The organism is Acidobacteriota bacterium, from assembly GCA_016208495.1.
Taxonomy (GTDB): Bacteria; Acidobacteriota; Blastocatellia; order Chloracidobacteriales; family Chloracidobacteriaceae; genus JACQXX01.
On the sequence record JACQXX010000093.1, the window covers coordinates 1 to 52,826 of the forward strand.

The following is a 52,826-nucleotide window of genomic DNA, read 5'->3' on the forward strand; positions in this document are numbered from 1 at the left end:
TCCACGAAAAACGAGATCAACCCAGCTTCCAGCGCCCATCCGGGCGCAAACCACTGCGGACCGACGCTCCGGTGGTGTGCCCAAAGCGGCAAACCACCGGCTATTGTCCGGCGCCCATCCGGGCGAAAGCCAATTCGGAATCACCGAAATTCCATCCCCTATTTATGGGGACTTGTAGTTAGGGATTGGGGCTGAAGACTCTCTTTCACGTGTAGGTTTTTGGTTTTGCACCCCGAAGATTGCGATAATATAAAGCCATAAAAAATCAGGGAGGGGCGGCAATGATGAAAAAAATCAGAATAATCATCGTGTTGAGTCTCGCAAGTTGTGTGGTTGCTCCGACACTTCACTTCTTGCCAGTCACTCAGGCGAGTAGCCATTCAATCGGAACTCCTCCCATTTTAACCCAGAACCCTCAACCCCACGTCTTCAGCCCCAAGTCTTCAGCCCCAAGCCCTGGTGTTCAATCCCTGAACCCTGGGGAGAAGCACCAGTATCCGCTCGAACTCAACTCCAACAGTTTTCTGAGGGTGCTGGTTGAGCAAAAAGGCATTGATGTCGTCGTGCGTCTGCTTGGCCTGGATGGAAACCCCGTTCAGGAAGCCGACAGCCCCAACGGTACCAACGGCTCGGAGTTACTTTCCCTGATCGTTGACCAGGCTGGAAACTACATTCTGGAAATTGAATCCCTAAATAAAAAGGCTCAGCCAGGAAAGTATGAGATCAAAATTGAGGCGATGCGGGTTGCTACGGACCAGGATCGCGCGCAGGTTGAGATCCAAAAGCTCGTTTTGGAAAGTGACCAGCTTCGACTGGCCGGAAAGTATGATCAGGCGCTTCCGCTTATCCAACAGGCATTGGAAAAGAGTCAAAAAGTCTTTGGACCAGAGTATTCTTTGGTCGCTTCCAATCTCGACAACCTGGCAGGGCTTTACCAGGCCAAAGGCGACTATGCACAAGCCGAGCCGCTTTTTCAGCGTTCCCTGGCAATCCGTGAGAAAGCATTGGGACCTGACCACCCGGCGGTTGCCAACAGCCTGAATAACCTGGCAGGGCTTTACCAGGCCAAAGGCGACTATGCGAGGGTTGAACCACTGTACCGCCAGGCGCTGGCAATCCAGGAGAAAATCTTGGGTCCTGACCACCTCATCATCGCTTACAGCCTCAATAATCTGGCAGCAATCTATGGGATCAAAGGCGACTTTGGAAGCGCCGAGCAATTGTACCGGCGCTCTCTGGCGATCCAGGAAAAAGCACTCGGGCCAAGTCACCCGGCGGTTGCCAACTGTCTGAATAACCTGGCCGTGATTTACAAAGTCAATGGTGACATGGCAAAAGCTGAGCCACTCTTCCAGCAAGCACTGATCATTTTGGAGAAAGCGGTGGGCCCTGACCACCCACTTGTCGCGACTACTCTCTACAATCTGGCTGGACTGTATGTTTCTCAAGGCGGATTCACAAAAGCTGAGTTGCTCTATCAACGTGCGCTGGCGATTCGTGAGAAAACGCTCGGCTCTGATCACCCGGATGTTGCACTTTGTCTGAACAGCCTGGCCTTGCTCTACTGGGCGGTCGGCAACATGACTCAAGCCATTCAATATCAAATCCGTAGTAACGAAACAACTGAGCACGACCTGATCCGGAATCTCGTGGCTGGGTCTGAAAACCAAAAAATGCTATATCTGAAAAAAACGAGAGCATACACGGATCAAACAATCTCTTTGCATGTCCAGGCCGCACCGGGTGACTCAGCCGCCATCAAGGCTGCCTTGATGGTGATTCTGCGTCGTAAAGGGCGGGTCCTTGATGCCATGGCCAGTGCCATAGCCGGATTGCGGAATCAAAGTGATCCCGAGATACAAAAACTACTGGATGGCTATGCGAGTCTTGTTAACCAGATTTCAGTCCTGACGCTCCGAGGTCCAGGCAAAAAAAACTCCCCAGACCATTTTGCCGACTTGCAGTCACTGGAAGCGCAAAAAGAAAAGCTCGAAGCGGAGATCAGTCGTCGTAGTGTAGAATTTAAGACCCAAATCACTCCGATCACGCTCGAAAATGTTCAAAAGCTGATTCCGGCAGATGCCAGTCTGGTCGAATATGCCGTTTACCGGCCCTATGACCCAAGAACCGGTAAGGCTGAAAATGTTCGGTACGTGGCCTATGTGTTAAAGCCATCGGGTTCCGGCCCTGAATTCAATTCAAGCGAAGACTTAAGATTTGCTGGGCGAAGGCAAACTCAAACGAAACAATCCCCACCTGACAAAGTGAAACCCGGAACCCGGAACCCGGAACCTGGAGCCCTGCACTGGGTTGACCTTGGTGAAGCAAAACCGATTGAGGAAGCCGTCAATGCTTTCCGGCAGGTGGTCCGCACCCGGTTGAGCCCGGATGTCGCTCCGGGCAGGAGGCACGCCGGGCAGGAAGCCGAGACACAAGGTGTCAAAGTTCTGGGGCGGAAGCTGGAAGCCTTGATTTTCGAGCCGCTCCGAAAAGTGCTTGGCCCAACCAGGCGGGTGCTGTTGTCGCCAGATGGAGTGCTCAACCTGGTGCCCTTTGACGCATTGGTCACTGAAAAAGGCACTTACCTGGTCGAGGGTTACGAGTTTTCCTATCTGACGAGCGGGCGTGATCTGCTCCGGCTGCAAAACGGAATCCAGAGTGAACAGCCTCCGCTGGTGGTCGCAAACCCGGACTATGCCGACGGCTCAGGCCCACATCTACTGGGGCACCAGTTTTCCCGATTAAACCGACTGGCGGGTACTGCTTCCGAGGCGAAGCAACTCAAGGCTCTGTTTCCCAAAGCGATGGTGTATCTCAACGATCAGGCGGCTGAAACCGTGGTGGCCCAGGCCAGGCGACCAGAATTTTTGCATATCGGTACCCACGGGTACTTTTTTACCGATGTTGAACCCGAACCAGTGGTCGCTGCTGAGTCTGATCAGATGTCAAAACCCACTAAGCGCTTCGTCGAAGTGAAATCAGCCAACCAGGAAAACCCGTTGCTGCGGTCTTGCCTGTTTTTGGCTGGCGCCAACAAAGCCAGTGACGAAACGAGCGACGGCATCCTGACGGCGCTGGAAACCGCAACGCTTAATTTGTGGGGCACCAAACTGGTTGTGCTCTCTGCCTGCGACACTGGTGTGGGCGATGTTAAAAACGGCGATGGGGTGTATGGACTACGGCGCGCACTGGTGCTGGCCGGGTCCGAAAGCCAGATGGTCAGCCTGTGGCCGGTTTCGGATACCGGGACGCAAGATTTGATGATTCGATATTACCAGTTGCTCAAAAACGGTGCTGGTCGGTCAGCGGCACTCCGTCAGGTGCGGCTGGAATTTCTGAAAAACCCACGGCGGCGGCATCCATTTTACTGGGCAAGTTTTATCCAATCAGGGGAATGGAGACCGTTAGAGCGAAGTAGCGAAATAGCGAGGTAGCGAGTAGTCAGAAAAATAAGCGATTTAGGCCCGCAGGGTCGCTGTATAATAGCCGTGGCACGAAGCCCACGGATTTAGGGCCCGCAGGGTCGTCAGGTAATAGCCGTGGTGTTCCAGCCCACGGAGTAGCGAATAGAAAAATCATGAGAGGTGTAGTCAATGGGGAAAAACATCCGAGCGGTGATGGTGGCAAGTCTTCTGAGTTTGGGACTGGTCCAATTTCTTTCTCTACCATCAGACACCAGGGCGAGCTTTAAGGTGACGGCAATTTGTCCGACGTCAACCCGGAACCCGGTTTTCCAGACCCTGGCGACTGGCCAGACACTGGAACGTGAATTCAAAGGTGGGGAAACCCATGTCTATCCATTGAAGCTGAAAGCCGGTTTTTTTCTTGATGTTGAGGTGAAACAGCAAGGAATCAATGTCGTGGTTCGGCTGATTGGACCGGATGGGAAAAACGCCGGTGAAGCCAACAAATCCGCTGGAACAAAGGGGCCCGAGTCCCTGACTTTGATCACTGACAAGGCAGGCACCTATCGGCTTGAAGTCGAACCGGTTGAAAAAAATGCGCTCGCCGGAAAGTATGAGATCAAACTCGAAGCACTCCGCGTGGCCACCGCCCAGGATCAGGTCCAGATTGAGATCAATGACCGGCTGGCTCAGGTTGAAACGTTCCTCAATGATGGAAAACTTGATGAAGCTCTGGCCGTGGCACAGTCAGCAACTGAGAGAGCTGGGCAGGTTTTCGGCGCCGAATCAGTTCAAGCCGCTACCTGCCTCAACTCACTGGCCATTTCGCACTGGTTTAAGGGAGATACCGCAAGGGCTGAGACACTTTTTCAGCAATGTCTGGCCATCCGTGAAAAACTCCGGGGGGCGGAACATCTGGAAACCATTGAAAGTCTCAATGGGTTAGGTGCCCTCTATCAAACCCTCAAAAAAGTTGAGCAGGCGAAACTGTTGCTCGAACGAGCCCTGGCTGCACGTGAAAAAGTATTGGGAGATGATGACCCAGAAGCAATTGAGACCCGCAATCGGTTGGGGTTGATGTATTCAAACCAGCGCGACTTCGCCAAAGCTGAGCCGTTGCTCGTCAAAAATTTGACCATCAGTGAAAAAGTATTGGGACCTGATCACCTGCAAACCGCCACCTATCTCAACAATCTGGCTCAGTTGTACCAGTTCAAAGGCGAATACCAGCGGGCGGAACCGCTCTATCAGCGGGCAATCGCGAATCGAGAAAAAAACCTGGGGCCAGACCATCTGGAAGTTGCGACCACGCTCAACAATCTGGCTCACATGTATCTCAACCAGTTTGAATTTGCGAAAGCTGAGCCGCTCCTGCGCCGGGCGCTGACCATACGGGAAAAAGCACTTGGGCCAGACCATTCAGAGACCCTGGTTCTCGTGGCCAATCTCGCCATTGTTTCCTGGGGAAATGGTAACTATGAGCAGGCGGAAACACTTTTTCGACGCTGTCTTGCGAGTCAGGAAAAAACACTCGGCCCCACCCACCCACGGGTTGTCTCGATCCTGAACAATCTGGCAATGGTGTACAGAGACAAAGGTGACTTGACCCAGGCTGAACAGTTGTATCAGCAGGCGTTGCTCATCAAGGAAAAAACTTTACCACCCACTCATCCTGACCTTGGTCTGGCCTATAGCAATCTGGCCATGGTCTATTTTGAAAAAGGGGAGTATCCCAAAGCCGAAAATCTGTTTTTGAAGGGGGCAGCCATCCGGGAAAAAGTACTTGGACCCAATCATCCCGATCTTGGGCAAACGCTCAACAACCTGGCTGTCCTTTACAAAGAGAAAGGTGATTTTGCGAGTGCTGAGCCATTGTACCGCCGGGTGTTGGAGATCAATGAAAAAGCCCTTGGGTCGGAAAATACCAACGTTGCCGTCAGCCTCAATAACCTGGCGGTGCTCTATGATGAAAGCGGTGAGTTTTCCAAAGCGGAGCCGTACCTGAAACGGGCGCTGGCGATTTGGGAAAAAACCTTTGGCCCTGACCATCCGAATGTCGGTCTGGCGTTACGAAACCTGGCTGGTCATTACGACGATATTGATGACACTGAGGCGGCAGAGCGCCTGTACCAGCAAAGCCTGAGTATTCTTGAAAAAGCACTCGGACCCGATCACATCGAAGTTGCCGGCACGCTCAGCAATCTGGGCAGTATCTACCAGAAAAAGGGAGACGAAAAAGCGGAGCCGCTCTTTGAGCGTGCGCTTGGTATCCTGGAAAAGGCTCTGGGGCCAGATCATCCAGATGTCGCGCAAACACTTGGGAAGCTGGCTGGAATTTCCTGGGCGAAAGGGAACACAACGGAAGCGCTCAACTATCTAGTTCGATCCAATGAGACGATTGAACGAGACCTGAAACGCAATCTTATTTCCGGCTCTGAGCGACAAAAAGTACTGTATTTAAGGAAAACGAGTGGGTTTTTGGATTCCACGCTTTCTCTGCAGGCTGAGGTTGATCCAGGCAACCAGGAAGCACTTCGAGCTGCAATGACGGTTGTGCTTCGGCGCAAAGGCCGGGCGTTGGATGCGATGGCCGAAACGTTTGCCACCTTGCGTCGTCAGAGCGATCCTGAAACCCAGACCTTGCTCGATGAGTATGCAAACTTGACCAGCCAGATTTCGACACTGACTCTGAAAGGCCCTGGGAAAAATAAACCTGAAGAGCATCAGGCATATATCAAGAAGCTTGAAGTCCAGAAAGAGAAACTGGAAAACGATATCAGCCGCCGGAGTGTTGAATTTGCCGTCCAAACCAGACCTGTGACGGTTGAAGCCGTGCAGCAACTCATTCCAGCCGACGCCGCACTGGTGGAATTTGCCGTCTATCGTCTGTATGACGCCAAAACCCAAACCTATGGCGCTCCGCATTACGGTGTCTATGTGTTGACCAGCCAGGGCGTGATCAAGAGTGCCGATTTAGGGGAAACCGAACCGATAGATGCGGCGATTGCCCAACTGCGGCAGGCGTTGCGCAATTCAAAAATGACGCTTGGCGACCGGCGAAATTTGATCAATGTGACTGGAACTCCTCAGACTTCGGAAACGGTGATGGTCAAGGCCCGAGTCATAGACCAGTTGATTCTGGCACCGGTCCGCAAGCTGATCGGCGCCCAAACCCGGTTGCTGATTTCACCAGATGGCGACCTGAATCTCATTCCCTTTGCGGCACTGGTGACGGAACGCGGGAAATTCCTGGTCGAAGACTACCTGATTACTTATCTGACCAGCGGGCGCGATTTGCTGCGCTTACAGACAAAACTTCCTTCCCAGCAACCCCCGCTCGTCGTGGCCAATCCAGATTATGCCGTCGGAACTGGACCAAAGGTAGCTGGCCAGTCGGTCAATCCATTATCGCCGCTTCCTGGAACTGGCCGGGAAGGGCTGGCAATCCAGAAATTATTTGCCGATACCCGGCTGGTGCTCCAGGCTGATGCCACCACGGATGTGGTCAAAAATGTGCATCGGCCCGAACTCTTGCATATCGCCACCCACGGCTATTTTCTCAAAGATGTTCAAAAACCAGCTTCAGGTGAGGTTGAACGGGGCGCCGGCCAAAATCGCTCGCTCGTACCTGGAACCCTGAGCGTTGAAAACCCGCTGCTTCGGTCATGTTTGTTTTTTGCGGGTGCCAATCGCGGCGGGGAAACCAACAACGGCATTCTGACCGCGCTGGAAGCGGCTCAGCTTGATTTATGGGGCACAAAACTGGTGGTGCTTTCAGCCTGCGACACCGGCGTGGGCGAAGTCAAAACCGGTGATGGTGTTTATGGAATGCGCCGGGCCCTGGTGCTGTCTGGGAGCGCCGCGCAAATGATCAGCCTCTGGCCAGTCTCGGATCTCGGAACACGAGAATTGATGGCTGAATACTACACCCGCCTCAAAGCCGGGGAAGGCCGTTCCGAAGCCCTGCGTCACACCCAGATCAAAATGCTCAAAGACCCACGGCGGCGACATCCTTTTTACTGGGCAAGTTTTATTCAATCGGGTGAGTGGAGGCCGCTTTAGAGCTGAAGAAGGCGGGCTGAAATCAAAAGATAAAAAAGTCACCTGTTCCCCCATAAGCGCCAAGATAAGGAAAAAACTGTGATTTCGAGGTGATTTTATACCATTTAGGGCTGAGGGTATCGGGCTAAGGGCTAAGTACCTTACCGAAAATTTCCAGACATTTTGAACCACGAAACACACGAAATACACGAAAAAAATCAAACACTTACCAAATCCAATATCTCAGAAAACTTATGACAAGGTACTTAAGTACAAGTCACCATAAAAGAGGGATGAAATTCGGCCACTCAATGGGGAGGGTCCCGGTTTTCGTGGAATTTTCGGCTGCTGGCTCACGACGCCTGTTCCAGCGCCCATCCGGGCGAAAGCCAATTCGGAATCACCGAAATTCCATCCCCTATTTATGAGGACTTGTACTAAGGGAAATACAATTCTATCAATAACTTAACCTCTTATTAATACGATAGGATCATTCCAAAATGGTATTAACATCGCCCTTGCCAGGCTTGGGTCTCGTCTTGGCCGTGACCGTGGGCTTCACACCACAGCTATTCCGCGACGCCCGTGCCGGGCTAAAAACCTTATCCAGGCGCTTATGCCGCTTCCCCCTCTCCGTTTTGGACCGGGCCAATATCATGCCCTTGGGACAAAGGTCTGTTTGATGAGACCAGTCTGAAACGGCTGTGAGGGTGGGTGTCAGGCCGACCAAAAAGTGTACCAAAACCAAAAATTCCTTTTTCCGTTCTGGTTTTCCGCTTTTTTTTAACCGGTAGCTCCCTGCAACTACTTGACAGATATTCGGTTACCACATACTCTTCGGGCTTGCTTCATCTACTCAACATAAACAAATAACCTCAATAGGTCTTCAATTTTTCGAATCTTGATGGAGGATCCGTGATCAAGCTCGACATCGTCAATCGTGTTGCCGATAAAACTGGCGTCCCAAAAACCAAAGCAGAAATTGCTGTTGAAGCACTGCTTGAAACCATGAAGAAAGCCATGAAGGAAGGTGAACGCATCGAACTGCGCGGCTTTGGCGTGTTTGTTGTCAAACCCCGCAAGCGTGGCATCGGGCGCAACCCGCGTACCGGTGAAGTCACCGACATTCCACCCGGCAAAACCATCCGCTTCAAACCGGGCAAAGAACTTTGCCAATAAGGTAGGAAGGATGAATTTTGAATTATGAACCAATCCAACCGGTGTGGTTCAACCTGAATCACTTTTCATAATTCTTCATTCTTCATTCTTCATTTGATTTTCACCCCACCCAGGGCTTGAGTATTTGAGTTATTTCACCCCGGTTTGTGCTTCACGCCACCGGTTTTTGGAATTTGCTCTTGCACTCAAGCCCTCTTTTTTCTTCAATTCAACAACTCCCTCACTTTACCATTTCAATCTGGATTCAATTTTTTATGCGTTTTCAAAATCGGCTGCGGGTCGCAGCTTCGGTGGCGGTATTGGCTCTTTTCTTGACTTTTTCAACGAATCTGGTGCGTTCAATCCAGGCAAGCACGTCCGAACCGGACATCCAAAAACCGGCACCCCGGAGCACGGCACCCCCAGCAGTCACGACAAAGGTCACGACAAAGTATGCCCCGAGCGGTGGACCAGCGACGCTGACCTACTCTGAACTCATCAAATTGAGTGAGGTAAACAAACGGTTGTCGCCAGGGTTGCAGGCCAAAATGGACCGCCTGCTCAAAACGCCATTTATCTGGAATGGCGCCACTCCTCAGCCCCGATTTCCAACCGACCCCAAAGTAGGCAAAGTTCTGCGGGTGGCCGAATGGAATATCGAACGTGGCTTAAACTTCGACCTGGTGGTGGCGGCTCTTTCCGGGCCTGAAAGTTTCGCCAAATGGATTGATCTTGAAAAATATCCGGTCGGCGGCAAGGAATACCAGGCCGCCATTGATCAGGCCAGACTCCTGCAGGACGCCGATGTGCTGGTTCTCAACGAACTGGATTGGGGCGTCAAGCGAACCGACTATCGCAACGTCGCCAAAGAACTGGCCACAGCCCTCAACATGAATTATGCCTACGGGATCGAATTTCTTGAAATTGACCCGGTTCAGGTCGGAACTGAAGAATTCGAAGGCTTGCCGGATGCGGATCGCGCCCAACTCAAAAAGGAAATCGCGGTTGATAAAAAACGGTTCCTTGGAATGCACGGGACAGCAGTCCTGGCCCGCTTCCCGATCCTGAATGCCAGCATTCTGCGGTTGCCGGTCGCCTATGACTGGTTTAAAGAAGAACAAAAGACCGTTTCCTTGCCTGAAAAGGCCAAACGGCAGGCGCTTGATAAGATCTTTTTGGAAAAAGTCCTGCGCGAAATTCGGCGTGGCGGACGTAACCTGCTCCGGGTTGACCTGGAAGTACCAGAACTGGCGGAAAAAACCCTGACCGTGCTGGCGCTTCATACCGAAAATAAGTGCAAACCCGATGGACGGCAAAAACAACTCCAGGCCGTGCTCGAAACGGTAAAATCAATCTCCAACCCGGTGGTTCTGGCTGGCGATATGAACACCACCTTGAGCGATGGAACACCGACTTCGATCAAACGTGAAATCACCAAGCGCCTCGGCAGTAAACAATTTTGGACCGTTCAGGGAATCAAATATGCCACCGGCGTTGGTCTGGTGTGGGATGTCGTCACTGGCGGCATCAATTTTCTGAAAAATCAGCACGATCCAACCGCGCGACATATTCCAGTGGTCGCACCCAATCCCGAAGTCAAATTCTTTGAAATGCTTGAAGGGTTTCGTTTTGACGATGGCTATGCCTTTGATTTTCGAGGGAATTCAGATCGAACCGTGGATGGCCGCAAAGGGACACTCGCCAATTCAAACCAGCGAGGAGGGAAAGGCTTTACCACGACGTTTGCCGTCGAACGCACGATTGGTCCGGCTGGACGGTATAAGCTGGACTGGGTGTTTGTGAAAGCCTACTCAAAATCACCTCGGGATGGAGCTCAGCCCTATAAATTTGCACCTCATTTTCCTCGGACAATGGCCGAAATCAATGACGTCACCAGGGAACGCATCTCAGACCATTGCCCCATGACCGTTGAACTACCCCTGACCGAACCCAATATCGCCACCGGTGAACCAACCGAAGATGAAGCAGCCGAATAATGTCAGTACCACCCGCGTCAGTGGGTGGATTGGGGATCACTCCTGGCCCACCCGCTGACGCAGGTGGTACTGACAAACCAATTCCAGGGGTGCCGCAATGTCCTATCCGCAACATGTTGTTGATGAAGTCCGCTCGCAAGCCGATATCGTTCGGGTGGTTGCGGATTATGTCGCGCTCAAAAAGCGTGGGGCGGCCTACATTGCCTGCTGCCCGTTTCATCAGGAAAAAACCCCCAGCTTTAATGTCCATCCTGGAAAGCAACTGTTTAAATGCTTTGGCTGTGGGGTGGCGGGGAATGTGTTCTCGTTTGTGATGAATATCGAACATGTTCCCTTTCCCGAAGCCCTCAAGATCGTGGCTCAGAAATGCGGCATTCCGTTGCCGGAACGTGAGTTCACGCCCCAGGCCCGCGAAGCTGAACTGGAGCGCGAACGCCTCCTGGAATTAAACGAATGGGCCTGCCAGTTTTTTGAAGCCCAGTTAACCCGGCCTGAAGGAAAAATTGCCCTTGACTATCTCACCGAGCGAACCATTTCAGCCGAAACTCGCGGCTTGCTCCGGCTAGGCTTTGCCCCGGATCGGTGGGATGCACTGAGTGGGTACTTGAAGAGTCGGGGCGCCACCGTCGGTGAAATCGAAAAAAGCGGACTGGTGACCGTCAAGGAATCTGGAAATGGTCATTATGATCGGTTTCGGGGTCGGCTGATATTTCCCATCATTGACACCCAGGGTCGAATCGTCGCTTTTGGCGGGCGAATTTTAGGTGACGGCGAGCCAAAATACCTCAATTCCCCAGAAACCGTGGTTTACACCAAGGGCAATTTCCTGTACGGGCTGTCACTGGCCAGGGAACACGTTCGACGGACTGGATTTGCCGTGGTGGTTGAAGGCTACTTTGATTTTGCCCTTCCGTTTCAGGAGGGAATTCGCAACGTCGTGGCCACGCTGGGGACGGCTTTGACTGAAAATCAGGTGCGGTTGATCCGACGGTTTATGGATTCACCACGGGTCATCATCAATTTCGACCCGGATCAGGCCGGTCAGGCGGCAACCCGCCGCTCGATTGAAATCTTTCTGGAACAAGGGTTTAAGGTGAATGTGCTTCTGCTGCCATATACCGATGTCAAGTATGACCCGGATACCTATGTACGGACGTTTGGCGGGGCGGCCTACCGAACTCAATTAAAAAGCTCACAACAATTCATCGAATATTTGATTGATCAGGGCAGTCTGGAGTTCGACACGTCGCGTCCGATTGGAAAGGTCAACGTGATTAATCGGGTGCTGCCCTATCTGGGGCGGATTCAGGAGCCGATTGAGCGGGCGATTTATACCGAATTGTTTGCTGACCGGCTCAAGATTGATGACCGATTGCTGCGGGACGAACTCAAAAAAGCGGCCTCCGGGCAACAAACCACCATTGCCACGACCCAACGCCGGATTGAACAACAAGCCTCGCTGAAACCAGTGGAACGGCGGTTGATTTCGTCACTGCTGGCAATGCCGGAACTCTGTGATTGGGGCATGCAACGACTGGCCGGCACTCAAATTTCAACCACACCGATGGGTGAAAAATTCCTGCGGGCCGTCCGGGAAGCCCATCAACGATCTCTTGCCATTGACTATGACGCGCTACGCGCTATTCTCACACAATTTCAACGCGAAGAACGTTCACCAGATACTTCAACCGAACTTCCCTTTTTCGACCCTGAAGCCCCTTCAATCACTGAAGATCCGGCCTCATTGCTGGACGAACAGGTGGAATCACTCTTAGCTGAACTCTTTCTCGAAACCGAAACACCAACCGATGAAGAATCTTTTCAGAAGACGTTTGAAATCCTTGAAAATTCGGTCCTGGCGTTAGAGCGTCAGTATTTGGAACAGGCTCTGGCACAACTTCAAAGTCAAATCGAGCGTTCCAGTCGAGCTGGAGACCATGAACAGGCGGCTCATTTTGCCATGCAAAAACTCGAACTCACCCGGCAGCTTGAAAAGTTCAGACGGTTCACTTGATGCCAGGACGACTGCGTAATCAAACAGTCATTCACCCAACTACCAACACCTGGGCACTTATCAAAACACGTTATGTCCATTCACGAAAACTATCAGGATGATCTCGATAAACTCCTTGAAGGGAAGCGGAAAGACTATCTCTCCTATGATGAACTGAACCAGTTACTGCCGCCTGAGATCAATTCCGCCGAGGAAATTGAAGCCCTGTTTGATGTGCTCAGTGCCAAAGGTATTCGGTTTGGTGAGGCAGATGCCGCGGATAAATTTGGCTCAGACCTGATTGATGAAAAGAAACTTGAGGAATATGAGGAAGAGGAAGCCGAGGGACTGGACCTGTCAGCGGGTGCCGACCGGCTCAATGATCCGCTGCGCACCTATTTGCGAGAGATGTCAATTGTCCCCCTGCTCACGCGTGAAGGCGAAGTCGCGATTGCCAAACGGATTGAACAAGGCGGCATTCGATTCCGACGCAATCTGTCGCGCTCGTTGATCGTGGCGGAAGAGGTGATTTCGATTGGTGAACAACTCGAAGCCCGCCAGCTTTCGATCCGCGATGTGATTGCAGTTCCAGAAACCGAATTGTTTGATGAATCAGAAGTCGAAGCCGAATTGGAGGCCAAACCCGAGACACCGGAACCGACCTTGAAAGAAGTGGAAGTCGAACTGGTCGCTGAAGATGATGATGAGTCTGGTGAAGAAGATCTCGATGAACCGTTGGTCGAACCAGAACCGCTTCAACTTAAAGCTGAAGAAGAAGTTGTGATCGCGCCGCCGTCTCAAGCTTCTGAGATTGACAGTGATTCCTTGCTTGGCAAAACCCTGAAATCCATTGCCGAAATTCAAGCCGCCTTTTTTGAAGTCCTCACCTTACGCAAGGCTTTTTTAGAAGCGGGAAGAAAACCGGCGGTGCTCGTTCCGCTCAAACGGCGCTATACACGGGCGCGAGTTCAACTGGCAAAAATGATTCGCGGGGTCGAGTTTACCCAACATATTCTGGAACTGTTGCTGGCTCGGCTGGCCAAAACGGCGCATGAAGTCCGCCGAACCCGGCTTGAAATTGGTTCGCTCCAGCAACAGGTCGAAGAACTGGCCGAAAGCGGCGATGAAAAAGGGCTTCGAAAACGGCTCCGGACAGTTGAACGCAAACTCGCTGCCCTGGAAGAAACCCACCATTCCAGTGCCCTTGAAATTGAACGAACCTATCAGGCCGCACTCAGTGGTGAACAAACAGCCAGTTATGCCAAACGAGAACTCATCGAAGCCAACCTGCGGCTGGTGGTGTCAATTGCCAAAAAATATACCAACCGGGGGCTGGCCTTTCTGGATTTGATCCAGGAAGGCAATCTGGGACTGATGAAAGCCGTGGACAAATTTGAGTACCAGCGAGGATATAAGTTCTCAACCTATGCCACCTGGTGGATTCGACAGGCGATTACCCGTGCGATTGCCGACCAGGCCCGGACAATTCGCATTCCGGTGCATATGATCGAGACCATCAACAAGCTGGTGAAAACCTCGCGGCTGATGGTTCAGGAACTGGGGCGCGAACCATCACCCGAAGAAATCGCCCAGCGCATGGAGATTGAACTTTCCAAAGTGCGCAAAATCATGAAAATCGCCCAGCAGCCCATCAGTCTGGAAACCCCGATTGGTGAAGAAGATGACTCACATTTGGGCGACTTTATCGAGGACCGGACGATTGTCAACCCGGCTGAAACGCTGACGCTGGTGAAACTGCGCGATACGATTGATGACCTGTTGAAAACGCTCACACCCCGTGAAGAAAAGGTCATCAAGATGCGATTTGGACTTGATCCCGGCGGTTCAGAGCATACCCTCGAAGAAGTCGGCAAACATTTTGCCGTCACCCGTGAACGCATTCGTCAAATTGAAGCGAAAGCGTTGCGCAAATTGCGCCACCCTTCGCGCAGCCGCAAGCTCAAGTCATTTATGGAGGGAATCTGAGGCAGGGTTCAGGGTTCGGGGTTTGGGGTTCAGGGTTTGGGGTTTGGGGTTTGGGGTTCAGGGTTTGGGGTTTGGGGTTTGGGGTTTGGGGTTCAGGGTTCAGGGAAAAGACAAAAGGGACGAAAAGGACGAAAAGGACATAAATTCGAAAATCCCGAACCGCGAATCCTGACAATGTGACCAACTGACAAGGTGACAAGGTGATTTCTTTCATCCCTCATCCCTCATCCCGACGAAAAGGACATAAATTCGAAAATCCCGAACCGCGAATCCTGACAAGGTGACAAGGTGACAAGGTGACCAACTGACAAGGTGACAAGGTGATTTCTTTCATCCCTCATCCCTCATCCCTCATCCCTCATCCCTTCCGAAAACCCCTAACCCCTATCTCTGCTTCATCCCCGCTTTGGCTTTTTTGGTTTAGCCTTTTTCTTCGGTCCAATCTCTTTCAATTCACTGCGCGTGAAATATTTTGCAATTGAGGCTGGAATAAAATAATCCCACCGAAAAAACAAACCCGAGAGCTCCAGGACAATCGTTTTCAATCGGGCTGCAACATGGTTGCCAATCCCCTGGTTTTCCACAAAAGACAGGGTATCTTGATATAAATGTTCAAGTTTTTCAGTGAAGGTCTCATCCGTGGGCCGGAACTTTCGAGCAAATTTGACACTTTCCTCCAGGGCATACACCATCAGTTCGGCAATGTACTCAGGGGCCTGGGCTGATTTCCGGAACCTCATGATGACGTCTTGAACAAGTTCCAGATTTGGGAGGTCGGTCACTGATTGAACCTTGAACACTTCACTGATGGCTTTTTTATACTTCTTCAGTTGGCGAACAATCGCATCGGCCTGCATTTTTGCCTCAAAATGCTCCTGGACCGTGTCATATTCGTTTGAAAGTTGAATGATTTCCTCCATCAGTTCTTTTTTTGATTTGGTCTTTAAGTACCGCTCAAATTTGCGTTTATCCATAGTTCCCCACAGTCCTGAAATGGCCTGAACCACGATTTTGGCAGCTTCCGGTTTTTGTCAGATGTTCACTGTATTGAAGCAGACAAAGAGAGTGAAGACCAGTCTCCGCAATTGAGGGTTGACTCATTCAGGTTTCTCCCCGCCTGAGAATTCAACCGCAATAAACTGCTGGAGTTGTCTCAAAAATAGGACGTCGGAAACTTGCGAAAATTTCACGTAACCCTATACTGTCCCTCACTTAAGTCAATTCCCCGCCACCTGACTCCATTTCTTCCTGAAAAATCAAATGATGTTTGCGCGAATATTGAGGCTGAGCTTGAGCTTTCTGCTCCTGGTCCTGGGATTGGGCCTGGGGTCGTGCCACGTTTTGGCCACACCGCCCACAGCGCAAATCAAATTCCATACCCTCTCAATCGAGCAAGGGCTTTCGCAAAGCTCGGTTCTCTGTATCTGGCAGGATCAAGATGGGTTTCTCTGGTTTGGAACCCAGGATGGACTGAATCGCCATGATGGATACCATTTCCTGGTGTATCGCCACGATCCGCAAAACTCGACCAGCCTGAGCAGCAATCGAGTCGTTACTCTGTTTCAGGATCAATCCCGGAGACTGTGGGTCGGCACCAACCATGGGCTCAACCGATTTGACTCGGCAACCGGTACCTTTACTCGATTTTTGAATCGGCCACAGGATCCAACCAGCCTGAGCAGCAATCGTATTTCGGCGATTTGTGAAGATCACTCCGGAAGATTATGGATCGGTACCGCGGATCAGGGACTGAACTGGCTTGAGTCCGAAACCGGATTCAAACGCTTTCAAAATAATCCCCAAAATTCCAGTAGCCTGAGCAGTAACCAAATCTCGGCTTTGTTTTGTGACCGGGCAGGTGTGATTTGGGTTGGTACAGATCAGGGAGAACTCAACCGGTTTGACCCAACGACCGGAAACTTCATTCGGTATCCGACACAGCCTCAAAATCCATTTGGGGGGATCAAGAGCCAGATTCGGATGATACTTGAAGATCAAGCTGGCTTCCTGTGGGTTGGGACGGCAGGTCAGGGACTTTTTCAGGTAGACCGGGTCACGGGGACCGTCACTTCCTTTGCACATGACCCAGGCAACATACTTAGTTTAAGCAATAACAGTGTTCGCGCCTTGCTCCTGGATCAAAAAGGAAGGCTCTGGATTGGAACCGACACCGGGTTAAACCGGTTTGACCCAGCCAGTCAAACTTTTTCCCGGTTTGTGAATGATCCGAGAAATCCATTGAGCCTCAGCCACAATGATGTTCGCTCACTGTATGAAGACCAGGCTGGCTCACTCTGGGTCGGCACGCTGGGCGGTGGTGTCAACCGACTGGATCAAAACACCCGGACGTTTGTCCACTATTTCCATGATCCTCAGAGCCCCCAAAGCTTAGGCCACAATGGTGTTCGCAGCCTGTATTCAGACGCCGAAGGGATCGTCTGGATTGGGACCAATGGTGGTGGATTGGATCGGCTGGACCGCACCACCGGTCAGATTCGACATTTCACCAGTCTGCCAAATCAACCGAACAGCTTGAGCAGTAACCGCATCTGGGCGATTTGCCCGGATAAAAGTGGTGACCTCTGGATTGGAACTTTGGGTGGAGGACTGAACCGCTTTAACCGAAAATCGGAAACGGCACTTGTTTACACCTCGGACCCCAATACCCCCACGACGCTCAGCCACAATACGGTCGTGGCCCTGTGCCCCAGCCGAAAAGGTGGAGTCTGGGTTGGCACGTCTGGCGGCGGCCTTAATTATCTTGACCCGGACACAGGTATTTTTACCCGATTCCCAGTTGATCCCCAAAATCCACAGGGGTTGAGCAGCAATGACATTCTGGCTCTTTATGAAGACAAACGGGGACTGGTATGGATTGGGACCTCGGATTCCGGCTTAAATTGCTACGATCCCCAAACCGCTGTTTTCACCCGCTTTCAGCCCACGGCGGGAGATTCCAAAAGCATTAACAGCAGCAGCATTCGGGCTCTCTACGAGGACCGGGCGGGTGTGTTGTGGGTCGGCACCGACAGCGGACTCAACCGGTTTGACCGTGAAACCAAAACGTTTACAGCCTTTACCATTGCCGATGGGCTTCCGAATAATGTTATTTACGGCATTCTTGAAGACTGGGCGGGGAATTTGTGGCTCAGTACCAATAATGGCTTGTGCAAATTTCACACGGTTACGCATGCCTGTCACAATTATGACCTCCGTGACGGGTTGCAAAGCAATGAGTTCAATACCGGCACCTGTTTTCAAAATGCCCAGGGGGAAATGTTCTTTGGCGGCATCAACGGGTTTAATGTATTTCACCCGGAAACGATTCAGGATAACCCATTTATCCCGCCGATTGTCATTACCAGTTTTCGCAAGCTTGATCGTCAGATCAATAGCTCGAATGCCCAAAATGTGATCGAACTCCGCTATTTTGAAAATCTTATTGCGTTTGAATTTGCAGCCCTGAATTACACACTTCCAGAAAAAAATCAGTACGCCTACCGGCTTGTCGGATTTGATAAGGACTGGATTTTTTGTGGTGATCGCCGCTATGCCAGCTACACCAACCTGGAACCAGGCGACTATGTGTTTTGGGTCAAAGGTTCAAACAACGATGGGGTGTGGAATGAAACCGGGGTCAAAGTTCGGCTGCGAGTGATTCCGCCGCCCTGGAAAACCTGGTGGGCGTACGGTTTTTATCTGGTATTGACCAGTCTGGCGGTTTTTGGCGGGTATCGCTTCCAGGTCAATCGGGTCCAGGCCCGCGTCCGATTGCAGGAAGCCCGATTACGAGCTGAAACGGCGGAAGCCCAGGCCCAAAGTGCCCAGGCAAAAGCCGAAGCGATTCAGATTGAAGCCCGAGCCGCCGCCAAACTGGCTGAGCAAAATGCGGTGTTGGATCGCAAAAACAAAGAACTTGAGCGAAAAAACGAAGAATTGATTGCTTCTCAACAACAGGCGGATCGGATCTTTTCCGCCCTGGCGGAAGCCTTGCCCGGGACGGTTCTGGATGGGAAATATCGCCTTGACGAAAAAATCGGGGCGGGCGGGTTTGGCGCCGTGTTTCAGGCCACACATCTCCAACTCAATCGGTTGGTGGCGGTCAAAGTGTTTAAGCCCAAACCCGGAAACGACAGTGCCGATGCCATCGAACGTTTCAGACAAGAAGGCATTTCGACCTCGCGCCTCAATCACCTCAATGCCATTCACGTCCTGGATTCAGGTATTTCCAGCGAAGGGATCGCCTATCTGGTCATGGAATTGCTTCAAGGTCACACCCTGGCAGATGAAATCAGAAAACACCATCTGTTACCGTTGCACCGATGTGCTGAAATCACGGCCCAGATCTGTGAAGCACTTGCGGAAGCCCACCGATTGGGAATTATTCATCGCGATATCAAACCCGAAAATGTGTTCCTGAACCAGACGCCCACTGGGGAAATTGTCAAGGTGCTTGATTTTGGAATCGCCAAAATGCTGAGCGAAGACACTGATGAAGAGATGGCCCATCTCACGGCGACTGGCGGGCTGGTTGGGACGCCGCTCTATATGGCGCCCGAACGGCTGGAGCGAAAACCCTATGATGGCCGGTCTGATGTCTACAGTGTGGGCATCATGGTCTATGAAATGTTGACCGGGAAGACCCCGTTTGACCCTGGATCTAAAGGGTTAATCGGGATTGTGATGGCTCACCTCAAACAAACACCGCCCCCCTTGAGACAGTTCTTTGTTGATCTGCCACCCGATATTGAAGCAATCGTGATGTCAGCCCTTGAGAAAAACCCGGAAAAACGACCTCAAGCGAAGGAGTTTGGCGAGCAATTTTTAAAAACGGTTCGCACTCTCGAATCTTCCCAGGAACTCACCATTGTTGTTCGACCAGGCACCACGACAGAAAACACCAACATGCCCACGGTGAGTCTTCAGTTTTCAACCATTTCCGACGTCCCCACCGGAACCCCAATGGCAAACCATCTCGATATCCAGCCGTCATCAGACCAGGAGTGAACCCATTGAGGGTCATACGTGCCAGGATAAGGGAACAACATCCGACCTGGACAAGAAGACAAGGAGACAAGGAGATAACGGGCATGAGCGCCAGGATAAAAACCTCCGTGTCCTTTCCGGTGGCATTGAACGACGATCTTGTACGGGGGTGGATCTTGCCCTGGCCGTGACCGTGGGCTTCGGCACCACGGCTATTACACAACGACCCTGCGGGCCTGAAATCCTTATCCTGGCGCTTATGGGGATGAGGGATGAGGGATGAGGGATGAGGGATGAGGGATGAAAGAAATCACCTTTTCACCTTGTCAGTTGGTCACCTTGTCACCTTGTCACCTTGTCACTCTGTCACCCTGGTTATTGAAGGCTGGGGCACATCCTGCTACCCTCACCAGTGATTTCACTCAACCTTCCATCCATTTTCGAAACCATCGGCGTGCAACTCACGGGAACACTGTCAATCAGGCATTACCTTGGGGACTGGAGGTGAATCCGCATCGTATGGATTGCTTTAACCACTCCGCCAGAAAAAGAATTTCCGTCTGGGGATGGTTTCTCCTGGGGTTTTTGCTCTTTCCCCCATCGGTTCTGGGGATCAATCCCGACAAAGCCATCACTCAGTATGTGATCAAAACATGGCAGGACGAATTGCCCCAAAACTCGGTCAATGCCATTGCCCAAACCGCTGACGGATATCTCTGGTTTGGGACCTATGAAGGTCTGGTCCGGTTTGATGGCGTTCGGTTTACCGTTTTTGATCGGAGCAATACCCCTGAATTTCAATCCAATCACGTCTGGCGATTATTTGTTGACAGCCAAAACCGACTCTGGATTGGGACCCTTGGAAGCGGCCTGTATTGCTACGAAAACGGGCGATTTACCCACATCGGCAGTGCTGATGGGTTGCTGAATAATTTTATCCGAACGCTTGCCGAAGGCCCAGACCACAGTCTCTGGATTGGCACTGATGGCGGTTTACACCGCTATCGGAATGGCCAGGTCACCGGGTTCACTGAAGCTCAAGGCTTGAAAAGCAATCTGGTAACGTCGTTTTGGACTGATCATTCAGGCGCCTTTTGGGTTGGCACCGACAAAGGGTTGAATCGGTTAAGCTCAGATGGTCTTCGACTGATTCCGTTTGCGGATGAGCTTCTGTCCAAACGAATTTTTTATCTTTCGGAAGACCCTTCGGGCACGCTCTGGGCCGGGACAACCGATGGTGTCATCCTCATTGATGCCAATCGAACCCAGGGTACCCGGCACCCGAAGCTGTCTGGGCTGCGGGCCAATGCCATCTGCCGGGACCGTGACGGCTGCGTGTGGTTTGGGGTATCGGGAGAGGGCGTTTTTCGGTTTACTGAGAAAGGGCTCAGTTCATTGTCAACCAAAAATGGGTTGGTCAACGACCGAATCCGAAATATTTTCGAAGACCGTGAAGGAAATATCTGGATTGGTACTGGCGGTGGCGGTGTTACCTGTTTGTCTGATGGAAAGTTTGTCAATTATACGGTCAAGGAAGGGCTAAGTACTGACAGCATTCGGGCTGTGTATGAAGGTCTGGACGGTGCCATCTGGATCGGAACCGACAGCGGCGGGGTATGTCGGTATCAAAACGGGGAATTTCAAACTTTTTCCACTCAGGATGGCTTGCCTGGTGATATTGGTCGGGCCATCGTCCAATGTCGGGATGGGACGCTGTGGGTGGGGACTTCGCAAGGGTGTGCCTGGCGTAAGGATGGCAAATTTACCCCGTTGATTCTTCCTGGCGGGTTTGAATGTAATATTATTTCGGCACTGTGTGAAGATCGAAACGGCGGCCTGTGGATTGCTTCGTTTGAAGGATTATTTTTCCTGAAAGATGGAAAATTGAGTGTTTTCACCACCGCCAATGGATTGCAGGACAATGAAATCCGGTCACTGTATCAAGACCGCCAGGGCACGTTGTGGGTCGGAATGTACGGCGGAGGGATTGATTGCATTCGAGATGGAAAAATAACCAAATATCCGCTTCCAAATACCTCAGGCCAGGCCAGTTCAGTCTGGGCCTTTCATGAAGATCAGGCTGGAAATCTCTGGATTGGGACCGATGCCGGATTGCTCAGACTGCGGCCAGGAATATTGAACCGCCTGACCACCAGCCAGGGACTCTTTAGCGATACCATTTTCCAAATTCTGGAAGATGGCCGGCACAATCTCTGGATGACGTGCAACCGGGGGATTTTTTCGGTTCCCAAGGCGGAGATTGAAGCGGTTTTCACCGGTGAGGCCGCCTCAGTTGGCTGTACTGTGTATGACAAACTCGACGGGTTAAATTCCAATCAATGTAACGGCGGTACTCAACCTGCTGGTTGGAAAACCAGGGATGGAAAATTGTGGTTCCCGACATTGCGCGGTGTGTCAGTGATTGACCCGGAGCGGATTTCCAAAAACCTGAAGCCTCCGCCAGTGGTGATTGAACAGGTCCTGGTTGATGGCCGACCGGTCCCAGTCGCCGAAACATTGACCATCCCTCACACCATGGAGCAGGTTGAATTTACCTACACCGGGTTAAGCCTGATTGTCCCCGAGCGAATCAAATTCAAATATATTCTGGAAGAGTATGACAAAAACTGGGTTGATGCCGGCACCCGCCGGACGGCCTATTACACCAAAATCCCGCCCGGGAACTATCGGTTTCGACTCATTGCCTGCAACCAGGATGGGATCTGGAACGAGACTGGGGCGGTGCTTTCGATTCGAGTGCCGACGCCACTGTGGCGGACGTGGTGGGCAATTTGTTTGTATGCTATTGGAAGCCTTGGACTTGGGTGGGGTGGGGTGCGTTTTCGGATTCGAACGCTCCAGCGGCAAAATGAAATCCTCGAATCCAAAATCGTCCAGCGAACGGCTTTGATCGAAGAGCAAAAAGCCAATCTGGCTCAGCAAAAAGCTCGACTTGAAAACCAGAATCAGCAACTGGAACAAAAGAATCAGGAGCTGGAGGCGTCACATCAGCAGGCCGACCGTATCTTCTCCGCCCTGGCCGAGGCATTGCCCGGAACGGTGCTTGATGGCAAATACCGCCTGGAAACCAAAATCGGCGCCGGTGGATTTGGCGTGGTGTTTCGCGCCACCCATTTGACCTTAAACCTCCAGATTGCCGTCAAGGTTTTTAAACCACTTCACGGGAATGACAGCGCCAAAGCCGTCGAACGGTTTAAACGCGAAGGGATTTCGGCGTCGAGACTGAGCCATCCAAATGCAATTCGGGTGCTTGATTCAGGAATTTCAGATGAAGGCATTGCCTATCTGGTCATGGAATTTTTGCGTGGCTGCACGCTGGCCCAGGCCATGCGTCGTCAGTCGCGGTTTTCGATCCAGCAGTGTATTGAAATTCTGGTTCCCATTTGCGAAGCCCTGGCCGAAGCCCACCAGTTGCAAATCATCCACCGGGATATCAAGCCGGATAATATTTTTCTCAATCAGACGATTGAAGGTGAAGTGGTCAAAGTGGTGGACTTCGGGATCGCCAAAATGGTCGGCGATGAATCCGGCGGGGAAATGGAAAAACTAACCCAAACCGGAGGCTTTCTGGGGACGCCGCTCTATATGGCACCTGAGCGGTTTTTGGGCCAGGGCTACGATGGGCGGTCCGATGTGTACAGCGTCGGTGTGATGTTTTATGAAATGCTCAATGGGAAAGTGCCGTTTCCCGTCGGACCGTCGGGGATAGTTGGGGTGATGATGGCACACTTTAATCAACCGCCTCCGTCATTGCGGTTGACGGATCCTGAAATTCCAGAGGTCGTTGAAGCCTTGATTGAGCAAACGCTGGCCAAAGATTCCACGAACCGGATGGATGCCAGAGAGCTGGCTCACCGCCTGCGCCAACTGGCTGAAATGCTTCCCGCCAATGTACTGAATCGAGTCCCCGGCAGGACAACTCAAGGCATTGCCGATACTGCGATTGAAGAAGCCGAAACGCTGGGGAATTCACTGATTCATCTGGCCGAGACTGTGACGATTGGTACGGCGGATAAATCTGACAAAACCACCGTCGTTGGGAAACAAGCGGATCTGGAAACCGATCCAGACGGATAATACTTTTTAGGGTTCCGGGTTCCGGGTGTTCGAAGCGGGCGCGGTTCAGAGCAACAGCGCCCTTACACCTTATTACTCCGTCACCTTGTCATCCTGTCATTGTGTCCTGGTTTTTGCCGCGTCGCGGCGGCTGAATTGAGGCAGGTCGTTGACGGCTTGCGGCTGTGATATAGTTGGGTTATGAACGGTTTTTCTGAAAGTCCACATCCAAACAGGTTCAAAATTTATGTCAACACCAGCCAAACCACTGATTCAAACTGAAATTTATTATCCGGAAAGCGATGGTCAACCAATGGCGGACAATACGCTCCAATTTGAATGGATTGTAACGATTAAAGAAGGACTCGACGTGATGCTTCCCGATGATTTTGTCGGCGGGAATATCTTGTGGTATCCGATAGAAGGCAGCCCGTTTCTGAAAGTTGCGCCGGATGTGCTCGTGGCGCTTGGCCGACCCAAAGGTGACCGAAGTTCCTACAAACAATGGGAAGAAGGTCATATTGCTCCGCAGGTCGTGTTTGAAGTTCTCTCGCCTGGCAATACGTTTGAAGAAATGCAGGACAAACAAGGATTTTATGAAGAGCACGGTGTGAGTGAATATTACATTTACTCTCCGCATCGAAACACGCTCTGGGGATGGCGGCGGATGGAAAACCGTCTGGAACCCATTGCCGGGATGAGCGGATGGGTCAGTCCACGATTGGGAATCCGGTTTGAACGGACACCGGAAACCCTGCATATTTTTAAACCCAACGGAGAGCGGTTTTTGACCTTTGCCCAACTCGAAGCCGAACGCCAACGCGAACGGGCTGAGAAAGAACACGAACGGGCTGAAAAGGAGGCGCTCCAGGTCAAGCTTGCCGAGCAGGAGCAGGAACTTGAACGCCTGAAGCAAAAGCTCAAAGACCATGGCCTGACGGTGGAATAGAAAAAATGTGGAGTGCGGCGGCTTGACGCCGTTTTGCAAGCCCGCCGCACTCCGAAAAATCATCAGGCTTGCCAGGGAAGTGGAATGACTTCTCCGGTTTCTGTCTCAACCCGAACTGGGGACATTCCGAGCGTCGCCACCAGAAACATCGGTTCTTGACCGGTATTGATCAGTTGGTGAACCGCGTTCGGCGGTACAATCAGAGTTGAATTTGGACCAAAGTCAGTGGTTTGACCATCAATTGTAACGATCCCAGAACCTTTTAAAACCACAATCACTTCCTCACAGTCGTGGCGATGAACTGGGGTTCCCGCCTGCGGTTCAATCGTTTGCATCCAGGTTTCCATCGTCGTAACGCCCTGGGGACGTCCGGCAAGCGTCTGGTGCTGGAGTCCCGGCAACACAAATGTTTCAATCTCAGAATGTTGAATAACCGGCATAAATGTTCCTTTCAAAAAAGTATTTGGAATGAATGATGTCCAGTCCTGACCAGTGTGGTCGGGTGGTGCGACTGGCGTATAACCCCAATTCGGCCAGAGTTGTTTCGAGTTTTTTCAGCTCATTCTTCATTCCCTAAATTTCGCCCAAAATACTGACCACTTCCTCAGTTTTAGCCTCAAATGCGGTTGACCCAGCCCAAACCAAAGGACATAAGGGACATAAAGGACATAAAAGACCTGGTGGAAGTCGGTTTTGTGGGAGTGACACCGAAGAGTTTGGTGAATTTTCCTACTTCTAGTGGGTGGGCCTTATTGATTCCAAACCCACCCGCTCACGCGGGTGGTACTGACAAATCCTTTGTTTCCAACCACTAACCACTAACCACTAATCACTAACCACTTTTTTCATTCTCAATTCTTCATTCGTTTTTTGATCCTCTCCGCAAAAAATACGAAGTTCTACGTAGGGGTTCTAAGTAGTCTTGCGAATGTTCACTTTCCGGTCTTTTGTCCATACTCCGTGCCGAACCAAAAAGGCAGAGTTGATACCCTCTGGCATTGAAATCCACTGACTTGTTATGGAGAGGACACCGAACATGACCCGACTTCAATTGAAACTCATGGCGCTCATCCTGTTTTTGCTGGGTTCGACCCTGGCGGCTCAAGCGCAAACCACGTACTGGCTCGCCAGCCGGGACGGCGACCAGTTGCGGTTTGAAGTACAGGTGCCTCCCGATGCGGTAAAGCTCATTTTGCACAAAGACAAAGCGCCAAAAGGGGGCGACGACACCACACCGCGCTATCGGACGTTTACCCACACCATTGACGGCAAAGCCATTCGTTTTCACAGCAATGAACTTGGATGGGAGACGCCGAAATTGCAGGAAGGGAGTTTTACCTGGGTTACCGGTTCCGGCATGGGGGCTGACTGGAAGGAATGTAACACCAAAGATGCACTCTGGCCGGACTTTGCCGATGCCTTGGCCAGTTTGGCGACCAGTGCCGAAGGTTGGAGTTCAGCGAAAGTGATCATTGCGGAAAGCAGCGGAACAGAAGCCCCCAGCGTTCGCCTCAATCTGGATGGTTCTGCTGGTACGCCTTCCGAAGAGAAAGTGGCGCTCTGGCGACTCGCCGACATGACCTCGAAAGATCATCTTTCATCCGAGGAACTTGAGGAAGCACGCGGGTTTATGCTGGCTGTTGCCAATGCTGGTCGCGCCAACCCAAACTACCGCCGGGAAATGGGCAGCAAAACAGCGCTCACTTTGCCCAAAAACTTGAAACCGCTGGAGTTAGACGAAAAATTGAATGAAGCGGCTCAACATCAGGCCGACTATTGCGCCAAAGTCAAAGAGCCAACCCACGATCAGGACGATCCGAAATATGCCACGCTCGGAGATCGGCTCAAAGTGTTCACCGGGAGTGAGATCGCCGGTGCCGAAGCGGCAGGTGCCGGAGGGCTCCAGGATTACCCAACCGGCTGGATGAAAAGCGAAACCCATTACCGCCCATTTTGGAATCTCGAAGGACCGATCACCCATGTCGGTTTTGGCATTGCCAAAGGCAGTGATGGAAACTGGTATATGGTGGCTGTGTTTGCCAACCAATAACCTGCCTCAATTCAACCACCGCCACGCGGCGAAAACCAGGACCAACCCATATTCGAAACCCTGAACCCTGAACCCTGAACCCTGAACCCTGAACCCTGAACCCTGAACCCTGAACCCTGAACCCTGAACCCTGCCAGCTTTGCACAAGACGATGAACAATTGAAGAAAGCCTTACTGGAGGCCGCGAAAGCCGGCAACGCTCCGAAAATTAAAGAATTACTTGATCAGGGCGCCTTTATGGCTGCACGGGATGAACAAACCGGGAAAACCGCATTACATCTCGCCGTCGCCAGCGGAAATGTGGATTCGATTAACCATATGCTCTATGCCTATCGGTCATTCACGGTTGACAAAGCTTCCTTTCAGCAAATGAAACCCGAAGACCGACAAGGCTGGATAAACGGTTTGAAGGATTTTGTATTGGATCGTGACGGAAATACCCCCCTGGCGGATGCCATGAAAAGTGGTAAATCCGAAGTGCTGCAACTGGTTCTTTCCGCAGGGTTTATGACGCCAGACCTCGTCAATCTTCCGAATAACGGTACCAATCCGGTGTTATTGGAAACGGTCAAGCAGGGGGATTTGAATATGGTGCGCCTGTTGATCGAGAACGGCGCGAATGTCAATGCGACTGACTCCCTGGGCGTGACGGCTTTAATGCATGCGGCGCAAATGGACCGGGTTGATCTGGCCAGTTTGCTGATTGAGAAAGGCGCAAACGTCAATGCGAAGAGCAAAAGCGGATGGCCGATTCTGGCCGGTATTGCCGAAAAAGGGCCGTCAACGGAAATGGTGCGGTTGCTGCTTGAGAAAGGAGCCAACGTCAACGAGGTCGCACCCCAGGGGGCAACGGCACTGCTTCAGAGTTTGCGGAGCAACCGACAAACGATGGCTGTCCTTCAACTTATGCTTGATAAAGGTGCCAATGTGAATGCAGCGGATATTGGCGGCACGACGCCTTTGCACCGGGCTGCTTTCCACGCCAATGGAGAAGAATTCGTTAAATTACTTCTGGACCGAAACGCCGATCCGAATCTGAAAAACAATGCTGGCCAAACGCCGCTGACGATTGCGATCAAATCTGGCAATACAAAATCGGCGGAATTGCTCAAAGCGCGGGGCGGGCAGTAAGCCGCCCGCAAAGAGGGGCTTCAAGGAGAGAATGTATGCACAAATTGAAAATCATGGTACTGCTGGGTGTGCTGCTGTTGATGGCGGCGTTGGCCGAACGTGTTTCAGCTCAGTCATTGGAAGGTGTGTGGGAAGGCCACGTCCTCAGTGTGAATCGGACTGGGAAAATCCCGGCCAATGCGGCCTTCGACTGGGGAAAAAACCGGTGGGGACTCACGTTACCGGCCAATTCCTGGGCGAGTTACGATGCCAAACTGGACATCTCGGGCACCTATCGCAACCTGACAGGGAATTATTCGGCGGATGATAAGAACAACCCCAAAAATTCCGGTCACTATGCCTTTACTGGTAACTTCAACTTCGACCAGAAGTTAATGGTCTGGCAACCCCAGCAAAAGATTGGTGGCCAGACTGATTATGCCAAAACAATTATTCGTTCGTTGACCTACAGCCACGAAGATGGTGACGAGTTCGAATATCTAAAAGGGCGGTGGGCGGCTCCGGACGGAGGCACCGGCATTATGGAGTTCCGTCGCAAATACAGCGGGACGCCTCTGAAAGATGACAACGTTGAATCGGACTTCGTTCTGGTTGAAACGGGCGACCATGTCTACACGATCAAAAAAGACGACTTCTACCTGGCGCTCAACGACGACAAATCGGGGATTCTTTCAAAGAAGGATGTCGGAGAAGAGGCTCGAAAATGGAAGTTTGAAGCCGCTCCGTCTCAATTCACCAAAGCCTTTCGCATCGTTCCCGTCGGGAAAGACGACCATTGCCTCAAGGCAGACGACAGTGATGATGGTTCAGTCAGTCTGGTTGAAAAGACCGACAATCCTGAAGGCGAACAGTACTGGAGGTTTGAACGAAGCGGCGGCGGAGTCATTCTGGTCAATGTCAAACTCGGTGGGCGAGGGATATATATTAATGATGAGGATTCCGGACAAACCATTCTGCGTTCACGCAACGAAGCGCAACACGCTGAATGGAAACTGGAAAAGGAGTAACACCAGGGTTCAGGGTTCAGGGTTCGGGGTTCAGGGTTCAGGAGTAACACCAGGGTTCAGGGTTCGGGGTTCAGGGTTCAGGGAAATACAATTGTTTCAATAGTTTGACCTTTTGCCCAACCGAGGTAATGATTTCAAGATGGTATAATCTGGAGTTCGAAAAACAAGGGCTGAAAGATTTCGGGCTGAAGAAAGCGGGCTTGGGGCTGAGGGTGAAAATCCCCGGCTTCTTGAACCCGAGATCTTCAGCCCGTTTTTTTAGCTCCGGGATACGGGTTTTAGACCCGCAGGGTCGTTGTGTAATAGCCGTGGTGTGCCAGCCCACGGTCTGATGCGAATTGAGAGTTGAAAAAATAAGCGGTTTTGAGCCCAGGAATTGGGCGGAAGAGTTAAAGCCTCGGGTGGAGCGCAGCGGAATCCGTGGAAAACAGAATCAGGCGCAACGGAAAACAGAATCCGTGGGGATGAAATCCTCCTCGCCCTGGTGTGCGTTGCCCGGTGATGGACGCCACGGATTCCATTCGCTGACGCTCATTCCACCCGAGGCTTTAAAAATGTCACCCGCTTCGCGGGTTCAAATCCGGACGGGAAGTGGTTGGCGAGCGGCGGGGACGACCAGAGGGCATAAGCGCCCGGATAAGGAAACAGAGCCCTTTCCGTTGGTATTGAATGACGTTCTTGTTGGGTTTGGGTCTCGTCCTGGCCGTGACCGTGGGCTTCGCACCACGGCTATTACACGACGACCCTGCGGGCCTGAAATCCTTATCCTGGCGCTTATGGGGTTGGATCTGGCAGCTATTCGAGTGAAAACTGACTTTTCCGCAACGGAGCTATTTAAGAGTTGACTGCAACCTGATAAGTGCTTTGTCTGGTATAGCTGATTCAGGATCGGCCTGTTTCTTTTGCTGGTAATAACGGATCAGGTGTTTCCGCATACCCAGTGCAACCAGTTTGGGCAGCTCTGTGAGACTGCGTGGGTCAAACTCTTCTTTTCGGGCCCACAACCGCAATGCTTCATCAAATGCCTTATGCTGGGCAGCCATCACAACCAGTTCAACGCAATCTTCAGAAAAATAAGGGTTTCTATCGCTCCGTGAACGGCCATAGATAAGGAATTCGGCTGATTTCCAATCGGCGATTTTGAGGTATGAATCCCACAGGAGTTTGGATACTTCCCAGGGATTTTCTGGTTTGCACGTGTGAACCACGGGTTTCAGCAATGAAATCGCTTGCTGGTACAGCTTGTTCTGAAAATAGGCTTGACCCAACAAATACTGTTTTTTTGGATCATTTTTGGCCAATCGCTCCAGCCGCGAGCAGATTTTCTTTCGCTGGTCTGGCTGTGCTTTTCGGATCTGGTTCCACATTTCATCTTGCTTCCCATACCAGGATGAGCCTGTGGCTAACGTTTTCCACATGCGTCCGTTGGGAAACACCCAATACTGATCTGGGTTCTTCAAGTACGGTTTTACCTGTTGATAGAGGAAAAAGGCATAGTCCGTATGATCAATCGGCGCCGTTTCAAATTCCTGAACCCAGCGGCTTATTCTTGGGTTGATATCAATATTCCATTTGGATTGAGCCGTTTTCAACCACTGGAAATAAAATTCGAGGATTTGGATTCGCTTTTGAGTTTCATAGAAATCTGGACGAAAAGGAAACCGGGCAATAGCCTGATCAATTGTTTCTTCAAAAAGTTTGAGTTCCTGACGTCCCAGATAATAGCTGGCACGGGAAATCCAGTATTCAGGTTTTTGTTGATGGGCTTCTTCATTTTCAAGGATTGATTGTTCAATGACCCGTGCTCCAGATATCCTCTGAACTGTGCCGGCAGAAAAAGCAAAATCACCCAGTGGAATTCCTTGCGGCTTGAGCCGGGCAACTTTCTCCATCAATGGTTGTGCTTTTTCGGGCTGACCTTCCTTGAGGTAGATTTCTGCCAGCCCATGGTTCACCTTTGCCCAAAATAAATGTTCCCAGTTGATGTCAGGCAGTTGGGCAGAGAACCATTTTTGTATCCACACTTCGTCGGCGGGGGTGAACGGACGGGTCAAGGCCAGTTCCAAAAAGTATTTCTGGATGATTGGGAAGGAGAGTCTGCCTTCCATCTGAGCCGCAAGCTCATAACAATCGGAGGCCAGTGCCGGGCGGCAAACACTGGTCATCCAGTCCAGAGATTCCTCACTGTGTGCAATATTCCAGTACTCAACATAACGACAGGCACGCTGTCCATCTTCGGGATGTTGTTCAACTTCAGCGCGGAGCTGAGCCAGGAACGGCCTGACGTCGCCATGGTGTCTCAGAAATATCAGGCGATAGATCAGCCAGCCTGGGTTCAGTTTGACCATCCTGGCCAACCAGGCGTCGGTTTCCTGAACAGAACTGGCTGTCCTGAGTAAATCTAAAAATTCAGTTGCCGGGATGCGACTGACAGGCACAGACCCTGGGTCGGATTCAATCAATTTTTTGACCAGTTGGAACTCGCCGAAATACATCAAATCATCAAAAAGGCCGCAAGTCAGCGATTCATCGCTGAGTTTGATGGACGGAGCTGCCTGGATGGCCTTTTCGATCCGGAAAAAGTGACCAGCCTGGGCATACACCCGTAATCGAAAAAGGAATTGGGCCGGAGTGTCTGAGGTGGGTGGTTCCGCTGCAATGTGATTTGCCAGCGTTGTCAAATCATACTTGAGAAGCCAGTGTCCAAGGTTGAGATCCTGTTTCCAGTTTATTTTTTGGTTGGTCGGTTGCGTCGTTGCGGATTGAGCTGTGAAAATTGGTTGGGCATGCGCCATAGTTCTGAGCATTAAAACAACGCTCAAGGCTGCAAACCATACCATCCAAAAGAATTTCATAACTTGACCTCATCAATGATGAACTAAAACCGGCTTCTGTGGTGTGCGGGAATGTGTCACCGCTTTTCTATTAAGAGCGACTTGTCGCTAGCTGACTTTTGTCTTGCCGCATAGTACAGCGATAAGTCGCTATCTGACAAAGCTGCAACAAGTTGCAGCACGCCAAAAGAAATATTTAAGTACCTTACCGAAAATTTCCAGGCATTTTAACCACGGAAACCACGGAAACCACCAAAAAAATCAAATACTTACCAAATCCAATGTCTCAGAAAACTTATGACAAGGTACTTATCTGAATGTTATAGGGACTGGGGGTGAAAATCCCTGGTTTCTTTTTCTGACGTGGGTACAAACAACCTTGTGTTTGTATCGGTCAGGACAACAGACGTACCGTTCCCATCGTCCCGTTGACTTCCACCATCTCGCCGTCGCGCAGTTTTGCCATTACCTGGTCAATCCCCACGACACATGGCTTTCCATACTCTCGCGCCACCACAGCTCCATGCTGGAGCGCTCCTCCAACCTCAAGCACAATCGCAGCCGCATTCACAAACAACGGTGTCCAGCCTGGGTCGGTGGTATAGGCAACCAGGATGTCACCTTTCTCCACGTGTTTCTCGTGAGGATTGTGGAGAACCTTGACCGGCCCGGTTACTACGCCAGTTGATACGGGCATCCCGGTCAGAAGGCCAGGTACGGGTTTGATGGGACGGGGGCGCAAAATCCGACCGCGCGAGTCAATTACTGGCGGGAATGACCGCACGTGGGTATCCAGTTTCCTTCGGAAGTTCATCCGCTGTTCGCGGAGTTTCCGCAGGTCGAGCGTGGCATCCCTGGCCGCTGCCCGCAGGTCGTCAAACGTCAAGTCAAAAATGTGCTCGGCGGCATCGAGCCGGTCTTCCTGCCTCAAGCGTCGGCCTTCGTTCAGCGCACGTTTGCGGATGGCGTAATTCAATAAAATGATCAGGTGCTTTGGCGTATCACGAGTTCCGGCAAACAGGGTATTGAGGCGAAAGATCCGACGCAGAAACGCCCGCCGCAGGGGCCCCGACCTGTGCAGCAACGCTTCGGTGGCGTGCTCTCGCTCTTTGATCTGATGGTTGTGGGTGGCTTCTGGATCAAACCCATCCGTGACAGCCATGAAGGACATTTGCCTGAGCGCAAGGTGTGGGTCATCGGCGTAGCGCGGGCTGGCCAGGTCCATTTCAAGCGGACCTCGCCAGCCGAATCGAGCCAGAAAGTCGTCCCAGGCATTCAGGAACTCCGGTGACAGGGCGCGGTGCTCAATCCGCTTGCTCAACCGGGTTAAATCTTCAAACTCAGATCGGTCCAGGAGGTGAGCCAGCCGATGTAGTGTCATCCCCATCTCGACGACTACGTTGCCTGTGACGCCGCGCCTGGTTTTTTCCATAAGTAGCTGGACTTCATCACTTTTTCCCCAGACGAACGGATCCGGTGAGATGAGTCCGACGATGAGTGCTGACATGAGCACATCAAACTTTTGTGCAATGCGAACCTCATATGTCCGACGGAAATCTTCGAGGGGAAGGTTGGTGTCGAGATTCGCACGCAATTCCGCTTCAAAGGCGCTGGTTGTTTCCTGGTACCGCTGGTAGGCACGCTCCGGAAAGAGAAGGGTGCTGAGTGTATGCCAAAAGAAGCCGCGCATATTCCAGAAGACACGGGGAATAACCCAGAGGTATCGGAACTTCAGCCAGGGGGGGCGGGTGAGGGCGCGGTACCGGGTGGCATCAACATTGGCCAGAATGTCCGCCATCAAGGTATCACTCGGAGCGCTGCTTTGCGCCAGCATTTTCGGGCTTGCAAACCACATCACATTTGAGAGGTTCATATACATTCGATTGCCCGCGAAGAGGTGCAGTGCCTCCGCTGGTGGAAGGTCGCGTGTCACCGGGCCAACCCAGGATTCGATGATCGCCGAAAACAGGTGATTGACCTCATCCAGCCCCAGTGGCGAGATGGGTTTGTTCGTGGTGATACCCTTTGACAACGCCGCATCCATATAAAGCCGCCGGCGTTCGCCCGGTTGCGTCATCATCTCGGGTGGGAGGGGCACGTAGGTGGTAATTGGGCGAGCCTGCAGGAGGTGGAGTTTCTCACTAGCGTATGCCCACTCGATGTCAACTGGCGCGTCGTAAAGTGTTTCGACCCGGCTCAGCAGGTCGGTCAATTCGTGGAGCTGGGCGGTGCTCAAGGTTCGTTCCGCCGAGCGATACTTTTCTCGGGCGAGGGTGCCACCTGTGGCGTCAAGCCAGACCGAGACCTGTTTGGAACCGTGTGACTCCACCACCACCTGGCGGGTTACTTTGTTCACGACGAAGTGGTCTGGGGTGGCCTGCCCCTCGACGACTGACGTTCCCAGTCCCCAGTTCGCGTCAATGACCGCTTCGTCATAGTCGTTGGTCAGTGGATTGAGTGAGAATCCGACACCAGCGATTTCACTGTCAATCTGCCGCTGCACAACGACCGCGATGGATGGTGACCACACATTGAAACCTTGCTGCTGTTTATAGATAAACACACGCGCATCCAGGCTTGATGTAAAGCAAGCACGGATGGCACGTTCCAGATCAGCCCGGCGCACTCCCAGTTGTGTTTCATACCCTCCAGCAAAGGAGGCTGAGGCCAGATCTTCCTCGGGTGAGGATGAACGCACCGCAAAGCGATCCTCGGGGTTGAGGTCCCCAAGGTCGCGGAGTAATGCGTCAAGTGCGGCGCGTTGTGTTTCCGTCAATGGAAGAATCAGGGCACGTTCCTTCAGTTCGTTACACAGCGAAGCCCACTCATCCGAAGGCGACTTACTCAGCTTGCCCCAGGTCGGGGACTTTTTGACTTCGTCAAACCACGGCACGAAGAACAGGGTGGTGAGGATCACGCCGGGTGGAACCGGTAAGCCTGCCTCGCTCATCGAGATCAGGGAGGCGGCCTTTCCTCCTACGTTACTGCGGGTGGTCTGCCCAGTACCGGGAAACCAAACAAGCAAGGGGTCGCCCACAAGATCTTGAGACCGTTTCAAGTTTTTCATTCTGGGAATCTCCTTTTCGGGGCGACTCTATCATCATTTGAACCAGCAGGTTCGTCTTTCGGCGCAGGTTAGAGCTTTTCAGAAAAAGATTCCTTCTGTAAATTTTTCCGTGATGAGTTCCTGCAAAACAGGTTGGAAATTCAGGGGGTTCGGTTTGAATTTCCAAACCGTCTCTACAGAATCCAGTACAAAAGAATTTATAGAAAGCATTTTTGCAGTGAATGCCTCGGATGAGAAGACTGTCAAATGATTCAATCAAATGAGCTTAGCGAACCATTGACCACTGACGACTGACGACTGACTACCTTTAACAATTGTTTGACAAATGGCTCATTCGAAAGGATTATTCCACATCGCACTGCCGTACACTGTTGCTGTGAATCACTCCCAACCTACTCCACAGAGGAAACAGTTTATGTCTGATGAAATGATGCCAAATGATGATGCACAAACACTGCATGTGGTCCAGGTACTGGGCCGGAAATCGCATACCATCAACAGCCTTGCCTGGTCACCGGATGGCAAAACCATTGCGACGGCAGGAAATGATTGCACCATCTGGCTTTGGGATGTAATGACGGGAAATATGAAGCAGATTTTGGAAGGGCATATGGATTGGGTAATGAGTGTGAGTTGGTCGCCGGATGGGAAATGGTTGGCGAGCGGTGGGAACGACGGGAAGGTGAAGGTATGGGAGGTGGAGAATGGGCAGGTGAGGCACGAGTTGGAAGGACACAGTGGGAGTGTATGGAGTGTGAGCTGGTCGTCGGAGGGGAAGTGGTTAGCGAGCGGTGGGTCTGACGGGAAGGTGAGGGTATGGGAGGTGGAGACGGGGAAGGAGAGGCAGGCGCTGGAAGGTCACACGGCGAGTGTGTGGAGCGTGGGTTGGTCACCGGACGGGAAGTGGTTGGCAAGTGGCGGGGACGATGGGAAAGTGAAAGTGTGGGAAGTGATGACCGGGAAGATCAGACAAGATCTCGAAGAATATACGAGAAGTGTGTTAACCGTGAGTTGGTCGTTAGATGGGCAGATGGTAGCAAGTGGCACAGTGGATGGAAAGCTGAAGGTGTCAGAAGTGATGACAGGGAAAATGAAGCAAAATCTGGGAGGGCATTTAGGGAGTGTGTGGAGCGTGAGTTGGTCGCCCGATGGTAAGTGCCTGGCGAGTAGCGGGGATGATCAGAAGGTGCGGGTGTGGGAAGTGGCGACAGGTAAGATGAGACAAGAGTTGGGAGAGCACACAAGTTGGGTGAGGAGCGTGAGTTGGTCACCAGACGGAAAGCGTCTAGCAAGCGGAGAGTTTGACCAAAAGGTGAAGGTGTGGGAAGTGGCAACCTGGAAGGTAAAGCAGGAAATGAAAGGACATACGGATTGGATGGAGAATGTGAGCTGGTCCCCGGATGGTGAGTGGCTAGCAAGTAGTGGGGGAGATCAGAAAGTAAGGGTGTGGGAGGTAGCGACAGGTAAAGTAAAGAAGGAGTTAGATGGACATAAAGATTGGATGAGAAGCGTGAGTTGGTCTCCAGATGGTGAGTGGTTGGTGACGGGTGGTTTCGACCAAAAGCTGAGGATATGGGAAGCGGCGACAGGGCAAATAAAGCAAGAGCTAGAAGGACATAGGGATTGGGCAAGGAGTGTGAACTGGTCTCCAAATGGGAAGTGGTTGGTGAGCGGAGCAGGCAATGGGGAAGTGAGGGTATGGGAGGTGGCGACAGGTAAAGTGAAACAAGAGCTAGATCGGTATCCGGGGAGTGTATTGAGCCTAAGCTGGTCGCCAGATGGGGAGTGGCTAGCAGGTGGTGGGGCCGGTGGGAAGGTATGGGTGTGGGAAGTGGCAACAGGTAAGGTGAGGTGGACGCTGGAAGGATTCACGGACAATGTGTGGAACGTAAACTGGTCACCAGATGGGACAATATTAATATTTGCACCGTTTAGAGGAGATGTGATTATCTGGAATTTAGGATCGGAAAAGTTAAGTTCAAGTATTATTGCTCGTTACCCACTAGATAAACCTAAATATCACAGTGCAGGGGTTTTCTTTTTTCAAGGTCCAGATCGCCAGGTTTCACCAGTATTTGATTCTGAAGCCGGTATCATCCGACACTGGAAATTTGACCCAAAGAGTTTGCCACTTCAGGCACAAGCGACGAAAACGGTGGTTTCAACAACGGCTAAAGTGGTTTTGGTTGGTGAAAGCCGCGTTGGAAAATCGTGTCTGGCACTCCAAATGGCGGAAAAGCGCTATGAAGAGCAGGATACAACCCATGGCATGAAAATCTGGTCGTTGAAACCAGAGGACCTTTGCTCAGAGCAGGTGACTCCAGTAGATGAAAACCGCGAAATTGTGCTTTGGGATTTGGGCGGGCAGGATGAATATCGGCTGGTACATCAACTCTTTTTGCACGACACGTCGCTGGCACTGGTGTTGCTTGATCCAATCCGAGGTCGTGACGCCTTTGAAGAAGTTGAAGCCTGGAATGTTCGGCTCAAGAAACAACTCAAAGGCCGATCAGCAACCAAATTTCTGGTTGGAACAAAACTGGACGAGCCAGGAACGGCCATTGACCGGCCAGGACTCAATCAGTTGATGCACAACGGCGGGTTTGTTGAGTTTTATGAAACCAGTGCCAAAAATGGGCGTGGCGTGCCGGAACTTTGCAAAGCTCTTTCAGAAATAATTGATTGGAAAGCGTTTACCAGAGTCAGTCGGACAGTGCTTTTCCAGACCATCAGGGATGAGATCCAAAATCACCAGCAACAGGGTGAAGTCGTTTTGCTCTATTCCGACCTGGAAAAACGCATCCAGGCAAAGAATCTGGAAACGTTTACACCGGCTGCCGTCAATGCTGTTGTTGAGCAAATGGCTGCCCAGGGACTGATTGTTGATACCCGGATGGTAGGCGGAGCACGGGTACTGGTGTTACAAATTGACGTAGTTGAGCGCTACGCCGGGTCATTGATTTTTGCGGCTCGAAATAACCCGCGTGGGCTCCCAGCACTGGAAATTCAGCAGGTGGCTTTGGGAAAAATGAATTTCCCTCGTTTGAAAGAAAGCGAGCGGTTAAATCCTGTCCAGGAACTGACGATAGTGAATTGCGTGGTGGAACTCTTGATTGAGCATGGTATCTGCCTGCAACACGAAGGGTTATTGATTTTCCCAGCGCTTTTCCCATCGGTGAAAGCTGGCGATGGAGAAGAATCTCCACATTCACCCTCGCTGAAATATGGCTTCACTGGGGCGATAGGTAATATTTATTCAGCACTGATCGCCAGGCTGGAATATAGCGACCGTTTTGGCCGGATTCGTCTCTGGGAAGACCGGGCTGAATTTGAAAAGCCTGGCTCTGGTGTGTGTGGGGTGCAAAAAGTGGTTCACAAGAGCGGGCGTGCCTGCCTGGATTTATTTTTCAGCGAGCAAACACCAACGGAAATTCGTGATTTGTTTACTGTTTTTGTAGAAGATCATATCCGGCGTGAAGGGGTGGAAATCACTGAGGTTCAAGAGATTATCTGTTCGTGTGGTTATCGCTTTGACCAGGATACAGTTCAGGAATATGTTGACGCCGACGAAATTGAGATCGTTTGTTTGCGTCCAAAATGCCGAAAACCAAACCGAATTGGCCAGCGAGCGTCCAAAATTCGCGATACTTCGCCAGGGATTGAAAAAGAACTCAGTGCGATCAAAACCACCATTGAAAAAAGGAGCAAAGCCGAAGTGGCAACCTATATGCAAACTTCAAACCGGGCCCAAATTGAAAAAGAAAAACAATCATCAGAAAACCCTATCCGGATTTTGCATTTGAGCGACATCCACGTAAATCCCGACACCGATCCACTTTCCAGATTGCAGCCGTTGATGAGTGATTTGCGGGATAAAGACGAAGGCTTGGGCACTGAGCAGCTTGATTATCTGGTGATTTCAGGTGATTTAACCGACAAAGCGCAGCCCGAAGAGTTTGAAAAAGTGCATGAGTTCCTTTCACGCCTGATCGAACAATTTCAACTTTCAGCCGAACGGTGCATCATTGTGCCCGGCAATCACGATTTGAGCTGGTTTTCTGGATGCTATGAATGGAAAGACAGGCGTGTGGTAAATGTAAAAGCCTTAAAACCTGGAAGTTACAAAGAACAAAGCGACGGGTATCTGGTTCGCGTCAATGATAAATACCCACACCGGTTTGAAAACTTCGGCAAGTTTTACCATCAACTGGTGCAAAAGCCATATCCAACCGACGCCACCAAACAAGGTCTGTCATTCCTTTTCGAAGAACACGGCCTTCAATTCCTGGCGCTCAATTCAGCTTCTGAAATAGACGAGTATTTCCCAGAGCGGTCAAGCATCAACGAAGGCGCACTTTCCAAAGGATTAGCTGACGCTGACAATCAGATCAAACAGGCCAAAAAAGAAAACCGGCTTGCGCACGATGCTGAAATTTTACGGATTGCGGTCTGGCATCACCCGGTGACGACCGACAAGGAACCGACCATGGACGCCGCTTTTCTGGAGCGACTTCAGAAGGAAAAATTCAAACTGTGCCTGCACGGGCACGTTCACGAAGACTGTGCTGACCTAGTTAGGTATTTGCATCCTACGCGACAGCTTCACATTGCCGGGGCTGGTTCATTTGGAGCGGCCAAAGACCAGCGACCTGAATCAATGCCCCGGTTGTACAATCTGATTGAAATAGAACGTGACCATAGTTTGATTCGCATCCACACGCGCTGTATGAAAAAGAACCTGAGTGCGTGGGAAGGCTGGGCCGTCTGGCCAAGCGACAAACCGCATGAAAAGCGGTCGTATTACGAGATTCGTTTAAAGTAACTCTATTGTGGAAAGGTCGGTTTCCGCTCGCAGGGCGGTGGAAAGTAGCCGGAGGGCAGCCTGCTTTGAGGCGCACCCTCCGGAATGCAAGCCAAGACAGAGGAAGTTCGCGGCAATCGGAGGTTGTACGGGTGAAGTTCCGTGACCTGGTCGCGTTCGTTTCTCTCTGTCGCCAGCTTCGCTGGCTGGGAGGTTGCGGCTTCAATTCCCCCGGTTGCACTGGGGACTACTGTCTGGCACCTGCTTTGCGGGCTGACACTAAATTTCCAGCGTGTTCCAAAGAAACCCATCCTGGAAAAACTTACAGAAGGAAAAATTTTCGAGCACGATGACATGGTTTGATGTGATTTCCTGCTTAAGGTCATGAAGGCAGTTCAAAACTCCTTCACGATTTTCAAAAGGAGATAGAGTTTTTCAGAAAAAGAAACCTTGCCGGAAATAGTTATCTAAACGACCTGAACTAAAGTTGATACACCACACACAGGACAGGTGTGCTTTCTGTTTGTAAGACTATAAATTGCTGAAATTGCTGAGCTTAGTGATTTTAAAAGCTTGAATTATTTACAAATGATGTATTCGTCAAACACAGATGGTGCCTCACCACAAGGAAAGCTGTGAGGACGTGGCGATTGAATGAGAGGATTTTATGTCAGAGAAAAAAAACCGAATCCAAATCACCCGAACCGGGTTAACCCTGGGAATTACCCTGCTGCTTGGCTGGCTGGCCTGGATCAGTTCACCAGTTTCCCGATTAGAAACCAGGCCGACGCCTGCCAGACGTGGAATCCAAACAGGAACGTCGGTGAAATCCAGGCCAGGTCAGGCCCAGACTACTCAGGGATTGACTTCTGAGACCCGAGGGAAATTTACCCCCAATGCCACGGTATCGGTTGAAGCCGTATCACTGGCCGTGCCGCCATTCCTTGATACCGTCAGTGGAAGGCATCTTCTACAGAAGAACGCGATGAGTTTTGATGGGCGATTTATCGTTTATAAGAGCGATTCTCCCAATCTGGTGGTGGGCCAGATTGATTCCAATTCTACCACTGATATCTTCGTTTTTGATCGGCAGACTGGAATTGCCGAACTTGTCAGTCGGGTTGCCGGGACGACCGCAACCGCAGGGAGTAGCATTTCAGATACTCCGGTCATCAGTGCCAACGGGCGATACGTTGCCTATCAGAGCTTTGCCACCAATTTGGTGACGGGTCAGACTGATACAAATTCTCAGGTCGATATCTTTGTATTTGATCGGCAAACGGGCATCACCGAACTGGTCAGCCGGGCTGCCGGGACGACCACGACGACTGGAAACAGTGATTCCCAGTCCCCAGTGATCAGCGATGATGGGCGCTACATTCTCTTTGTGAGCCGTGCCACGAACCTGGTACCGGGTCAAGCCGATACCAATGGGGTTACCGATGTTTTTATCTTTGATCGGCAGACGGGCACCACGGAACTGGTGAGTCGAGTTGCTGGAACAAACACAACCGCTGCAAATAATGAATCAGTTTTCCCGGTCATGAGTGTTGATGGAAGGTACATTGCATTTCAAAGCCGTGCAACGAACGTGGTTCCAGGTCAAACTGATACAAATAATAACAGTGATATCTTTGTAATTGATCGCCAGACGGGAATCACTCAGATTGTGAGCCACGCCGACGGGGCGGGAACTACGACCGGCAATGGTGTGTCAAATTTTCCGGTGATAAATGCCAATGGCAGATACATTGTGTTTGGAAGTACGGCGACCAACCTGGTGACAGGCCAAAGTGATGTTAATGCCGCGACCGATATCTTTGTTTTTGATCAGCTCTCGGGGACGATCACACTGGTGAGTCGAGCTGCCGGGACGACGGCCACGACGGCCAATAATCAGTCAGGCTCAGCCATTGATATCAATGCGGACGGGAGGATCATTGTCTTTCAAAGTGTTGCAACCAATCTGGTAACTGGCCAAACGGATAGCGCCAATATCGTTGATGTTTTTGTTTTTGATCGGCAGGCAGGAACGACCGAACTGGTGAGCCGGGCGGCTGGGACAACCACCACTGCCGGGGATGGTCATTCGTTAAGGCCGCTTGTAGATTCCAGCGGGAGATACATTGTGTTTGAAAGCCTTGCGACCAACCTCATTACAGGTCAAACAGAGGCAAACAATGGAGAGGATGTCTTTGTTTTTGATCGGCTGATGGGAATCACCCGGTTGGTGAGTCGGGCTGCGGGAACAAGTGCCACAACGGGAAACCAGATTTCATTCTTACCCGTGATCAGCCGGGATGCAAACTCGATTGTCTTTGTGAGCGAAGCCAACGATCTGGTTTCTGGAATTGTTGATGTGCCAAGGCAGGATATCTTTATTTATGACCAAATTGGGGAAACAAATAGTGTGGTGACACAGCATGCGCCAGGTTCCCCCAGTTTGACTGGATCTGATAGTAGTGCCTTAACAACTTTGAACTCAATCAGTCCCGATGGTCGGTACCTGGTGTTTGTCAGTACTGCCGTCAATTTGGTGTCAGGGCAGATTGATACGCTCAATACTTTTGATATTTTTGTGTTTGACCGTCAGACAGGAGCTACTGAACTGGTCAGTCGGGTGGCTGGAACCAGCACCATGGCGGGGAACGGAAATTCAAATTTGCCAGTGATCAGTGCCGATGGGAGATATATTACATTTAACAGTGACGCCTCCAATCTGGTGTCAGGGCAGCTTGATACCAATAACGGTGCAGATGTTTTTGTCTTTGATCGTCAGACGGGAACCACTGAGCTGGTTAGCCGAGCCGTTGGAACAAACTTCACGACTGGAAATTCACCTTCAGTTACCCCAACTATGAGTGCCGATGGCCGATATATTGCGTTCCAAAGTGATGCTACCAACTTAGTATCGGGTCAGCTTGATACCAATAACGGCGCAGATGTTTTTGTCTTTGATCGCCAGACAGGAACCAGCGAGATTGTCAGCCGGGCTGCCGGGACGAGCACTACAACTGGGAATAGAGCGTCTATTTTCCCAGTGATGAGTGCCGATGGAGGGTATATTGCGCTTACCAGTTTTGCAACCAATCTGGTCCCCGGGCAGAGTGATACCAACAATGATACGGATGTTTTTGTCTTTGATCGCCAGACGGGAACCACTGACCTGGTTAGTCATGCTGCCGGGCAGAGCGTGGCAACTGGGAATATGGTGTCAGCCTCCCCGGTGATCAATGCTGATGGGCGATATGTTGTGTTTACCAGCAATGCCACCAATCTGGTCCCTGGCCAGAGTGATGCCAACAACGCCATCGATGTTTTTGTCTTTGATCGTCAAGGGGGAACTACGGAACTGGTCAGCCGGGCGGCTGGGTTAACCGCGACAACTGGAAATGCCAGTTCGTCAAGTGCTGTGATCAGTTCCGATGGGGGATCCATTGCCTTTCAAAGCGTTGCCACCAATCTGGTCCCCGGCCAGAATGATACCAATTCCACCTTTGATATCTTTGTCTTGAATCGCCAAACAGGAATCACTGAACTGATCAGTCGGACTCCTGGAATGAGCACCCAGGTTGGAAACGGATCGTCTATGTCGCCAACCCTGAATGCCAATGGGACTTTTGTGGCGTTTGTAAGCTTTGCGACTAATCTGGTACCAGGGCAAACCGATGCTCCCTCCACCTCTGATATCTTTGTGTTTGATCGAACAAACCAGGAGATGGTGCTGCTCAGTGGGGCGGGAGGATCACCAACAATAGCTGGAAATTCAAGTTCTCAGTCTGCCGTGATCAATGCCAGTGGACAATATATTGGGTTTAGCAGCTCATCGAGTAATCTGATTGCGGGAGATTACAATCTGAGTTTAGATGTATTTCTAGCCGAATTTTGCCCAACCGTTACCGCAACTGTAGGCGGTAGTGGGCCGATCTGTACGGGAAGCTCAACCACTGTGACCGCCACGATTCTGGGTGGCACCCCACCCTATACGGTGACTTTGACCAGTGGTGGCGGCACTCAAACCGGAAACAGCCCATTGATTTTTCCGGTGGCACCTGACGCCACCACCACCTATGCCATCCAGTCAGGAACCGATGCCAGCGGATGTCCGATCACGGGCAATGGAAGTGTTCAGGTGATGGTTGTGCTGCCTCCGACCGTCACTGCCGGATCCGATCAAACCGTCTGTACCAGCAGTTTGCCCGCGACCCTGGCTGGATCAATCGGCGGAAGCGCGACGATGGGAACCTGGAGCGGTGGCGGTGGAACATTTAATCCTGGGCCGACCGCACTCAATGCCCGTTACATGCCATCCGCCAGTGAAATCGCCGCTGGAATAGTGACCTTGACCTTGACCACGAATGACCCAGGCGGGGTTTGTTCGCCAGTTTCAGATACCGTGACCATCTTCATTTTGAATTGTGCGGAAACCGGCCAGTTACTGGTGGCCGATACCGCAAATAACCGGATTCAACGTTTTGATGGAACCACCTGGAGTCTGATTGGTTCAGGGGTTGTTGGTTCTGGAGCCGGCCAATTCCGCTTGCCAGAAGCGGTTACGTTTAATGGTGCCGGTCGAATCTATGTTGCAGACACCGGCAACAACCGCATTCAGTGGTCAACCGATGATGGAGCGACCTGGGCAAATTTTGCTACCGTTGGTTCTGCCTCAAATCAAGTTCGGTCGCCACAGGGAGTATGTCTGGATTCGGCTGGGAATCTTTATGTGTCGGATACCGGAAATGGGCGGGTCGTACGCTTTAACAGTGGAACTCCTGGAGCTGGCGTGGTGATTGCAAGTAATGGCGCCGCCAGCGGGCAGGTTGGAAGTCCGCACGGGCTGGTGATTAACAGCACGTTTCGGTTGTTTGTGACGGATGAAAGTAATAGTCGAATTCTGAGTATTGCCAGTGCCAACACCGTGACGACTTCGACCAGTGGCACCATCCTTGCCTCTCAGGGAACGGGTCTAAACAAAGTCAAAAATCCGCAAGGCATTACGATTGATGAGGCAGGAACCCTGTACATTGCCGACACGGGGAATTCGCGAATTTTGCGCTGGGTGAATGCCAATCCAAACAACAGTTCAGCGCTGGCGACGATTGGATCACTTCTCGGACAGGTCAATCGGGCCGAAGGCATTACGACCAAATTCTTTACTTCCGGACCGTTTGCCGGAAGCTGGATGCTCGTGGTCGGAGATAGCGCAAATAACCGGATCCAGGGGAAATTTATCCAGGCGGGAGGCTGGTCGCTGGTGGGTGCTCCAAATAATGTCGGCTCTGGCACCGGACAATTCCGAACACCATCAAAGATTCAGTAATCGTTCCCAGACCATTCTTTGTCTTTTTTGTCACCACAGCGGAACACCGAGGGGCGTCAACCAGCCTCTCTGGGTTCTTCTGTGGTGAGTTTTTTTCCGAGGGCTCAACAGACTCAGAACACTACCCAACCCCCTTGATTTCGCTGACCAGCCAGGCTCTGGTCAGTCGCCATTCGCGGTTCATTGTGGCCAGTGAAATCCCAAGCACGGCGGCGACTTCTTCGTTGCTCAATCCCGCAAAGAACTTGAGTTCGACAACTTTACTTTTTCGTTGGTCGATTGCTTCGAGCTTGGTGAGCGTCTGGTTCAAGGCCAGGATTTCCCAATTTTGACGATCATCAGGCAAGCCAATGACTTCATTGAGGGTGACTTTATGCCCTCCGCCTCGCTTTTCAGTTTTGAGCGCCAGGGCGTGGTTGACCAGAATATGACGCATCATTCGTGCTGCAACCCCAAAAAAATGAGCCCGGTTTTGCCATTGTAAATCCTGTTCACCCAATAGCTTGAGATAGGCTTCGTGGACGAGGGCCGTGGTTTGCAAGGTATGGTCAGGGCGTTCCCGGCGCAGGTAGCGGCTGGCGATTCGATGCAATTCGTCATAGACTAAGGGAAAGAGTTTATCGAGGGCGGATGAATCCCCTTGATTCCATTCCTGTAAGATCTGAGTCATATCTGGTGGCAAACTCATACCCTTTTTTTCCTCCACATCACACCATATCGCAATCTTCTCTGGCGGAAAAGATGCAGTGGGCTCTTTTGATTTCACTATTCCTCTTATGCTTCCACGGGTTAGCCTCTGATGTATGTTTGGCTATCCATGGACCTGCTCTCAGCCGAGAAACTGATCTGGCGGAGCTGGCTCGACCAACCTTCCGCTTTTTCACCGACCAGGCCGGTTTGCCGCAAAACACAATCAACTGCATCACGGTTGACCGAAAAGGGTATCTCTGGGTTGGGACACAGGATGGCGCCGCTTACTACAATGGCCGCCAGTGGACTGTGGTCAATATGCCGAATCGAACGGCGTCAAACGATGTCACCAATATCCTGGCGGCTTCAGATGGAAGCCTGTGGTTTACGACCAATGGTGGTGGACTGGCCAATCTCAAAGATGGGAACTGGATCCGCTTTGACACGACCAACTCAGGTTTGCCAGATGACTCTCTGGAAGGACTGGTAGAAATTATTGAACCAGATGGACATTCCACGCTCTGGATTGGTACGTCACAGGGATTGGTGCGATATGAACAGAACCATTGGACGGTGTTTTCGACTCAAAATTCAGGGCTTTCAGATAACCTCATCAGTTCAATCCTCGCGGTTACCGATTCGTCGGGGAAACAATCATTGTGGATTGGGTCAAGTACCGGGTTTACCTGCTATGAATCCGGGCAGTGGAAACATTTTGAGAACCACCAGGAAGGAAGAGGCCCGGCACAGGTTTTGCAAATGTGTACTACCCGGTCCTTCACTGGAAACACTGTGCTGTGGGTCGGAACCAATGGAAATGGATTGATCCGACACGAAGCCGGCCAGTCGGTGTTTTTGACTCCAGATAATTCAGAATTACCAGACGGTGTGATCCAGGCGCTGTGTCCGACAATTTCACCTTCTGGAAAAGAGGCCCTCTGGGTTGGGACCGCCGGAGGTCTGGTCTGGTTGGAGGAAACTTCACAACTACAGGGGACAGGGGACAGGGTTCAGGGGTTAGAGAGTCAGGCTCTTCCGAAGTATCGCTGGAAAATCACAACCACTGAAAATTCAAATCTTTCGAGCAATTTGATTTCCAGTTTGTTTGAACTGACAAATTCATCCGGCTGGCGGACCTTGTGGGTTGGAACATACAGCAATGGCCTAGGTCGGTTTGAAGAACAAGGGTGGGTTAGTCTCTCGGCGAGAAACTTTCCCTCCATCGGAAGCCGTGCCTATAGTTTGCTTGAAACTATTTCCCCAGCCGGGCAGTTCACGTTCTGGATTGGCACCAACAGCAATGGCCTGTTTCGCTATGAGGCCGGCCAATGGACAACCATCAATACCCAAACTTCGAATCTTCCTTCCAACCAAATTCTGAGTTTATTGGAAACCAGGTCACCTTCTCACCCGTCCACTCTGTGGGTAGGAACTGACGGCTCTGGTCTGGCATGCCTTGAAACCAGCCGCTGGACGACGTTAACGGCTGAAAACTCAGGCTTGCCCGGCAACATTGTAAATTGCCTGTGCCGGGCGGCATCAGCTTCTGATCCGTCGGCACTCTGGATTGGAACGTTAAATGGTCTGGCACGTTTTGAGGCCGGGCAATGGACCACATTGACCGAAGAAAATTCTGACCTTCCCAGTAACCGGGTTTTTTGTCTCCACGAAAGCCTTTCCTCGGATGGACAGCCTTGTTTATGGGTTGGGACGTTGGGTGGTGGGCTGGCAAGTCTGAAAAATGGGAAATGGACCATCTGGAACAGTGCTAGTTCGCAACTACCGAACAATTCAGTACTCAGTCTGCTTGAAACCACTGCGCCATCCGGGAAACGGGTGCTCTGGGTTGGGACATATGGTGGTGGCGTTGCCTGTTTCGAAATTGATTCTCCCGCCGCCCCCTGGCTCGTGTTGACTGACACCACCACACCTGAACTCCCAAACAACACGATTTATCAGATTTGCGAAGATGCCCAAAAACGAATTTATCTTTTGACCAACAAAGGCGTGGTTCGTCTTACGCCACGACTCCCAACTCCAGACAACCCGGCATCCTATGCGGTGTACACCTTTTCAATTGAAAACGGCTTGCCAGGCAGCGAAGGGAATCAAGGAGCGTCGCTGGTGGATCATCAGGGGCGTATCTGGGTGGGAACAACTGGCGGAGTGGCAATGCTTGATCCGGCCAGAGCCGTTGATGACCGGTCACCGAAGCCGCTCTATATTGAGCGATTGATCATCAACAGAACGGAACGGCGCGGGAGTGACCAGCCTTTTTCCTTGCCCTACACTGAAAACAGCCTGGCCTTCGATTTTGCGCTGTTGAGCTATTTCCGTGAAACAGACACGATGTATCAGGTTCAACTGGCTGGCTATGATTCCCAACCCACACCCTGGACTTCAGCTTCGACCAAGGAATACACCAATCTAAAAGCTGGCGACTATATCTTCAACGTGTGGGGACGCGACTCGTTTGGGACTATCGCCGGTCCAGTGTCGGTCAGGTTTACCATCCGACCGGCACCCTGGAATACATGGTGGGCCTATCTTGTGTATTTGCTTGGTTTAGCCGGTGCCGGCTATGGCGGAGTCCAGTGGCAACTTCGGACGCTCCGGCGACGCAACGAGCTTTTGGAGCATAACGTCAAACTTCGTACCGAAGAACTTTCTCAACAGAAGGCTGAACTTGGTCAAAAGGTACAGGAACTCTATCAGAAAAATCAGGAACTGGTTGAATCACACCAGCGAGCTGACCGCATCTTTTCAGCTCTGGCCGAAGCCCTGCCTGGAACAGTCCTTGACGGAAAATATCGGCTGGATGAGAAAATCGGCGCCGGTGGGTTCGGTGTTGTTTTTCGCGGTACACATCTGACCCTTCATCATCCAATTGCCATCAAAGTATTTAAACCCTCATCGGGCAACGATTCACCAAAAGCTGTGGAACGCTTTAAACTGGAAGGCGTTACCGCCGCCAGGCTCAATCACCCAAATATTGTGAGGGTGCTCGATTCGGGCATTTCAACCGACGGCATTGCCTATCTGGTCCTGGAGTTGCTCCATGGGCATTCTCTGGCTCGGGAACTTCGTGAGGTGAAAATCCTTTCACTTGAGCGAAGCGCCATGATTCTGATTTCAGTTTGCGATGCCCTGGCCGAAGCTCACCGCCAGGGGCTGGTTCATCGCGATATTAAGCCCGACAATATTTTTCTCCATCAAACACCTGACGGCGAAGTGGTTAAGGTCGTGGATTTTGGCATCGCGAAAATGTTGGAAGCCAGTAGTGACGTGAATCTCCAAAACTTGACTGTTACTGATGGGCTGATTGGGACACCCAAATATATGTCTCCAGAGCGTTTGGAGGGAGAGTCATACGATGGTCGGTCTGATGTCTATAGTTTGGGGCTGGTGCTCTACGAAATGTTATGTGGTGAAGTGCCGTTTTATTCTCCAACCAACGGATTATTGGGAATGATCAAGCGACGCATCACCGAATTGCCGAAACCGCCAGGAGCAATCAATCCAGCACTTTCTGAAGCTGTTGAAACTGTAATGTTACAGGCGCTGGCCAGAATTCCCGATCAACGACCAACAGCCGAAGAACTGAAACAACAATTTCTCAGTGCTTCGGGTTTGGACCTGACAACACTCAAGGCGTCATCTGTCTACTCACTGCCAGTACAAACTCTCACTGAGAATGAGCTATCACGCGACAGCCTCAGTTCACTCATCCATTCCAGGGCCCTGGCTCATCGGATGACACACGTTGGGAATATTCTGGCTGATTTACTTGAGCGCTCACCTGGAAACCGGGAAACCGTGGTACAAGAGATTTCGACAGATGATCCTCAGTTGAAGGCCACCATCACCGCACTGGTAGCGCCCGGCGATCAAGAACTCCAGGGGGAATTTTTGACGAAGGAGCTCTGGATCAAAATTGAGAAAGTTTTTTTCTCAGTACTGAACTATCCTCCTCACCAGTGGGCGGAGGTTCTGGATGAAGAGTGTGCTGGAAATGCATTTCTCCGCCAGAAAGTTGAGCTTCTGATTGCCGCTGATTTGGAAGCCAGGGAGTAATCGGGTTCTGGGTTCCGGGTTCAAAAACCCTAACCTGTGACCCCCATAAGCATCAGGATAAGGATTTCAGGCCCGGAGGGTCATCGTGTAATAGCCATGGTGCGAAGCCCACGGTCACGGTCCGTAGCGAGACCCAAATTCGATCAGAACACCATTCAATGCCACCAGAAAGAGCACGGGCTTTCTTATCATGGCGCATATGGGGTGCAGAGCCACCCCCAGGCTACCTTCTGGCTACCTCTGCAAGGTGTATTTACTTGTTATTGCGGCGTTTATGACCCTGAACCCCGAAAGCCTGAACCCTGTTTTGTTTCTCCAAATTGCTGGATTTTTCCCACTCACCTGTTTATTCTAGGTCCCCCGCCTGAATCGTGTATCAAATTCACTGCCGCTGAATAGAGTTATCGTATTGTGGAATCAACTCATTGATTTATCTAAGGGTTAACCTATTGAAATGATTGTGTTTCCTAAATTCTAAACCCAACCCTCAAATGGATACTACCCCATTTTTCATCTTCTGGAGCATGTTTTATGGCTGTGCATCGTTTCAAGCCCCATTGGCTGGCATTCATGATTGTGGTTTGCCTTGGAATTTACTGTCACGCTCAATCCTGGTTGTCAGAGCCAGCCGTTTCCGCAACTGGGGTCCCGGCTGGCGGTGGAGCCGTTTCTCTGCAAACGGGATCAAAACTTTCAAGTGAAACCCACCCGGTCGAGTTGTTTTCAGCGTTGCAGGCCCAGCTTCAGTCAGCCGATGGACCGGTGGTCGAGGCGGTGGCGACTGGATTGGAGCGGCGTCTGAGTGGGACGCCGGACAATATGACCATTGAATGGAAGGTGGTGCCGGGAGTGGATCCAGGGCAGATCGAAGTTGAGTTTCCAGAAATTGACGAGGTTGAGCAAACCGGTGACGGTCAGTTGGTGCTGCATCAGCAGCCAGACACGACGTTGCAAATTACCGGTGTGAAAGCCTGGCAGGAGACGTTTGCTCAAGTGATTGAGGTTCCCGTCACAGTGGTGTACCAGGGGAATGGGCGGGTTCAGATGAGGTTTGGGTTCTTTGTGGCCAGTAATCCGCTTCAGGTCAGCCTGCAGGTTGTAACGAGGCGGGGATTTGCTCCAAACGCGACATTGACGGTGACAAGTGGGGGTGATAGTGGAGCTGGAACATTGCGTGACCAGATTGCGGCAGCAATGGCGGGCGATACGATTGTGTTTTCTGGGGTATCAACGGTGACATTGACCAGCGCTGAACTACTCATCAACAAGAATCTGACAATTGAGGGTGGTGCCGGGGTGACAGTGACCCGGAGCACGGCTGGTGGCACTCCGAATTTCAGAATATTCAACATCAGCAGTGGGACTACGGCCATTTTGAACAACCTATCCGTTACCAACGGAAGAGCTGCGGATGGTGGTGGGATCAATACTGCCGGTACCCTGACCATGACCAACAGCACCATCTCGGGGAATACTGCTGCTGGGGGAGGCAATAACCGCGGAGGTGGGATTTTTAGCGCGGGCCCGGTGACCCTCACCAACTGCACCATTTCCGGCAATGTGGCTACCGGGGCGGATACCACCCAGCTCGGTAGTGGCATTTACAGCAACGGGGTCTCAATCTTCACCAACTGCACCATTTCCGGCAATATGATCACCTCGAGTGGGAATGCTATCAGCCTTGGAGGCGGCATTTATTATCAGGGCGGATCAATCGCCCTTACCAATTGCACGATTACCGCCAATTCCGTCTCTGGTGGTTTAACCTGTCGGGGAGGTGGCATTACCAGCAGCTCAAATGCTGTAAGTTTGCAAAATACTCTCGTTGCTGGAAATTCAGTCACGGGATCATCACAGAATTTTGGACCAGACATAGTGGGGGCGGTGAACTCGCTGGGGTTCAACCTGATTGGCAATACCGCCAATGCCACCATCAATGGGGACCCAACCGGAAATATCCTGAACGTCAGCCCGATGCTTGGAGCACTGGCATCAAACGGCGGACCAACCCAGACACATGCGTTGCTGACCGGAAGCATGGCCATTGACGCGGGTACCGCGACGGGGACCCCGTCCTTTGACCAGCGTGGATTTGGTCGTTCGGGCAATACCGATATTGGTGCCTTTGAATTCAATGGATTGGCTCCGACGACGGTGACTTCGATGGTGCGGGCTTCGGGAAATCCGATTTGTGCTGGAGCGTTGGTGGACTGGACCGTGACCTTTGGGGCATCAGTCACCGGAGTAACCAGTACCAACTTTGCCGTGGTCGGCGGGACGGGAACGAGCATCACCAATGTCACAGGATCGGGAACGACCTGGACGGTGACGGTCAACACGGGAACGACGGGAACGGCGTCGCTGGGGCTGAATATGGTCAACTCAACCGGGATTGCACGACCATTAACCAATCTTCCGTTCACGGGGCAGACATACACCGTGGATACCCCGCCAACGGTGAATGCCGGATCAGACCAGATGGTGTGTGCCAGCAGTCCGGCGGTGACGCTGGCCGGGGTGGTCGGTGGAAGTGCCAGCAACGGAACCTGGAGCGGAGGCGCTGGAATGTTTGCGCCAAATGCCACGACATTGAACGCGACCTACACGCTCTCCGCCGGGGAAGTATCAGCGGGAATGGTGACGTTGACGTTGACGACCAATGATCCGGCTGGACCCTGTGGGCCGGTGAGCGATACGGTGACGATTACGGTGGCACCGGTTGCAACCGCCAATGCTGGACCGGACCAGTCAGTGTGCGAGAGCAGTCCAGTAGCCACACTGGCGGGCGTTGTTGGCGGAAGCGCGAGCACCGGGACGTGGAGTGGCGGCAGCGGAACGTTCTCACCAAACAACACCACGTTGAATGCCACCTACATGCTTTCGGCGGGAGAGGTTCTGGCTGGAACGGTGACGTTGACACTGACGACCAATGACCCGGCTGGACCCTGCGGGAGTGTGTCGGATACGGTCACCATTACCATCGGAAGCTGCCTTGGATTGCTGGTGGCGGATACGACAAACAACCGAATTCAGGGCTTTAACGGGACCGACTGGAGCGTGATTGGCGTTGGAACGGTGGGTACCGGAAATGGCCAGTTCCGGTTGCCGGAAGCGGCTGTAGTTGATGGAGCGGGACGGATCTATGTGGCGGACACGGGAAACAACCGCATCCAGTGGTCAACCGACAATGGAGCGACCTGGGCCAACTTTGCCACCAATGGCACGGCAACCAATCAGGTGAAAGCGCCGCAAGGACTGGCG

23 protein-coding genes are annotated in these 52,826 nt (G+C 51.7%); 18 read left to right on the forward strand and 5 right to left on the reverse strand.

All coding sequences use genetic code 11. From position 1 onward, the window contains the following. The 7 genes from HY774_19305 to rpoD form a co-directional block, all read left to right on the forward strand. Window positions 1–182 (forward strand): hypothetical protein (locus HY774_19305; GenBank protein ID MBI4750638.1); only part of this gene is annotated, 182 nt, incomplete at its 5' end. Window positions 183–281: 99 nt separating this feature from the next. After that, complete coding sequence (locus tag HY774_19310; GenBank protein MBI4750639.1) at window positions 282–3,434, forward strand: tetratricopeptide repeat protein; 3,153 nt, start codon at window positions 282–284, stop codon at window positions 3,432–3,434. A gap of 159 nt (window positions 3,435–3,593) precedes the next feature. Next, window positions 3,594–7,466, forward strand: coding sequence for a tetratricopeptide repeat protein (locus tag HY774_19315; protein MBI4750640.1), 3,873 nt, complete (start codon window positions 3,594–3,596; stop codon window positions 7,464–7,466). Between the two features lie 894 nt (window positions 7,467–8,360). Beyond that, window positions 8,361–8,624 (forward strand): integration host factor subunit beta, encoded by a 264-nt coding sequence (locus HY774_19320; protein ID MBI4750641.1) that lies wholly within the window; start codon window positions 8,361–8,363, stop codon window positions 8,622–8,624. 254 nt (window positions 8,625–8,878) lie between these two features. After that, window positions 8,879–10,600 (forward strand): hypothetical protein, encoded by a 1,722-nt coding sequence (locus HY774_19325; GenBank protein ID MBI4750642.1) that lies wholly within the window; start codon window positions 8,879–8,881, stop codon window positions 10,598–10,600. Between the two features lie 97 nt (window positions 10,601–10,697). Further along, window positions 10,698–12,614, forward strand: a complete 1,917-nt coding sequence (locus HY774_19330; protein MBI4750643.1) for a DNA primase — start codon at window positions 10,698–10,700, stop codon at window positions 12,612–12,614. Between the two features lie 72 nt (window positions 12,615–12,686). Next, window positions 12,687–14,579: an RNA polymerase sigma factor RpoD gene (rpoD, locus tag HY774_19335; protein ID MBI4750644.1), complete on the forward strand. Its 1,893-nt coding sequence runs from the start codon at window positions 12,687–12,689 to the stop codon at window positions 14,577–14,579. Between the two features lie 395 nt (window positions 14,580–14,974). On the opposite strand, the gene HY774_19340 is transcribed toward rpoD, so the two are convergent. Next, window positions 14,975–15,553 (reverse strand): hypothetical protein, encoded by a 579-nt coding sequence (locus tag HY774_19340; GenBank protein MBI4750645.1) that lies wholly within the window; start codon window positions 15,551–15,553, stop codon window positions 14,975–14,977. Between the two features lie 316 nt (window positions 15,554–15,869). Between HY774_19340 and HY774_19345 the strand changes: the two genes are divergently transcribed. From HY774_19345 to HY774_19355, 3 genes are all read left to right on the forward strand, one after another. Then, entirely contained in the window at window positions 15,870–19,586 is a 3,717-nt protein-coding gene (locus tag HY774_19345) for a protein kinase (GenBank protein ID MBI4750646.1), read from the forward strand. Window positions 19,587–20,084: 498 nt separating this feature from the next. Then, complete coding sequence (locus tag HY774_19350; GenBank protein ID MBI4750647.1) at window positions 20,085–23,663, forward strand: protein kinase; 3,579 nt, start codon at window positions 20,085–20,087, stop codon at window positions 23,661–23,663. 226 nt (window positions 23,664–23,889) lie between these two features. Further along, entirely contained in the window at window positions 23,890–24,591 is a 702-nt protein-coding gene (locus tag HY774_19355; protein ID MBI4750648.1) for a Uma2 family endonuclease, read from the forward strand. 62 nt (window positions 24,592–24,653) lie between these two features. Here HY774_19355 and HY774_19360 read toward each other — a convergent pair whose 3' ends face one another. Further along, on the reverse strand, window positions 24,654–25,031 hold the full coding sequence (locus HY774_19360; protein ID MBI4750649.1) for a cupin domain-containing protein: 378 nt from the start codon (window positions 25,029–25,031) through the stop codon (window positions 24,654–24,656). Window positions 25,032–25,627: 596 nt separating this feature from the next. Between HY774_19360 and HY774_19365 the strand changes: the two genes are divergently transcribed. The 4 genes from HY774_19365 (at window position 25,628) to HY774_19380 (ending at window position 29,624) form a co-directional block, all read left to right on the forward strand. Continuing rightward, window positions 25,628–26,641 (forward strand): CAP domain-containing protein, encoded by a 1,014-nt coding sequence (locus HY774_19365; GenBank protein MBI4750650.1) that lies wholly within the window; start codon window positions 25,628–25,630, stop codon window positions 26,639–26,641. Window positions 26,642–26,800: 159 nt separating this feature from the next. Beyond that, window positions 26,801–27,772 (forward strand): ankyrin repeat domain-containing protein, encoded by a 972-nt coding sequence (locus HY774_19370; protein MBI4750651.1) that lies wholly within the window; start codon window positions 26,801–26,803, stop codon window positions 27,770–27,772. 35 nt (window positions 27,773–27,807) lie between these two features. After that, window positions 27,808–28,779 (forward strand): hypothetical protein, encoded by a 972-nt coding sequence (locus HY774_19375; protein MBI4750652.1) that lies wholly within the window; start codon window positions 27,808–27,810, stop codon window positions 28,777–28,779. 464 nt (window positions 28,780–29,243) lie between these two features. Beyond that, entirely contained in the window at window positions 29,244–29,624 is a 381-nt protein-coding gene (locus tag HY774_19380) for a hypothetical protein (GenBank protein ID MBI4750653.1), read from the forward strand. On the opposite strand, the gene HY774_19385 is transcribed toward HY774_19380, so the two are convergent. Together HY774_19385 and HY774_19390 are read right to left on the reverse strand one after the other, a co-directional pair. After that, window positions 29,610–31,634: a hypothetical protein gene (locus tag HY774_19385; protein MBI4750654.1), complete on the reverse strand. Its 2,025-nt coding sequence runs from the start codon at window positions 31,632–31,634 to the stop codon at window positions 29,610–29,612. The genes HY774_19380 and HY774_19385 overlap by 15 nt on opposite strands. 373 nt (window positions 31,635–32,007) lie before the next feature. Beyond that, entirely contained in the window at window positions 32,008–34,680 is a 2,673-nt protein-coding gene (locus HY774_19390; protein ID MBI4750655.1) for a hypothetical protein, read from the reverse strand. A 415-nt stretch (window positions 34,681–35,095) separates the two neighbouring features. Here HY774_19390 and HY774_19395 point away from each other — a divergent pair, with 415 nt between their 5' ends. Then, window positions 35,096–39,502 carry a metallophosphoesterase gene (locus HY774_19395; protein MBI4750656.1) on the forward strand — a complete coding sequence of 1,469 codons (4,407 nt, stop codon included), beginning with the start codon at window positions 35,096–35,098 and terminating at the stop codon, window positions 39,500–39,502. A 646-nt stretch (window positions 39,503–40,148) separates the two neighbouring features. Then, window positions 40,149–44,801, forward strand: coding sequence for a PD40 domain-containing protein (locus HY774_19400; GenBank protein MBI4750657.1), 4,653 nt, complete (start codon window positions 40,149–40,151; stop codon window positions 44,799–44,801). A gap of 121 nt (window positions 44,802–44,922) precedes the next feature. Here the strand turns inward: HY774_19400 and HY774_19405 are convergent, their stop codons facing one another. Continuing rightward, window positions 44,923–45,489, reverse strand: a complete 567-nt coding sequence (locus HY774_19405) for a sigma-70 family RNA polymerase sigma factor (GenBank protein MBI4750658.1) — start codon at window positions 45,487–45,489, stop codon at window positions 44,923–44,925. A 119-nt stretch (window positions 45,490–45,608) separates the two neighbouring features. Here HY774_19405 and HY774_19410 point away from each other — a divergent pair, with 119 nt between their 5' ends. Next, a complete protein-coding gene (locus tag HY774_19410; GenBank protein MBI4750659.1) occupies window positions 45,609–49,565 on the forward strand; it encodes a protein kinase in 3,957 nt (1,318 codons plus the stop codon). 531 nt (window positions 49,566–50,096) lie between these two features. After that, window positions 50,097–52,826 (forward strand): hypothetical protein (locus HY774_19415; protein MBI4750660.1); only part of this gene is annotated, 2,730 nt, incomplete at its 3' end.

Bases quoted from the DNA above. Each gene is read 5' to 3' on its own strand.
- HY774_19310 (MBI4750639.1), top strand. From the start codon at position 282: ATGATGAAAAAAATCAGAATAATCATCGTGTTGAGTCTCGCAAGTTGT.
- HY774_19315 (MBI4750640.1), top strand. From the start codon at position 3,594: ATGGGGAAAAACATCCGAGCGGTGATGGTGGCAAGTCTTCTGAGTTTG.
- HY774_19325 (MBI4750642.1), top strand. From the start codon at position 8,879: ATGCGTTTTCAAAATCGGCTGCGGGTCGCAGCTTCGGTGGCGGTATTG.
- HY774_19330 (MBI4750643.1), top strand. From the start codon at position 10,698: ATGTCCTATCCGCAACATGTTGTTGATGAAGTCCGCTCGCAAGCCGAT.
- rpoD (MBI4750644.1), top strand. From the start codon at position 12,687: ATGTCCATTCACGAAAACTATCAGGATGATCTCGATAAACTCCTTGAA.
- HY774_19340 (MBI4750645.1), bottom strand. From the start codon at position 15,553: ATGGATAAACGCAAATTTGAGCGGTACTTAAAGACCAAATCAAAAAAA.
- HY774_19350 (MBI4750647.1), top strand. From the start codon at position 20,085: ATGGATTGCTTTAACCACTCCGCCAGAAAAAGAATTTCCGTCTGGGGA.
- HY774_19355 (MBI4750648.1), top strand. From the start codon at position 23,890: ATGTCAACACCAGCCAAACCACTGATTCAAACTGAAATTTATTATCCG.
- HY774_19360 (MBI4750649.1), bottom strand. From the start codon at position 25,031: ATGCCGGTTATTCAACATTCTGAGATTGAAACATTTGTGTTGCCGGGA.
- HY774_19365 (MBI4750650.1), top strand. From the start codon at position 25,628: ATGACCCGACTTCAATTGAAACTCATGGCGCTCATCCTGTTTTTGCTG.
- HY774_19375 (MBI4750652.1), top strand. From the start codon at position 27,808: ATGCACAAATTGAAAATCATGGTACTGCTGGGTGTGCTGCTGTTGATG.
- HY774_19380 (MBI4750653.1), top strand. From the start codon at position 29,244: ATGAAATCCTCCTCGCCCTGGTGTGCGTTGCCCGGTGATGGACGCCAC.
- HY774_19385 (MBI4750654.1), bottom strand. From the start codon at position 31,634: ATGAAATTCTTTTGGATGGTATGGTTTGCAGCCTTGAGCGTTGTTTTA.
- HY774_19390 (MBI4750655.1), bottom strand. From the start codon at position 34,680: ATGAAAAACTTGAAACGGTCTCAAGATCTTGTGGGCGACCCCTTGCTT.
- HY774_19395 (MBI4750656.1), top strand. From the start codon at position 35,096: ATGTCTGATGAAATGATGCCAAATGATGATGCACAAACACTGCATGTG.
- HY774_19400 (MBI4750657.1), top strand. From the start codon at position 40,149: ATGTCAGAGAAAAAAAACCGAATCCAAATCACCCGAACCGGGTTAACC.
- HY774_19405 (MBI4750658.1), bottom strand. From the start codon at position 45,489: ATGAGTTTGCCACCAGATATGACTCAGATCTTACAGGAATGGAATCAA.